Annotated in this window: 52 protein-coding genes (2 of these 52 running past the window's edge); 24 read left to right on the top strand and 28 right to left on the bottom strand. The window is 74.0% G+C overall.

Annotated elements, in window-relative coordinates; genetic code table 11:
• Positions 1–29 carry the 5' end (the start) of an SHOCT domain-containing protein gene (locus tag AB0L45_RS29010; protein WP_365845145.1) on the bottom strand. 277 nt of this gene lie to the left of the window's left edge, so only the first 29 of its 306 coding nucleotides appear in the window; it begins with the start codon at positions 27–29; the stop codon falls past the left edge of the window.
• A 342-nt stretch (positions 30–371) separates the two neighbouring features.
• Here AB0L45_RS29010 and AB0L45_RS29015 point away from each other — a divergent pair, with 342 nt between their 5' ends.
• From AB0L45_RS29015 to AB0L45_RS29035, 5 genes are all read left to right on the top strand, one after another.
• Positions 372–953 (top strand): TetR/AcrR family transcriptional regulator, encoded by a 582-nt coding sequence (locus tag AB0L45_RS29015; protein ID WP_365845024.1) that lies wholly within the window; start codon positions 372–374, stop codon positions 951–953.
• Positions 954–991: 38 nt separating this feature from the next.
• Positions 992–1,387, top strand: coding sequence for a cupin domain-containing protein (locus AB0L45_RS29020; protein WP_365845026.1), 396 nt, complete (start codon positions 992–994; stop codon positions 1,385–1,387).
• A 33-nt stretch (positions 1,388–1,420) separates the two neighbouring features.
• Positions 1,421–2,005, top strand: coding sequence for a DUF4865 family protein (locus AB0L45_RS29025; protein WP_365845028.1), 585 nt, complete (start codon positions 1,421–1,423; stop codon positions 2,003–2,005).
• On the top strand, positions 1,999–3,072 hold the full coding sequence (locus tag AB0L45_RS29030) for a phosphotriesterase (protein WP_365845030.1): 1,074 nt from the start codon (positions 1,999–2,001) through the stop codon (positions 3,070–3,072). The genes AB0L45_RS29025 and AB0L45_RS29030 overlap by 7 nt, the downstream gene beginning before the upstream one ends.
• A gap of 84 nt (positions 3,073–3,156) precedes the next feature.
• Positions 3,157–3,885 (top strand): amino acid racemase, encoded by a 729-nt coding sequence (locus AB0L45_RS29035; protein WP_365845032.1) that lies wholly within the window; start codon positions 3,157–3,159, stop codon positions 3,883–3,885.
• Positions 3,886–3,938: 53 nt separating this feature from the next.
• Here AB0L45_RS29035 and AB0L45_RS29040 read toward each other — a convergent pair whose 3' ends face one another.
• Positions 3,939–5,165 (bottom strand): ROK family protein, encoded by a 1,227-nt coding sequence (locus AB0L45_RS29040; RefSeq protein ID WP_365845034.1) that lies wholly within the window; start codon positions 5,163–5,165, stop codon positions 3,939–3,941.
• 356 nt (positions 5,166–5,521) lie between these two features.
• Here AB0L45_RS29040 and AB0L45_RS29045 point away from each other — a divergent pair, with 356 nt between their 5' ends.
• The 3 genes from AB0L45_RS29045 to AB0L45_RS29055 all read left to right on the top strand — a co-directional run bounded on the left by AB0L45_RS29045 (position 5,522) and on the right by AB0L45_RS29055 (position 7,150).
• Positions 5,522–5,905, top strand: a complete 384-nt coding sequence (locus AB0L45_RS29045) for a hypothetical protein (protein WP_365845036.1) — start codon at positions 5,522–5,524, stop codon at positions 5,903–5,905.
• The gene (locus AB0L45_RS29050) at positions 5,892–6,674 is read left to right on the top strand and encodes a maleylpyruvate isomerase family mycothiol-dependent enzyme (RefSeq protein ID WP_365845038.1); all 783 of its coding nucleotides are present in this window, start codon (positions 5,892–5,894) and stop codon (positions 6,672–6,674) included. The genes AB0L45_RS29045 and AB0L45_RS29050 overlap by 14 nt, the downstream gene beginning before the upstream one ends.
• 110 nt (positions 6,675–6,784) lie before the next feature.
• Positions 6,785–7,150 (top strand): DUF6332 family protein, encoded by a 366-nt coding sequence (locus AB0L45_RS29055; protein ID WP_365845040.1) that lies wholly within the window; start codon positions 6,785–6,787, stop codon positions 7,148–7,150.
• Here the strand turns inward: AB0L45_RS29055 and AB0L45_RS29060 are convergent.
• From AB0L45_RS29060 to AB0L45_RS29070, 3 genes are all read right to left on the bottom strand, one after another.
• Positions 7,068–7,733: a response regulator transcription factor gene (locus tag AB0L45_RS29060; RefSeq protein ID WP_365845042.1), complete on the bottom strand. Its 666-nt coding sequence runs from the start codon at positions 7,731–7,733 to the stop codon at positions 7,068–7,070. The genes AB0L45_RS29055 and AB0L45_RS29060 overlap by 83 nt on opposite strands.
• Positions 7,730–9,160 carry a sensor histidine kinase gene (locus AB0L45_RS29065; RefSeq protein WP_365845044.1) on the bottom strand — a complete coding sequence of 477 codons (1,431 nt, stop codon included), beginning with the start codon at positions 9,158–9,160 and terminating at the stop codon, positions 7,730–7,732. Before AB0L45_RS29065 ends, AB0L45_RS29060 begins: the two co-directional genes overlap by 4 nt.
• 125 nt (positions 9,161–9,285) lie before the next feature.
• Positions 9,286–10,491 carry a geranylgeranyl reductase family protein gene (locus tag AB0L45_RS29070; RefSeq protein ID WP_365845046.1) on the bottom strand — a complete coding sequence of 402 codons (1,206 nt, stop codon included), beginning with the start codon at positions 10,489–10,491 and terminating at the stop codon, positions 9,286–9,288.
• Between the two features lie 187 nt (positions 10,492–10,678).
• Here AB0L45_RS29070 and AB0L45_RS29075 point away from each other — a divergent pair, with 187 nt between their 5' ends.
• The gene (locus AB0L45_RS29075) at positions 10,679–12,052 is read left to right on the top strand and encodes a dipeptidase (RefSeq protein WP_365845048.1); all 1,374 of its coding nucleotides are present in this window, start codon (positions 10,679–10,681) and stop codon (positions 12,050–12,052) included.
• 100 nt (positions 12,053–12,152) lie between these two features.
• Here AB0L45_RS29075 and AB0L45_RS29080 read toward each other — a convergent pair whose 3' ends face one another.
• The 5 genes from AB0L45_RS29080 to AB0L45_RS29100 all read right to left on the bottom strand — a co-directional run bounded on the left by AB0L45_RS29080 (position 12,153) and on the right by AB0L45_RS29100 (position 16,837).
• Positions 12,153–13,184, bottom strand: coding sequence for an NUDIX domain-containing protein (locus tag AB0L45_RS29080; protein WP_365845050.1), 1,032 nt, complete (start codon positions 13,182–13,184; stop codon positions 12,153–12,155).
• A 73-nt stretch (positions 13,185–13,257) separates the two neighbouring features.
• Positions 13,258–13,551: a hypothetical protein gene (locus AB0L45_RS29085; RefSeq protein WP_365845052.1), complete on the bottom strand. Its 294-nt coding sequence runs from the start codon at positions 13,549–13,551 to the stop codon at positions 13,258–13,260.
• A 151-nt stretch (positions 13,552–13,702) separates the two neighbouring features.
• Positions 13,703–14,620, bottom strand: a complete 918-nt coding sequence (locus AB0L45_RS29090) for a carbohydrate ABC transporter permease (protein WP_365845054.1) — start codon at positions 14,618–14,620, stop codon at positions 13,703–13,705.
• Entirely contained in the window at positions 14,617–15,531 is a 915-nt protein-coding gene (locus AB0L45_RS29095; protein WP_365845147.1) for a sugar ABC transporter permease, read from the bottom strand. The genes AB0L45_RS29090 and AB0L45_RS29095 overlap by 4 nt, the downstream gene beginning before the upstream one ends.
• 46 nt (positions 15,532–15,577) lie before the next feature.
• Positions 15,578–16,837 (bottom strand): ABC transporter substrate-binding protein, encoded by a 1,260-nt coding sequence (locus tag AB0L45_RS29100; RefSeq protein ID WP_365845149.1) that lies wholly within the window; start codon positions 16,835–16,837, stop codon positions 15,578–15,580.
• Positions 16,838–17,108: 271 nt separating this feature from the next.
• Between AB0L45_RS29100 and AB0L45_RS29105 the strand changes: the two genes are divergently transcribed.
• Positions 17,109–19,187, top strand: a complete 2,079-nt coding sequence (locus AB0L45_RS29105; protein ID WP_365845056.1) for an NPCBM/NEW2 domain-containing protein — start codon at positions 17,109–17,111, stop codon at positions 19,185–19,187.
• Between the two features lie 61 nt (positions 19,188–19,248).
• Here AB0L45_RS29105 and AB0L45_RS29110 read toward each other — a convergent pair whose 3' ends face one another.
• On the bottom strand, positions 19,249–21,216 hold the full coding sequence (locus AB0L45_RS29110; RefSeq protein WP_365845151.1) for a protein kinase: 1,968 nt from the start codon (positions 21,214–21,216) through the stop codon (positions 19,249–19,251).
• A gap of 167 nt (positions 21,217–21,383) precedes the next feature.
• Complete coding sequence (locus tag AB0L45_RS29115; RefSeq protein ID WP_365845058.1) at positions 21,384–22,340, bottom strand: ROK family protein; 957 nt, start codon at positions 22,338–22,340, stop codon at positions 21,384–21,386.
• Between the two features lie 349 nt (positions 22,341–22,689).
• Between AB0L45_RS29115 and AB0L45_RS29120 the strand changes: the two genes are divergently transcribed.
• Positions 22,690–23,733, top strand: a complete 1,044-nt coding sequence (locus AB0L45_RS29120) for a LacI family DNA-binding transcriptional regulator (RefSeq protein WP_365845060.1) — start codon at positions 22,690–22,692, stop codon at positions 23,731–23,733.
• A gap of 14 nt (positions 23,734–23,747) precedes the next feature.
• Here AB0L45_RS29120 and AB0L45_RS29125 read toward each other — a convergent pair whose 3' ends face one another.
• Positions 23,748–24,947, bottom strand: a complete 1,200-nt coding sequence (locus tag AB0L45_RS29125) for a hypothetical protein (RefSeq protein ID WP_365845062.1) — start codon at positions 24,945–24,947, stop codon at positions 23,748–23,750.
• Positions 24,948–25,143: 196 nt separating this feature from the next.
• Between AB0L45_RS29125 and AB0L45_RS29130 the strand changes: the two genes are divergently transcribed.
• The 3 genes from AB0L45_RS29130 (at position 25,144) to AB0L45_RS29140 (ending at position 28,482) form a co-directional block, all read left to right on the top strand.
• Complete coding sequence (locus AB0L45_RS29130) at positions 25,144–26,334, top strand: histidine kinase (RefSeq protein WP_365845064.1); 1,191 nt, start codon at positions 25,144–25,146, stop codon at positions 26,332–26,334.
• Positions 26,335–26,350: 16 nt separating this feature from the next.
• On the top strand, positions 26,351–26,992 hold the full coding sequence (locus AB0L45_RS29135) for a response regulator transcription factor (protein WP_365845153.1): 642 nt from the start codon (positions 26,351–26,353) through the stop codon (positions 26,990–26,992).
• Positions 26,993–27,210: 218 nt separating this feature from the next.
• Positions 27,211–28,482, top strand: a complete 1,272-nt coding sequence (locus AB0L45_RS29140) for a serine hydrolase domain-containing protein (protein ID WP_365845066.1) — start codon at positions 27,211–27,213, stop codon at positions 28,480–28,482.
• Here AB0L45_RS29140 and helR read toward each other — a convergent pair.
• Together helR and AB0L45_RS29150 are read right to left on the bottom strand one after the other, a co-directional pair.
• Positions 28,479–30,650, bottom strand: a complete 2,172-nt coding sequence (helR, locus tag AB0L45_RS29145) for an RNA polymerase recycling motor ATPase HelR (protein ID WP_365845068.1) — start codon at positions 30,648–30,650, stop codon at positions 28,479–28,481. The genes AB0L45_RS29140 and helR overlap by 4 nt on opposite strands.
• A 275-nt stretch (positions 30,651–30,925) precedes the next feature.
• Positions 30,926–32,209 carry an aldolase gene (locus tag AB0L45_RS29150; protein ID WP_365845070.1) on the bottom strand — a complete coding sequence of 428 codons (1,284 nt, stop codon included), beginning with the start codon at positions 32,207–32,209 and terminating at the stop codon, positions 30,926–30,928.
• A 252-nt stretch (positions 32,210–32,461) separates the two neighbouring features.
• On the opposite strand from AB0L45_RS29150, the gene AB0L45_RS29155 reads away from it, so the two are divergent.
• Positions 32,462–36,367: a helix-turn-helix domain-containing protein gene (locus tag AB0L45_RS29155; protein ID WP_365845072.1), complete on the top strand. Its 3,906-nt coding sequence runs from the start codon at positions 32,462–32,464 to the stop codon at positions 36,365–36,367.
• A gap of 74 nt (positions 36,368–36,441) precedes the next feature.
• Positions 36,442–36,960 (top strand): DinB family protein, encoded by a 519-nt coding sequence (locus tag AB0L45_RS29160; protein ID WP_365845073.1) that lies wholly within the window; start codon positions 36,442–36,444, stop codon positions 36,958–36,960.
• Positions 36,961–37,013: 53 nt separating this feature from the next.
• Here the strand turns inward: AB0L45_RS29160 and AB0L45_RS29165 are convergent, their stop codons facing one another.
• Together AB0L45_RS29165 and AB0L45_RS29170 are read right to left on the bottom strand one after the other, a co-directional pair.
• Complete coding sequence (locus tag AB0L45_RS29165; RefSeq protein ID WP_365845075.1) at positions 37,014–37,934, bottom strand: PP2C family protein-serine/threonine phosphatase; 921 nt, start codon at positions 37,932–37,934, stop codon at positions 37,014–37,016.
• A complete protein-coding gene (locus AB0L45_RS29170; RefSeq protein ID WP_365845077.1) occupies positions 37,906–39,192 on the bottom strand; it encodes an aromatic acid exporter family protein in 1,287 nt (428 codons plus the stop codon). The genes AB0L45_RS29165 and AB0L45_RS29170 overlap by 29 nt, the downstream gene beginning before the upstream one ends.
• Before the next feature lie 304 nt (positions 39,193–39,496).
• Between AB0L45_RS29170 and AB0L45_RS29175 the strand changes: the two genes are divergently transcribed.
• Positions 39,497–39,718 carry a DUF5133 domain-containing protein gene (locus tag AB0L45_RS29175; RefSeq protein WP_365845079.1) on the top strand — a complete coding sequence of 74 codons (222 nt, stop codon included), beginning with the start codon at positions 39,497–39,499 and terminating at the stop codon, positions 39,716–39,718.
• A 78-nt stretch (positions 39,719–39,796) separates the two neighbouring features.
• Here the strand turns inward: AB0L45_RS29175 and AB0L45_RS29180 are convergent, their stop codons facing one another.
• The 5 genes from AB0L45_RS29180 to AB0L45_RS29200 all read right to left on the bottom strand — a co-directional run bounded on the left by AB0L45_RS29180 (position 39,797) and on the right by AB0L45_RS29200 (position 44,165).
• Positions 39,797–40,705, bottom strand: coding sequence for a SigB/SigF/SigG family RNA polymerase sigma factor (locus tag AB0L45_RS29180; RefSeq protein ID WP_365845081.1), 909 nt, complete (start codon positions 40,703–40,705; stop codon positions 39,797–39,799).
• 287 nt (positions 40,706–40,992) lie between these two features.
• Positions 40,993–41,955: an electron transfer flavoprotein subunit alpha/FixB family protein gene (locus AB0L45_RS29185; protein ID WP_365845083.1), complete on the bottom strand. Its 963-nt coding sequence runs from the start codon at positions 41,953–41,955 to the stop codon at positions 40,993–40,995.
• 54 nt (positions 41,956–42,009) lie between these two features.
• On the bottom strand, positions 42,010–42,807 hold the full coding sequence (locus tag AB0L45_RS29190; RefSeq protein WP_365845085.1) for an electron transfer flavoprotein subunit beta/FixA family protein: 798 nt from the start codon (positions 42,805–42,807) through the stop codon (positions 42,010–42,012).
• Between the two features lie 290 nt (positions 42,808–43,097).
• The gene (locus tag AB0L45_RS29195) at positions 43,098–43,622 is read right to left on the bottom strand and encodes a flavin reductase family protein (RefSeq protein WP_365845155.1); all 525 of its coding nucleotides are present in this window, start codon (positions 43,620–43,622) and stop codon (positions 43,098–43,100) included.
• A gap of 210 nt (positions 43,623–43,832) precedes the next feature.
• Entirely contained in the window at positions 43,833–44,165 is a 333-nt protein-coding gene (locus AB0L45_RS29200; RefSeq protein WP_365845087.1) for a thioredoxin family protein, read from the bottom strand.
• A 331-nt stretch (positions 44,166–44,496) separates the two neighbouring features.
• Here AB0L45_RS29200 and AB0L45_RS29205 point away from each other — a divergent pair, with 331 nt between their 5' ends.
• Complete coding sequence (locus tag AB0L45_RS29205) at positions 44,497–45,210, top strand: lysophospholipid acyltransferase family protein (protein WP_365845089.1); 714 nt, start codon at positions 44,497–44,499, stop codon at positions 45,208–45,210.
• Between the two features lie 10 nt (positions 45,211–45,220).
• Here the strand turns inward: AB0L45_RS29205 and AB0L45_RS29210 are convergent, their stop codons facing one another.
• From AB0L45_RS29210 to AB0L45_RS29225, 4 genes are all read right to left on the bottom strand, one after another.
• Positions 45,221–45,820, bottom strand: coding sequence for a transglutaminase domain-containing protein (locus AB0L45_RS29210; RefSeq protein WP_365845091.1), 600 nt, complete (start codon positions 45,818–45,820; stop codon positions 45,221–45,223).
• Between the two features lie 88 nt (positions 45,821–45,908).
• Positions 45,909–46,979 (bottom strand): low specificity L-threonine aldolase, encoded by a 1,071-nt coding sequence (locus tag AB0L45_RS29215; RefSeq protein ID WP_365845093.1) that lies wholly within the window; start codon positions 46,977–46,979, stop codon positions 45,909–45,911.
• Positions 46,976–47,737 (bottom strand): SDR family NAD(P)-dependent oxidoreductase, encoded by a 762-nt coding sequence (locus tag AB0L45_RS29220; protein ID WP_365845095.1) that lies wholly within the window; start codon positions 47,735–47,737, stop codon positions 46,976–46,978. The genes AB0L45_RS29215 and AB0L45_RS29220 overlap by 4 nt, the downstream gene beginning before the upstream one ends.
• A gap of 47 nt (positions 47,738–47,784) precedes the next feature.
• Positions 47,785–49,182: a DUF6421 family protein gene (locus AB0L45_RS29225; RefSeq protein WP_365845097.1), complete on the bottom strand. Its 1,398-nt coding sequence runs from the start codon at positions 49,180–49,182 to the stop codon at positions 47,785–47,787.
• A gap of 845 nt (positions 49,183–50,027) precedes the next feature.
• Here AB0L45_RS29225 and AB0L45_RS29230 point away from each other — a divergent pair.
• Positions 50,028–50,711, top strand: coding sequence for a glycerophosphodiester phosphodiesterase family protein (locus AB0L45_RS29230; protein ID WP_365845099.1), 684 nt, complete (start codon positions 50,028–50,030; stop codon positions 50,709–50,711).
• A gap of 94 nt (positions 50,712–50,805) precedes the next feature.
• Here the strand turns inward: AB0L45_RS29230 and AB0L45_RS29235 are convergent, their stop codons facing one another.
• Complete coding sequence (locus tag AB0L45_RS29235; protein WP_365845101.1) at positions 50,806–51,339, bottom strand: GNAT family N-acetyltransferase; 534 nt, start codon at positions 51,337–51,339, stop codon at positions 50,806–50,808.
• A 126-nt stretch (positions 51,340–51,465) separates the two neighbouring features.
• Here AB0L45_RS29235 and AB0L45_RS29240 point away from each other — a divergent pair, with 126 nt between their 5' ends.
• The 5 genes from AB0L45_RS29240 (at position 51,466) to AB0L45_RS29260 (ending at position 55,274) form a co-directional block, all read left to right on the top strand.
• A complete protein-coding gene (locus AB0L45_RS29240) occupies positions 51,466–51,858 on the top strand; it encodes a VOC family protein (protein WP_365845103.1) in 393 nt (130 codons plus the stop codon).
• A 213-nt stretch (positions 51,859–52,071) separates the two neighbouring features.
• Complete coding sequence (locus AB0L45_RS29245; protein ID WP_365845105.1) at positions 52,072–52,653, top strand: DUF5134 domain-containing protein; 582 nt, start codon at positions 52,072–52,074, stop codon at positions 52,651–52,653.
• Positions 52,654–52,746: 93 nt separating this feature from the next.
• Positions 52,747–53,685: a M56 family metallopeptidase gene (locus AB0L45_RS29250; protein WP_365845107.1), complete on the top strand. Its 939-nt coding sequence runs from the start codon at positions 52,747–52,749 to the stop codon at positions 53,683–53,685.
• A 183-nt stretch (positions 53,686–53,868) separates the two neighbouring features.
• The gene (locus AB0L45_RS29255; protein WP_365845109.1) at positions 53,869–54,546 is read left to right on the top strand and encodes a phosphatase PAP2 family protein; all 678 of its coding nucleotides are present in this window, start codon (positions 53,869–53,871) and stop codon (positions 54,544–54,546) included.
• Between the two features lie 32 nt (positions 54,547–54,578).
• Positions 54,579–55,274 carry an HAD-IA family hydrolase gene (locus AB0L45_RS29260; RefSeq protein ID WP_365845111.1) on the top strand — a complete coding sequence of 232 codons (696 nt, stop codon included), beginning with the start codon at positions 54,579–54,581 and terminating at the stop codon, positions 55,272–55,274.
• 61 nt (positions 55,275–55,335) lie between these two features.
• Here AB0L45_RS29260 and AB0L45_RS29265 read toward each other — a convergent pair whose 3' ends face one another.
• A protein-coding gene (locus AB0L45_RS29265) for a peptidase C39 family protein (RefSeq protein ID WP_365845113.1) crosses the window boundary here: on the bottom strand, positions 55,336–56,177 show its 3' portion. 517 nt of this gene lie beyond the right edge of the window; the window shows 842 of its 1,359 coding nt (coding positions 518–1,359); its start codon lies off the right edge, out of view — the gene reads right to left on this strand; the stop codon is at positions 55,336–55,338.

Here is a 56,177-nt window from a genome sequence, read left to right on the forward strand (position 1 = left end):
CCGGTCCACGGGTGCGCGAGCGCGTGCACGGCGGGTTCGTAAGCGGAAGGCTCGTACGCGGACGACGCGGACGACGCGGACGACACGGACGTGGCAGGTGCGTACATGACGGATCAGCTCCTTGTCGGCGGCGCCGCGCGAGCCCGGTGAGGAGCACCGGCCCGGCGCGGCTGCGGGAGTTCGTTCTTCCGAGCCTGGCCCACCGGGGGCCGCCGGTCGTCGTACGGCCGAGGGCAACGCGGGTACCGCCGAGGGAGTAGACGGTCCCCGGTGCGGCGGATCGCCGTCGCCTGCCGAGCGCCCGGCCGCCTCGGCGCCTGCCCGCCGACCCGATGTTGATCTCTGTAACTACCAGTATGTACAGTCTCCTCATGACCACTTCCGAACGGCTCATCGAGAGCACCCGGGAACTCCTCTGGGAGCGCGGGTTCACCGGCACCAGCCCGAAGGCGATCCTGCAGCGCGCCGGTGTCGGACAGGGCAGCATGTACCACCACTTCACCGGCAAGTCCGACCTCGCGCTCGCCGCCATCCGCCGTACCGCCGAGGCCATGCGGGCCACCGCGGACACCGCCCTCTCCGGGGACGGCAGCGCGTACGACCGGGTGCGGGCCTACCTCCTGCGCGAGCGTGACGTGCTGCGCGGCTGCCCGGTGGGCCGGCTGACCATGGATCCGGACGTCATCGCCGACCCGGCGCTGCGGCAGCCGGTCTTCGAGACGCTCGACTGGCTGCGCGGGCGGATCGCCGCGATCCTCCGCGAGGGGCGTGAGCGCGGCGAGTTCGACGCGCGGCTGGACCCGGAAGGGACCGCGGCCGCCGTCGTCGCCACCGTGCAGGGCGGTTACGTACTGGCCCGCGCCGCCGAGTCGCCCGCCCCCTTCGACACCGCCGTACACGGCGTGCTGTCCCTGCTCGCGGCCCGCGCCACCGGCCCGGTCACCGCCGGCTGACCGGCCCTCGGCCCCCGCACCGGAAAGGCGTCACCACCATGGAGATCACCCGTAACCGTCCCGGCACCCAGGCCGGCCCCGCCGAGCACTTCACCGGCACCGTATGGCTCGACGAGCTCGCGGCGCCGCCCGCGCCGTCCCGCCTGCGCCTGTTCAGCGTCCACTTCGCGCCCGGCGCCCGTACCGCCTGGCACCGCCACCCGCACGGCCAGGTCCTGCTCGTCACCGAGGGCGTCGGCCTGGTGCAGCGCGACGGCGGTCCGGTCGAGGAGATCAGGGCCGGGGACACGGTGTGGACCGGCCCGGGCGAGTGGCACTGGCACGGCGCCGCGCCCGGCACGTTCATGACCCACCTCGCCCTGGTCGAGGCGGCGGACGACGGCACGACCACCCACTGGGGCCACCTGGTCGACGAGACCCTCCGGCCCGCCTGAAACGCCCCGCCCACTCCCCCACTTGGAGCATCTGTGCACGCCCTGCAGTACGCGGTCACCCTGCCCGCCGATTACGACATGGAGATCATCCGCGACCGGGTACGGACCCGGGGCCACCTCCTGGATGCCTACGAAGGGCTCGGCTTGAAGGCCTACGGCATACGGGAACGCGGGGTCGACGGTTCGCCCGTCAATCAATACGCGCCGTTCTACCTCTGGGCCGACGCCCCGGCGATGCACCGATTCCTGCTCGGAGACGGCTTCCGCGGCGTGATCCGCGACTTCGGCCGCCCGGTGGTGCGGCACTGGATGGGCGTCCACCACGAGCGCGGACCGTCCGCCCGAGCGGTGCCCGGCTCCTTCGTCCGCCGCGTCCAGGCACTCGACGAGGGGACGGATCCGGCCACCGCGGTCGAAGAGGCGATGGCCGGCCAGCGGCGGCTGGCCCGTACGGACGGAGTCCACACCACCGCGCTCGCGCTCGACCCCCGGCACTGGGAACTGGTGCACTTCACCCTCTGGGAGGGCACCGCGCCCGAGTCCGACGGGGAGCGCTTCCAGGTGCTGCACCTGTCCGCGCCGGGCGCCGCAACGCTGCCGACCGGAGCGTCGTGGTGAACGAGGGCGCGCGACCGGCCGTCCCTACGGTCTCTGCCGTCCCCACGGTCTCTGCCGTCCGTACGGTCCCGGCCGTCCGTACGGTCTCGGGGGACGTCTCCCCCGCCACGCTGGGCCGCTGCGACGCCCACGACCACCTGTTCCTGCGCAGCCCGCAACTGCCCGGCCAGGAACTCGCCGACGCCGGCGCGGCGGCGGCCGAACTGCGGGCCTTCCGGGAGGCGGGCGGCGGCACGGTGGTCCAGTGGACGCCGTACGGGATGGGGCGGCGCGCCGGGGAACTGCCCCGGCTCGCCGAGGAGTCGGGAGTACGCATCGTCGCGGCGACGGGTCTGCACCAGGCGGTTCATTACGCGCCCGAGGTGCTGGAGCGGGTGCGGGGGAAGAGGGGTGCCGCGGGCCGGGACGGTCTGGCGGGGCTGTTCGTGGCGGAGTTGACGACGGGGATCGGGAGCTGGGCGGGAGACCGGGGTGCCGACGGTACGGGTGCGGCCGACGGTACGGACGCGTCCGACGGCGGTGCCGCGCGTCCCCGTGCCGGGATGATCAAAGTGGCCGGCGGCTTCCACGGACTGGACGCGCACGCCCGGTACACCATGGCCGCCGCGGCCGAGGCGCACCACGCCACGGGCGCTCCCATCGGCGTCCACCTGGAGCTGGGCACCGGGGCGCCGGACGTACTCGACCTGCTGTGCGGGACGTTGGAGGTGCCGCCGGGGCGCGTCCTCCTGGGGCACCTCAACCGCTTCCCCGACCTGGCCGTCCACCGGTCGGCCGCCGCTGCCGGAGCCTGGCTGGTCTTCGACGGCCCGTCACGTGCCCACCACGCCACGGACTGGCGGCTGCCGGACGCGCTGGCCGCGCTCGCCGACGCCGGGTACGGGGACCGGCTGCTGCTCGGCGGGGACACGACGACCGCGGCGGCCCGGTCGGTCGACGGCGGGCCCGGCATGCCCTATCTGCTGCGCACCCTGGGCCCGCGGCTCGAAGCCACCCTGGGCGCGGGGCTGGTGCGGGACATCTTCACGGTGAACCCGGCCCGCGCGTTCGCGGTCGCGTGGGCGTAGGAGGCGTGGAGGCGGAGCGGGCGGGCGTTGTCAGTGGTCCGGGTGACAATGGCGGCAGTGTGTCCGTCAGCCGCTGGAGGCACCGTGGAACACCTGGGCATCCTCGCGCACAGCGCCGAAGGGGCGGCGCTGTGCTTCCGTACCTTCTGCCAGGAGGCGTCCGCCGAACTGGGGGCGTACGACCACCCGGACGTGACGCTCGACTGCATCAGCATGGCGCGGAGCATGCCCGCCTGGGACGCCGGTGACCACCTCGCGATACGGGCGACGCTCGCGCGGAGCGTGGCCCGGCTCGCCCGCGCCGGGGCGGACTTCTTCGTCTGTCCGGACAACACCGCCCACCTGGCGCTCGGGCTGCCCGGCGCGGAGCTGCCGCTGCCCGGCCTGCACATCGCCGAGACGGTCGCCGAACGCGCCGCCCGCGACGGGTACCGCCGCGTCGGCGTCCTGGGGACGGCGTACACGATGGACGGCCCGCTCTACAGGACCGCGCTGGGCTCCCGGGGCATCGCGTGCGACGTGCCGGACGCGGACGACCGCCGTACCGTCCACCGGATCATCTTCGACGAGCTGGTGAACGATGTCCTCACCGAGCCCTCGCGCCGGGAGTACGTCCGCGTCATCGAGCGGCTGGCGGCCCGCGGCTGCGACGCGGTCGCCCTCGTGTGCACGGAGATACCGCTCCTGGTGTCACCGGAGGTCTCGCCGCTGCCGACGCTGGACTCGACGCGGCTGCTGGCCCGCGCGGCGTTCGAGACCGCCGTCGGCCGTCGGGCCGCGCCGCGGTGGCGCGGGGGCCCGGCCGGGGGCTGAGGTGCCGCGGCGGCCGTCCGACCGTCCGGCCCCTGCCCCGCCCGGCTCCCCCCCTACCCCTCCGCCTCCAGGACCACCAGCGGGTCGTCCAGCACCGGCTGCCATGCCAGTTCGGCCGCGCCGACCAGGCTGTTGTGGTCGAGCGTGCAGGGCAGGATCGGTACGCCGCCGCTGCGTCCCCACAGGCTGCGCTCGGCGACCACGGCCCGCAGCCGTTCCGGGTCGGCGCCCAGGAGTTCGCGGTGCAGACCGCCGAGGATGATGCGGTCGGGGTTGAGGATGTTGACGAGTCCGGCGATCCCGAGGCCGAGGCGGTCGATCAGCAGGTCCGCGGCGGCCCGTACGGCCGGGTCCTGGTACTCCTCGCGCAGCAGGTCGGTGGCCTGCCGGAGCAGCGAGCCCTCGGGGCCCGGTGCGCGGCCCGCGGCGCCGAGGAAGGCGAGCGGGTCCGCCTCGACGTCCAGGCAGCCGCGGCTGCCGCAGTGGCAGGGCGCGCCCTCCGGGTTGACGGTGAGGTGACCGACCTCCAGGGCCAGGCCCGAACTGCCGCTGTGCAGCCGCCCGTCCAGGACCAGCGCGCCGCCGACACCCCGGTGCCCGGAGGCGACGCACAGCAGGTCGCGGGCGCCGCGGCCGGCGCCGTGCCGGTGTTCGGCCAGGGCGACGAGGTTGACGTCGTTGCCCGTGAAGCCGACCGCCGGGGTGACCCCGGGGATGCCGGCCTCGGCGAGGGCGCGCCGGAAGAGACGGCGTACGGGGGCGCCCGTGGGCCAGGCCAGGTGCAGCGGGTTGAGCGCTTCGCCGTCGGGTTCGGCGACGGCGGACGGGATGGCGAGCGCCGCGCCGAGGCAGCGCCGGCCGGTCCGTTCGAGCATCCCGGCGCCGGACGCCACGACTTCGGCAAGTACGTGGGCCGGGTCGGCGGGGATGGTGTCGCAGCCGCTCTCGGTGGCCACGATCCGCCCGCCGAGGCCGACCAGCGCGGTGCGGAAGCCGTCGGCGTGGATCTGCGCGGCGAGGACGACCGGGCCGTTCTCGTCGAGGAACAGCCGGTGGGACGGGCGGCCTTGGGAGCCCGCCGAGGAGGTCGGGCGGGAGTCGACGGTGATCAGCCCGAGCGCTTCCAGCTCCGCCGCCACCGCGCCCGCGGTCGCCCGGGTCACGCCGAGTTCCGAGGTCAGGACGGCACGGGTGGGCGCGCGCCCGGTGTGTACGAGCTCCAGTGCGGGTCCGAGAGCGCTGCGGCCCCGCTCCAGCCTGGTTGTCCGAGTGTGGGTCACGGGCCCATTCTTGCTTTGTACCCACGGTAAACAAAATACGGGCCACCCTTCCGGAGGACGGGGGACGTGGCGCCGGGCAGCACGCGCTCGCGGCGGACGCGGTGCGCATCCCGTACGCCCGTGAGCGGGGCGGGGCGTCCCGGACGCGTCCCGGTGCGGCTACCGCACGGTGCGTACCGGCGTGTACGCGGGAGTCGATACGCGGCCGCCGGGTACCCGACCTGTCGGAAGGGACCGTATGCGGACCATAATTGGCTACTTGGTCACGGATTCGGCCAGGGCATCCGGCCGGAGAGCGCCGACGCGCGGGACGCGCACGCCGGCACCGTCCGGCCACCCCGACACCTGGGGGCTGCATGAGCATCACACCTCGGCTGCGTGGACCCGCGCGGCTGATGTTCGGCAATCCGGTCTCGCTGGTCTACCTGGCGCTGGTGGTCGCGGCGGTGCTCTTCGCCGTGGTGGACCTGGCTTTCGTGCAGCACGAGGACGCCTCGTTCGCCGGCATCTGGGCAGCGCTGCTCACCGCCCCCACGGTCTTCCCGCTGTGGCTCGCCGGTGACGCGCTGTGGGGCGGGAGCGGGTCGCCGCAGTGGTACCTGGTCCTGACACTGGCCGTCGCCGCGCTGGTCAACGCGCTGCTGCTCGGGCTGGTGCACCGCGCACTGCGCGGCCGGCCGGGCACGGGCCGGGCCGTTGTCAGTGGTGGCTGGCACACTCAGCGGCATGGAGATCACTGACTTCACCGCGTCCTTGGAACGGGACGGGCACCTCCTCGCGGACGCCGCCGAGCGGGCCGGAGCCGACGCCCCGGTCCCCACCTGCCCGGAGTGGCGGGTGCGGGACCTGCTCTCGCACACCGGCCTGGTGCACCGCTGGGCGACGGACTTCGTGGCCCGGGGACTTCAGCAGCCGTCCCGGCCGCCGGAGGCCCCGGACCTGCCCGACGAGCAGCTCGCCGACTGGCTGCGCGACGGCTGCCGGACGCTGGTGCGGGCGCTGCGCTCGGCCCCGGCGGACCTGTCGTGCTGGACCTTCCTGCCCGCACCGTCCCCGCTGGCCTTCTGGGCGCGCCGCCAGGCCCACGAGACGGCGGTGCACCGCGCCGACGCCGAGGCGGCGCTCGGCGTCGGCATCACGGCCGCCGCGCCCGCCTTCGCCGTCGACGGCATCGACGAGCTGCTGGTCGGCATGCAGGCGCGCGAGCGCAGCACGATGCGTACGGAGTCGCCCAAGACGCTTCTGATACGGGCCACCGGGGCGCCCGGGGTGCCCGACGCGGCCTGGTCGGTCCGGTTGTCGGACGCGCCGCCGCGCGCCGAGCGCATACCGAGCGCGCCGGCGCCGGACGACACAGCCGCCTCCGGGGCCGCCGCGGCGGACTGTGTGATCGAGGGCCCGGCGCCCGACCTGTACCTCGCCCTGTGGAACCGGCGATCGCTGGACGGCATCACCCTCACGGGCGACACCGGGCTGGCCCGGCTGTGGCAGGAGCGCTCGGGCATCTGACGCACGCGGTGCGGCGGGGCGGACACGGGGTCCGGGAGTCAACGGCGAGGGCGCCGCATGACAGGGCGTCACCATGCCCACCGACCCGCTCCCAGGCCGATCGCGACGCGATGACCGTCGAGATCGGGTCCGCCCTGCTGACCGGCGCGTTCGTGGCCGCCCTCGTCTTCGGCGCGGTCGTGAGCCCCTTGCTCTTCACGCATCCGGACCGGACGGGGACGGGCGGGATCCTGGCGGCGGCCGGGAGCGCGGCGGGGACCGCGTTCGTGTGGCGGGTGGTGCGGGTCCTGCGCCGCTTCGCCGGCCGACGCTCCGGGTGGCGTCCCGGCCCTCGGACTCCGGCCCCGGGTCTCAGGTCAGGTCAGGTCTCTGCCCGCAACCCGCGGTGGGCGGTCACCCGAGCCACCCGGGACGCACGAGCCCCGACTCGTACGCCAGGACCACCAGTTGGGCCCGGTCGCGGGCGCCCAGTTTGACCATCGTACGGCTGACGTGGGTCTTGGCGGTCAACGGGCTGACGACCAGGCGGCGGGCGATCTCCTCGTTCGACAGCCCGATGCCGACGAGCGCCATCACCTCCCGCTCGCGCTCGGTGAGGGCGGCCAGGGTGCCGTCCGCGGCCGGTTCCTTGGAGCGGGCGGCGAACTCGGCGATCAGCCGGCGGGTGACCCCCGGCGAGAGCAGCGCGTCGCCCTCGACCACGGCGCGTACGGCGCGCACCAGTTCCTCCGGTTCGGTGTCCTTGACCAGGAAGCCGGACGCGCCGCAGCGGATCGCCTCGAAGACGTACTCGTCCAGCTCGAAGGTGGTGAGCATGACGACCTTCACGGCGGACAGGCGGGGGTCCTCGGAGATCTGGCGGGTGGCGGCGAGCCCGTCCAGCACCGGCATCCGGATGTCCATCAGGACGACGTCGGGACGCAGGTCGCGGAGGGCGAGCAGCGCTTCCTCGCCGTCCGCCGCCTCCCCGACGACCTCGATGCCGGGCTGGGCGTCCAGCAGGGCCCGGAAGCCGGCGCGGACCAGCAGCTGGTCGTCGGCGAGCAGTACCCGGATCACGACTCCTCCTCGGTGGCCTGGGGCCTCACCGTATCCGGAGCGTGCCCGGGGCCGGGCCGCCGCGGCTCCGGCGGTTCGGCGGGTGTCGCGGCGCGCAGCGGGATGCGGGCGTGCACCCGGAAGCCACCGTCCGGGCGTGGCCCCGCCTCGACGGTGCCGCCGAGCGCGGCAGCGCGTTCCCGCATACCGAGCAGGCCGTTGCCGCCACCGGTGCGGCCGCCGCCGGTGTCACCGCCCCCGGTGATGTCCGCGGCGCGCCCGGCGGCGGTGGCCGGGCCGTCGTCGTCCACGGTGATCTCCAGCGCGTCGGGGAGGTGGGCGAGCCGGACCCGCGCGGTACGGGAACCGGAGTGCCGTACGACATTGGTCAGCGCCTCCTGGACGATCCGGAAGGCGGCCAGACCGGTCCCCGGGGCGAGGCCGGTGCGCGTGCCGCTCACGGAGACCTCGACCGTCAGGCCGGCGGCTTCGGCCTGCTCGCACAGTTCGGGCAGCCGGTCCAGGCCGGGTGCCGGGGCGCGCGGCGCGTCGCCCGGCGTCCGCAGCGTGTCCAGGACCTGCCGGACCTCGCCCAGCGCCTCCTTGCTGGCGGCCTTGATGGTGGTCAGGGCGGTGCGGGCCTGCTCGGGGTCGTCGTCCAGGAGGGCCAGGCCGACGCCTGCCTGGACGTTGATCACGGAGATGCTGTGCGCCAGCACGTCGTGCAGTTCCCGGGCGATCCGCAGCCGTTCCTCGGCGGCCCGCCGCCGCTCGGCGGCCAGCCGCTCGGCGCGGGCCCGGGCGAACTGCTCCCGGCGTACGCGCGCCAGCTCGGAGAGCGCCACGACCGCCACCACGAGGACCGTGACGAACAGCTGCTCGCCCCAGGGCGCGGGGCCGTCGCCGGGCGGCGGCAGCCACCGGTAGAGCCAGTGGCCGGTCAGGAGGTGGCTCGCCCAGATCAGGCCGACGCCGGTCCAGGCGGTCGCGCGGTGCCCGGCGGCGACGGCCGCGAAGCAGCCGAAGGCGCTGACGAGCAGGACCGGGCCGTACGGGTAACCGGCGGCGAGGTAACCGGCGGACAGCAGCGCGGTGCCGAGGGCCACGGTGCGCGGGTGACGGTGGCGCAGGAGCAGCAGGGCGGCGCCCGCGATCACCAGCGCGTACGCGAGCGGGTCGAGGTCGGCGCGGTCGGACTGCCCTTTCGCCGCGAAGCGGGTGCCGACGAGCACGAACAGGGTCAATCCGACCGTCGAGCCCCAGGGCAGCCGCCCGCCGGCCCGCTCGGCGAAGCCCCCGTCGCCCGCCGCCCGCCACCCTTCCAGGCGCGGTCCGTCCGGACGCGGGCCGCCCTCGCGCAGCTCACCCGGGCGCGAGCCGCTCCCCCGCGGACCACCCGGACGCAGACCGTGGCAGCGCCGCGCCCACCGCGGCCGTCCGTTGTCCATGCCGCCACGCTAGACCGGCGCGCCGTACGGGGCGTCAGCCCGGCGTGGTGATCCGACGTACTCCCCCGGGAGTAGCCGCCGGACGCGCCCCGCCGCACTCCCCCGCTCCGGGCCTCGCCCGGCCCCTACTCCCGGTCCAACGCCCCCATGGCCCGCCGCGCCACCGGATGCGTACGGACGATCTCGGCCAGTGTGGTCGTGCCGCGGACGATCTTCGCGAAGGCGTGCCAGGCAGGGCGGAAGCCGGTCAGGGCGGCGTGGATCAGGCCGGGGCGGCGGGAGAAGAGGGTGAGCATACGGCGGCCGACGCCCATCTCGACGCCCAGCCCGGCCTTGATCGCGAAGGCGTAGTTCAGGGCCTGGCGGCGGGCGTCCACCGCGTCGTGCGCCTCCGAGACGCGGGCCGCCCACTCCCCCGCGAGCCGCCCCGAGCGCAGCGCGAAGGAGATGCCCTCGCGGGTCCACGGCTCCAGCAGTCCGGCGGCGTCGCCGCACACCAGGACCCGGCCGCGGGAGAGCGGCGAGTCGTCGGCGCGGCAGCGGGTCAGGTGGCCGGAGGAGATGCTCGGCTCGAAGCCCGCGAGGCCGAGGCGGCCGATGAAGTCGTCCAGGTAGCGCTTGGTCGCGGCGCCCTCGCCGCGGGCCGAGATCACGCCGACGGTGAGGGTGTCGCCCTTGGGGAAGACCCAGCCGTAGCTGCCCGGGATGGGGCCCCAGTCCACCAGCACCCGGCCGGCCCAGTCCTCGGCGACCGTCGGCGGCACCGGGATCTCGGCCTCCAGGCCCAGGTCGACCTGGTCCATCTTCACGCCGACGTGGGCGCCTATCCGGCTGGCGCTGCCGTCCGCACCGACCACCGCGCGGGCCAGCACCACCTCGCCGTCGGCCAGCACCACGGCGACGGTCCGCCGGTCCGGCACCGCGGAGCCGTGCTGTTCGACCCGGGAGACCGTGACGCCCGTACGCAGCTCGGCGCCGGCGTCCTGGGCCGTCTTGACCAGCTGGGCGTCGAACTCGGGGCGGTTGATGAGCCCGAACAGCATGTTCTTGGAGCGGCGGGTGCGGGTGAGCTTCCCGTTGAGCGTGAAGGTCACCGCGTGGACGCGGTCGCGCAGCGGCAGGTCGAAGCCGGGCGGCAGCGCGTCGCGGGACGGTCCGATGATGCCGCCGCCGCAGGTCTTGTAGCGGGGCAGTTCGGCTTTCTCCAGGAGCAGCACCCGGCGTCCCGTACACGCCGCGGCGTAGGCGGCCGAGGCTCCGGCGGGCCCCGCGCCCACCACCACGACGTCCCACACCTGCTGGTTCTCCTCGGCTGCGCTGTCGCTGCTCACCTGTGCTTCTGCTCCCGTTCGATGCCTTGCCGCGTACCGCCCGCATCCTACGGGCCGCCCTTCGGCGAGCGTCCTGTGGGAAGATCGGCCCCACAATCGCCCGTACGTACGGTTGGTCCGGTGCGGCGCGCCGGACGGACCCGCACGTGACCCACGTGTACAACGCCGCGCCCACAAGGAGCGTTCCATGCCTGACAGCCCGCTCGCGCACACCGTCGCCTCGCTGCAGCCCCGGGCCAGGACCGAACTGGCCGAGCTGGTGGCCTTCAAGTCGGTCGCCGACCCGGCGCAGTTCCCCCGCAGTGAGTGCGAGGCCGCCGCCGAGTGGGTGGCGGGCGCGCTGCGGTCCGAGGGCTTCACGGACGTGGCGCTGCTGGACACCCCGGACGGCACCCAGTCCGTCTACGGCTTCCTGCCGGGGCCGGCCGGCGCGCCGACCGTGCTGCTGTACGCGCACTACGACGTGCAGCCGCCGCTGGACGAGGCCGCCTGGATATCGCCGCCGTTCGAGCTGACCGAGCGGGACGGCCGCTGGTACGGGCGCGGTGCCGCCGACTGCAAGGGCGGTCTGATCATGCACCTGACGGCGCTGCGGGCGCTGAAGGAGCACGGCGGCGTCCCGGTCAGCGTCAAGGTGATCGCGGAGGGCTCCGAGGAGCAGGGCACCGGCGGTCTGGAGCAGTACGCCGAGGCCCACCCCGAGCTGCTGGCGGCCGACGCCATCGTCATCGGTGACACCGGCAACTTCCGCGTCGGCCTGCCGACGGTGACGGCGACGCTGCGTGGTATGACGCTGGTGCGCGTCCAGGTGGACACCCTGGAGGGCAATCTGCACTCCGGCCAGTTCGGCGGGGCGGCGCCGGACGCGCTGGCGGCGCTGATCCGCATCCTGGACTCGCTGCGCGCGGAGGACGGCTCGACGGTCATCGACGGCCTGGAGGCGGACGCGCGCTGGGACGGTCTGCAGTACCCGGAGGAGGAGTTCCGCAAGGACGCCAAGGTGCTGGACGGCGTCGGGCTGACCGGCGGCGGCACGGTCGCCGACCGGATCTGGGCCCGCCCGGCCGTCACCGTCCTCGGCATCGACTGCCCGCCGGTGGTCGGCGCCACGCCGTCCGTGCAGGCGGGCGCGCGGGCGCTGGTGAGTCTGCGGGTGCCGCCGGGCACGGACGCCGCCAAGGCGTCGGAGCTGCTCACCGCGCATCTGGAGAAGGCCGCGCCGTGGGGCGCGCGGGTCACCGTCGAGCAGGTCGGGCAGGGCCAGCCGTTCCGCGCGGACACCGGCAGCCCGGCGTACGCGTCGATGGCGGAGGCGATGCGCGAGGCGTACGACGGTACCGAGATGCAGACGTCCGGCATGGGCGGATCGATCCCGCTGTGCAACACCCTGGCCGCGCTCTACCCGCAGGCCGAGATCCTGCTCATCGGCCTCAGCGAGCCCGAGGCGCAGATCCACGCGGTCAACGAGAGCGTCTCGCCGGAGGAGCTGGAGCGCCTGTCGCTGGCCGAGGCGCTGTTCCTCCAGCGGTACGCGCAGCAGTCCGCGGCTGCCGGCGCCTGAGCCGCCCGTACGGTGTCCGCTGACGGCCGGCCCGGGGCTCTCCCGCCGCCCCGGACCGGCTGTCACCGGACCGCCGCCCCGGACCGCCGGCACCGCCCGCTCATCCCACAGGGACGCCCGCCTCAAGATTGAGCGGGCGTCCCTGTTCGCGTGCGCGCAAGGCCCAGCGCAGCCGGTTCCAGCGCACCGGGGGCAGCATGTCCGCCGCCTCCTCCTCGGTGGCGAACCGCCAGTCCCGCAGTTCGGGCCCGGGCAGCAGCAGGTCGCGGATCTGCTCGCCCGCCAGCCGTCCGCCGTCGAAGAGCATCCGCAGCCCGCCGAAGCCGGGCGGCTTCGGCGGTTCCCAGTCCAGCACCAGCAGGCGCGGGGCGCTGTGCAGCCGGATGCCCAGTTCCTCGGTGACCTCGCGCAGCCCCGCGCGGGCCGGCGGCTCGCCCGGCTCCACGACACCGCCCGGGAACTCCCAGCCCGGCTTGTACGTCGGGTCCACCAGGAGCACCCGGTCGGCGTCGTCGAAGAGCAGCACCCCGGCCGCCAGGGTCTCCGCCGTGGGCTCCGGTGTCTGCACGATGTCGCAGGCCCCGGCGCCGGTGCGGACCGCTTCGGCGACCCGCTCGGCGGTCTCCCGGGGCGTCAGCCGTGCCGTGTCGATGACGTGCGCGTCCTGCTTGAGCCAGCCGAGCGCGTCCTCGTACGACTCCAGGTGGGCCCGGCCCCACTGCTGTGCGGCCGCGTCACCGGCCGGGTTCCCGGTCCGGTCCGTGAGGCCCGCGCGCTCGCGGAGGATCGTTTCCTCCGCGTGCAGCAGGACATGCCGTACGGACACCCGGCGCGAGGCGAGGCCGCCGAATATCTCGTCGCGGTACTCCTGGCGCAGCAGCGGCATGGGGGTGATGAGCGGCCCCGGCACCTCGTTGAGCAGCGCGGCGGCGGTGTCCACGACGAGCCGGCGCCAGGACGGCAGGCCCTGGTAGCCGCCGGCCTGCTCCAGCCGCGCGGCGGGCAGCATCTGCCGCAGCTCGCTGCCGACCAGTCCGGGGTCGTAGAGCGTGCTTCCGGGAAGCAGATCCAGCAGGTGCCGGGCCGCGGTGGACTTTCCCGCACCGGACGCGCCGTTCAGCCAGACGATCACATTGCCCCCTTGTCCCTAGACCCCTGTGAGTTGCCCGTAACACCCTGCCACGGAAACTTTTGCGGGGCCGGGGCTATCCGCGTGCTGCCACGGACGTGGCCTTTTCCACCTTCGGCGCGATACCGGAAGGTTTGAAGACCCCCTTGTACGCGCTGATCGCGGCCACCGCGGCGACGAGGATGCTGGTCACCACGTCCTTTCCGGCGAAGTCCCCGGCGAAGAGCGCGCTCCCCAGTCCCACCAGCACCGATACCACCACCTGCACCAGGGTCCTCGTGGCGTGCGACCATTGCGGCTGATTGACGACGGAGATGAACACCGGTGACGCGAAACCGATGATCAGCGCCCACATCTGGGCATTCGTCATGGCGCTTCCCCTTTCCCGCTCAGGATGCGGAGCACGCCGTCCGGCTGATCCGAAAGGCGTGCCTCAGCCGGAGCGTCGCCGCCTCCGCCGCACCCGGCAAGGGGCCGCGCACCGGATTTCCCGCGCCCGGGCGTACGAGGCGCGCGGCCCGTCATCCCTTGTTCGCGCCCAGGGTCAGACCCGCGATGAAGTGCCGTTGCAGGAGCAGGAAGACGACGATCGTGGGCAGGGCGACGACGACCGAACCCGCGGCGAGCAGGTTGTAGTCCGTGAAGAACTGACCCCGCAGATTGTTCAGGGCCGAGGTGACCGGGAGTTTGTCGCCGTCGGAGAGGAAGACCAGGCCCCACAGGAAGTCGTTGTACATCCAGGTGAATTGCAGGGTGCCGAGCGCGGCGAGCGCGGGCCGGCACAGCGGCAGGGTCACCTGGCGGTAGCGCGTCCACACCCCGGCGCCGTCCACGACCGCGGCCTCCAGGATTTCCCGTGGCAGGGTCCGCATGAAATTCGCCAGGACGAAGACGCAGAAGCCGAGCTGGAAGGCGACCTGTACGGCGAGCACGGCCCACAGCGAGTCGTAGAGCGTCAGCGAGTCGGACAGCCAGTACGGTAGCGGCACCTTGGTGAAGAGCACGTACAGCGGTGTGACGATGACCTGTTGCGGCAGCAGATTGCCGGCCGTGAAGAACATCAGCAGGAGCAGCGAACCGCGCAGCCGCAGCCGGGCCACGGCGAAGGCGGTGAAGGACGCGAGGAAAAGGGTGATCAGGACACCCGGCACCGCGATCAGCAGCGTGTTCAGGAAATACCGGCCCATGCCGGAATCGGTGAACGCCTGCCGGTAATAGTCGAAGGAGAGCCGGCTCGGCAGGGAGAAGTACCCGTCCCGGGCGGTCTCCTCGTACGGGCGCAGCGACGCGTAGACGGCCAGCAGCAGCGGCGCGAGGAAGGCGAGCGAGACGGCGAGCAGGAAGAGGTGCACGCCCCAGCGGCCACGGCGGCGGGGCACGCCGCCCGCCGGCCCGGCAGGGCGCGCCGGGCGCGCGGTCCGTACGGCGGGCAGGGTCATCGGCGCTGTTCCCCTCTCAGCTCCTGGACGAGATAGGTGATGATGAACCCGAGGGAGACCAGCAGCAGCACGACGGCGATGGCCGAGCCGAAGCCGATCCGGCTCGCCTCGCCGACGATGTTGTCGGTCACCAGGACGGACAGCAGTTCGAGCCCGTTGCGGCCCTTGTTGACGGCGTAGACGATGTCGAAGGCGCGCAGGGCCTCGATGACGGTGATGACGCCGACGATGACGTTCACCGGGCGCAGGGCAGGCAGCACGACGCGGAAGAACGCCTGCCGCTCGGTGGCCCCGTCGATGGCCGCGGCCTCCTTCAGTTCCGGGTCCACGGACTTCAGCCCGGCGAGGTAGAGGATCATCACGTAGCCGGTGTGCCGCCAGCAGGCGGCCAGCAGGATCATCCAGATGTTGAGGTCCGGGTCGCCGAGCCAGTCGACCGGGTTCTCCTCGGCGCCCAGCAGGGCGTTCAGCGCGCCCTGGTCGCGGGAGAGGATCAGCTGGGCGATGAAGCCGACGACGGCGAGCGAGAGCACCACCGGCATGTACAGCGTGGACTGGTAGAAGCGGCTGAAGCGCACGCCGCGGTCGATGAGCGCGGCGAGCAGCAGGCCGAACGGGGTGGCGAGCAGGCCGAGCGCGGCCAGCCACAGCAGATTGTTGCGGACCGCCGGCCAGAATTGCGGATAATCGGCGAAGAGGTGCTCGTAATTGCCGAGGCCGGCCCATTCGACGGCGCCGACGCCGTCCCAGTCGGTGAAGGACAGGCCGACGGAGGCCAGTGCCGGCCCCCACACCAGGACGAGGTCGAGCAGGACCGGCAGGCCCAGCAGGACGCACAGGACGGCGAGGTCGCGGCGGGTGTGGCGCCGCGGGCCCCGGCGCCCGGGGCGGCGCGCGGAGGGCTTCGGCACGGTTCCCGGCGCCCGGCCGGTCGTACGGTCGACGGTGGTCATGGCGTCAGTCCGCGGCGAACATCTGCTTCTTCTGCCGTTCGATGCTGTTCACCAGGCCGTCGATGTCGTCGGGGTCGCCGATGAACTGCTGGATCGCCTGGATCAGTACCGTCGAGGCGAAATCGGGGCGGGTGTCGCGGTCCATGAACTGTGATAGCTGCCGGGCGCCGGCCACCAGCCGGACGGCTTTCTTCTGGAGGGCGTCGTACGTCCCGGTGCCGGCCCTGCTGTTGACCGCGACATTGTTCGGATCCCGTTTCAGATAGCTCAGCTCGGCCTCCGGTGTGGCGAGGAAGGTGAGCAGATCGCGAGCGGCTTCGCGGTGCCGGGCCTTCTTCGCCATCAGGAACCCGTCGACCGGCGCCTCGACCGCTTGCCTGCCGTAGGCCGGATCGATCTCGGGGAACGGGAAGAAGTCCAGGTCCGCGCGGTTCTGGGCGGTGAACTGCTGGCCGGGGTGCGGCAGTCCGAGCACCGTCATACCGGTCTCCTTGCGCTGGAGGGACTGCGCCGCCTCCTGCCACGTCCGGCCGTTCGCGCCTTTCTGGTGGTACGGCAGCAGGCTCCGCCACAGGTCGAAGACCTGCCGCACCTGAGGGCTGGTCCAGGATTTCTCGCCGCGCATCAGGGCGATGTGGAAGTCGTAACCGTTGGCCCGCATGTCGAGGTAGTCGAAGGTGCCCATGGCGGGCCAGCCCTCCTTGTCGCCGAAGGCGAATGGGGTGAGGCCGTCCTTCTGCATCTGCCGGGCCAGCGCGCGGTATTGGTCGAAGGTCTCGGGGATCTCGTAACCCCGCGTCCGGAAAACGCTCTTCCGGTGGAAGACCGCCCACGGGTAGTAGTAGTACGGCACGAAGTACTGCTTGCCGTCCTCACCCGTGGACTGTTTCTTCACCGCGTCGGAGAACCCGTCGAACTTCCTCCAGAGATCACTGATGTCGGCGAGCAGCCCCTTGCGCGCGAAGTACTGCATCCGGTATCCGGCGAACCACGTGAAGACGTCGTCGGGCGTGCCCTGGAGGTAACGGTTGATGTTCTCCTGGAAGTTCTCGTGATTGACGGTGTTGACCTTCACCGTCTTCTTCGACTTCTTCTCGTACGCGGCGAAGGCGTCGGCGTACGCGCGCTTCGGCACCGCGTCCGAGGCATTGGACCCCAGGGTGACGCCGTCACCGGGACCGCCACCGCAGGCGGTGAGCAGCGACGGCAGGGCGACCGCCCCCGCACCGGCCGCCAGGCCGCGCACCACGGACCGCCGGGACATCCCGCGTACCGCCCGGCGCGTACGCCCGTCCGGACCGTCCTCCCACATCTGGACCATGTCTTTTCCCCCTCCTCGGCGATGGAACCGAACAGAACCGAACGCGAGTGCTGGGATCTCACTCCCGACAAGGGCCGCAGTCAAGGCTTCCGGCGGGCCGTTCCGGAGTATTCGCCCTTTGCCTTCCAACACAGTCCAACAAGCCTTACCGTAAACACCCGCAATTGACTGGTACATGACTCACTGCACTCTCCGAGAACGGAGGACGCGATTCATGCGCCCGCACACCTCCCGCACCACCCGGCGTGCCCGGCGAAGAGTCGTCGCGGCCCTGTCCGCGGCGCTGCTGTGCTCGGCGGGGGTCACCGCCCTGCCCGCCGCGGCCCGTACGGCCGGCACGCCACCCGGCACCCCGACGACCACGGCCGGCTCCGCCGGAACAGCCGCGTCCGCCGCCCCGCGGCTGCCCGACGGCCTGGCCAAGACGCCCCCCATGGGCTTCAACAACTGGAACTCCACCCACTGCGGAGCCGACTTCAACGAGGCGATGATCAAGGGAATCGCCGACCTCTTCGTCGAGAAGGGCCTCAAGGCCGCCGGCTACGAGTACGTCAACCTCGACGACTGCTGGGCCCAGAAGGAGCGCGACGCCAACGGCAAACTGGTCCCGGACACCACCCGCTTCCCCAACGGCATCAAGGCCCTGGCGGACTACGTGCACGCCAAGGGGCTGAAGTTCGGCATCTACACCAGCGCCGGGACCAGGACGTGCGCCCAGGCGATGCCCGGCGCGCTGGGCCATGAGTACTCCGACGCCCAGCAGTTCGCCGACTGGGGAGTGGACTACCTGAAATACGACAACTGCAACAACCAGGGGGTGGACGCCAAGAAGCGCTACCTCACCATGCGCGACGCCCTGAAGGCGACGGGCCGCCCCATCGTCTACAGCATTTGTGAGTGGGGCGAGAACAAGCCGTGGGAGTGGGCGGCGGACGTCGGGCACCTGTGGCGCACCACCGGTGACATCAGTGACGCGTGGGACAGCATGGTCTCGATCTTCAAGTTCAACGCGCCGCTCGCGCCGTACGCCGGCCCCGGCCACTGGAACGACCCGGACATGCTGGAGGTCGGCAACGGCGGCATGACGGACACCGAGTACCGCAGCCACTTCTCGCTGTGGTCGATGATGGCCGCGCCGCTGCTGATCGGCACCGACCTGCGCAAGGCCACGCAGTCGACGTTCGACATCCTCGACAACAAGGAGGTCGTCGCGCTCGACCAGGACCCGCTGGGCAAGCAGGCCGAGGTGCTGAAGTCCGAGGGCGGCCGCTGGGTACTGAGCAAGCCGCTGGCCAACGGCGACCGGGCCGTGGCCCTGTTCAACGAGACCGGCGATCCGCAGCGCATCAGCACGACGGCCAAGGAGCTCGGCCTGCCGCAGGCGGGCGGCTACCGGCTGCGCGACCTGTGGAAGCATGAGAACACCCACACCGCGGGCGAGATCGCCGGGACCGTACCGGCCCACGGCACGCTGGTGTACCGCGTCTCCGCCGACCGCCAGTGGCCGCAGGACCCGCCGGCCCTCGACAGCGGCGCGGACCGGGTCGCGCCGATCGAGGTCGGCAAGGAGGCCCGGGTCGCCACCCTGACCCGCAACCTCGGCCGGACGCCCGCGCTGGACGTCGCGGTCGGCCTCAAGGCCCCGCAGGGCTGGCGCGTCGAGCCGGTGACGTCCACCGGCACCCACGTCCTGCCCCCGGGCGAGGAACTGGCCACCGCCTGGCGGATCGCGCCCCTCGCGGGCACCAAGCCGGGTACGTACGAGCTGACGCTGACCACCGCTTACCGTTCACCACGCGGGCAGCGGGTCACCCAGACGCTGCCGGTCCCGGTCGCCGCCGTCCAGGCACCGCCCGCCGGCACCTCGTACGCCAGCGACCTGCCCTGGATCTCCGCCACCAACGGGTACGGGCCGGTGGAGAAGGACATGAGTGTGGGCGGGCCCCAGGCCGGTGACGGGACGCCGCTGCGCATCGGCGGGGTGCCGTACGCCAAGGGGCTGGGTGCCCACGCGCCCAGCGAGATCACGTACTACACGGGCGGGAAGTGCTCGGCGTTCAGCGCGCAGGTGGGCGTGGACGACGAGACCGCCGACCAGGGGTCGGTCACCTTCGAGGTGTGGGCCGACGGGCGGAAGGCCGCCGAGAGCGGCAAGCTGACCGGCACGGACCCGGCGAAGGCGGTCAGCGCCGCCGTCTCCGGTGCGAACACCGTACGGCTCGTCGTGCAGGACGTCGGTGACGGCCTGTACTACGACCACGCCGACTGGGCCGACGCCAAGTTCACCTGCTGACGCGGCCCACGTCCTGGCCGGGCGGGCCGTACGGCCCGCCCGGTCTCCCCTGCCGGCCGGCTCAGCAGGCCGGCAGGCCGGGGACGGGCGCGTCGTTCCGGCCGCCCTTGAGGTAGACGGCGCTGACGTACACGCCGCTGTTGCCACTGTCGTCGTCCGTCTTCGCCCACCAGGTGTTGGTCCACCGGCCGTACGTCTCGCGGCGCCCCAGATTCGCCTGGCAGTAGAAGTAGTTGGTGCCCGCGTTCAACGTGCCGACGTGCTGGAAGGACCCGGTGTACGAGGCGGCGGAGCGCCACACCTGGCAGTTGACCTTGCCGCCGCCGATCGGCGCGCACGAGCTCGGCTCCGGGGCGCCACCGGTGGCACTGCCGCCACCCGAGGCGGCGGACCCGCCGCCAGCCGCGGCACCCCCGGTGCCGCCCTGCCCGCCGTCGCCCCCACCGCCCGTACCGCCGGCCGCCGCGCCGCCGTCACCGGCCTTGCCGGGATCGCCGCCGGCACCGGGCTTCGGCTTCCCGGAAGCGGCATCCTTCGACGGCCCGCCCGGAGTGACGGGCGCCGCGCTCCGCTCCCCCTCGTCCTTTCCGCTCGCCGCGCCGCCCGGCTTCGCGTCCCCGGTCTCCCGCGGCGTGCCCGACGCGCCCGCCCGCGCGGCCTGCTCCTCCGGAGGCGCGGCGGGCCGCCGCTCCGCGACCGTACCGCCGGAGTCCCTGGCCATGAGCCCGTACGTCACTCCGCCACCCGCCACCAGGACGGCGGCCACCGCGGCTGCGGCGAACACGGCGGTACGCCGCTCGCGCCGCGCCGGAGGCGGGGTGGCACCGGTGGTCGCGACGGTGCTGGTGTCCTGGGCGCCGGGGTGGTTGGGAGCTGGATGGTTGGGGGCTGGGTGGCTCGGGGCTGGATGTCCGGCGCCCGGGGCCTCTGCGGCGACAGGACCGGTGGGGGCATGACCACTGACCGGCCCGGTCGGCGCCTGCCCTCCGGCCGGCCCGGCTCCCGTGGGCACGGGCGGCGCCGGTGGCCCCGGCACCAGGACGTCCGGCGCGGTCGGCGTCCGCGGCGCCTGCGCGCTCTGCCCCGTACCCGCACCCGTATCCGACCCCGATCCCGAACCGGCCCCCGCTGCCGGCCCCGTCCCCCTCCCCAGCCGCACCGTCTCGCGCCCGTCGGCCACCGCCGTCAGCAGCGCCCGTGCCTCGGCCGCGCTCGGCCGGGCGGCCGGGTCCTTGGCCATCAGGGCGTGCAGTACGGGCGTCAGCGGTCCGGCCCGGCGCGGTGCGGGCAGCGGTTCGGAGACGATCGCCGTCAGGGTCGACCAGACCGAGGTACGGCGGAACGGCGCGCCGCTGCCCTCCACGGCCGCGTACAGCGTCATGCCCAGCGACCAGATGTCCGAGGCGGGCGACGGCGGCTGTCCCTGGGCGCGCTCGGGCGGCAGGTAGTCGAGCGAGCCGACGAGTTCGCCGCTGCGGGTGAGGTGGGTGGTCGCGCCGTCGTCGGGCGCCTCGATGCTGGCGATGCCGAAGTCGGTGAGCACCACGCGGCCGACCCCGGCGTCCGGGCGGCCCGTACGCTGCGCCCAGCGCTCCAGCAGGACGTTGCCGGGCTTGACGTCCCGGTGCAGCACGCCCACCTGGTGGGCGGCGTCCAGCGCGTCCATCACCTTGGCGCCGATGGCGGCGATCTCGCGCGGGTCCATGGGCCCGCCCTGGTCGAGCGCGTCGTCCAGCGACGGGCCGTCGACCAGTTCCATGACGATGACCGGGCGTCCGGCCTCGTCGATCACGTCGTGCACGGTGACCACGCCGGAGTGCCGGATGCGGGCCGCGGCCCGTGCCTCGCGCTGCATCCGGGTCCGCAGGTCGGCCAGTTCCGGCGCGGACGCGTCGGTGTAGGCGCGCAGCACCTTCACGGCGACTTCCCGGCCCAGCACCTCGTCCACCGCCCGGCAGACGACGCCCATACCGCCGCGCCCGATCTGTCCGGTGACCCGGTACCGCCCGCCGAGCAGCCGCCCGGTCAGCTCCCCGGCGCCGCCGCCCCCGTCACGCGCACCGCCGCCGCCCTCGCCGCCGCGCTCCTCGTCCCCCGGCCCGTTCACACCATTCACGCTGCTCGCCCCGTTCGCCCCACTCGTCCCCTGCCATGGTCGGCACCAGCCTAGAGGGACGTGGGGCTGCACAACCCCCGTCAGGCAGTTGGGGCGAAGGCATCGAGACGGGACTGTTGCGCGGCGGCGGCCGCAGCGCCCACCACACCGGCATCCGTGCCCGTCTGAGCCGGTACGACCGTGATGTCACGGACGAAGGAGAGCGTGGCGTAGTCACGCAGGGCACGGCGCAGGGGGTCGAAGAGGAGGCCGCCGGCGCCCGCCACGCCGCCGCCGATGACCACGATCTCGATCTCGACCAGCGCCGCGGTGGCCGCGATACCGGCGGCCAGGGCCTGGGCGGCCCGCTCGAACGAGTGACGGGCCACCGGGTCACCCGCGCGTGCCGCGGCGGCCACGGCGGCGGCGCTGGTGTCGCCGTCGGGGCCCGGCCGCCAGCCGTTCTCCAGGGCGCGGCGGGCGATGTTCGGGCCGCTGGCGAGGCGCTCGACGCAGCCGCGGGCGCCGCACGGGCACGGGTCGCCGTCGAGGTCCACGCTGATGTGGCCGATGTGACCGGCGTTCCCGGTGGGGCCGGAGTGCAGCTGGCCGCCCAGGACCAGGCCGCCGCCGACACCGGTGGAGACCACCATGCACAGGGCGTTCGCGTAGCCGCGGGCGGCGCCCTGCCAGTGCTCGGCGGCGGTCATGGCCACCCCGTCGCCCACCAGGACGACGGGCAGCGCGCCGACCAGGTCCCGCACCTCGGCGACGACCGGGAAGTCCCGCCAGCCGGGGATGTTGACCGGGCTGACCGTGCCGCGCCGGGCGTCCACCGGGCCCGCGCTGCCGATGCCGACGGCGGCCACCCTGGCCCACTCGGGGCGTGCGGTCAGCTCACCCACCACCTCGGCCAGCGCGCGCAGCACGGTGGCGCCGTCCCGGTCGGCGGGCGTGGGCCGGGTGGTGCGGACGAGCAGCTTGCCGTGCTCGTCCACCAGCGCGCCGGCGATCTTGGTGCCGCCGATGTCCAGCGCTGCGCTCAGGTCCGTCTGCATCGGTGTCGAATCTCCTGGTGGGCGCCTGGGCCGGGGTGCGTGGGCCCGGCACGGGAACGCCAGTCTCGTGCTAATTGACAACGTTGTCCAGAGGTTATGCTCGACGCCGTACCGCGCTGCACCGCGCGGTACCGCTGGGCGGTGCGGCGCGGCCGGCCCCACGCACCGGCCCCCGGACACCGCCACAGCCATCATCGGCGTACCGGAGGGGGAACCGCCACACCCGTCCCGCCCGTCTCACCACCAACAGCCGGAACGCACAGCGGAGTCACGGCCCCACCCGGGCCGCCCGGCCACCGCGTACGCCTCCGGCACCCCACCACCGCCGACAGAATCAGGACCGCGCACCGTGACCGACACCGCCCGGGGCACCTCCCGCCGCTACGGCAGCCGGCCCACGATGAAGGACGTCGCGGCCCGGGCGGGCGTCGGCCTGAAGACGGTCTCCCGGGTGGTCAACGGCGAACCCGGCGTCACACCCGAGACCGAACGCCGCGTCCAGGACGCCATCACCGCCCTCGGCTTCCGCCGCAACGACTCCGCCCGCATCCTGCGCAAGGGCCGCACCGCCAGCATCGGCCTGGTCCTGGAGGACCTCGCCGACCCCTTCTACGGGCCGCTCAGCCGCGCCGTCGAGGAGGTCGCCCGGGACCACGGCGCGCTGCTGATCAACGGGTCCAGCGCCGAGGACCCGGCGCGTGAGCAGGAGCTGGTGCTCGCGCTGTGCGCACGCCGGGTGGACGGCCTGGTGATCATTCCGGCCGCCGAGGACCACCGCTACCTGGAGCCGGAGATCGCGGCGGGCGTGGCCACCGTCTTCGTGGACCGCCCGGCGGGCCGCATCGAGGCGGACACCGTGCTGTCCGACAGCTTCGGCGGCGCCCGCGACGCGGTGGCGCACCTGATCGCGCACGGCCACCGCCGGATCGGCTTCATCGGCGACCAGCCGCGCATCCACACCGCCGGGGAGCGGCTGCGCGGCTACCGCGCGGCGATGGCGCAGGCCGGGCTGGACGTCGACGAGGCGTGGGTGTCGCTGGGGTCGACCGCGCCCGACCGGGTACGGTTCGCGGCCACCGGCATGCTGGACGGGCCGCGCCCGGTCACCGCGCTGTTCGCGGGCAACAACCGGGTCACGGTCACGGCGGTACGGGTGCTCGCCGAACGCCCGCGCCCGGTCGCCCTGGTGGGCTTCGACGACTTCGAGCTGGCCGACCTGGTCTCCCCCGCGATCACGGTCGTGGCGCAGGACGCCGCGCGCCTCGGCCGGACCGCCGCCACGATGCTCTTCCGCCGCCTGGACGGTGACGGGATCCCCCCGCAGCGCCAGGAGATCCCCACCCGCCTCATCCCCCGCGGCTCCGGCGAACTCCCGCCACCGGCGGGTGCCTGAGGCCCGCCGCGCCGCTACGGCGCGTCGCCCCCGAAGCGGCGCACGAACACGTCGTACACCCCGTTGGTGTCCCCCGGCACCAGGTCCGCCGCGTTCGACCCGAAGACCACGCTGCGGCCGTCCCGGCTCAGGGCGTGCTGCGCGGCGTGGTTCAGGTAGCCGGCCGCGACCAGGTGCTGCTCGCCGGTGCACAGGTCGTGCAGGGTGAGCTTGCCGTCGTAGTTCTCCAGCACGCGCCGCCCGTCGCCGCTGACCGCCGTGGGAAAGCCGCGTTCCCTGCCCACCTGCCGGGTCCGCCCGTCCCGCAGGTCCCGTACATAGCCGTACGAGCCGGGCGGCCCCGACCGGAGCGACGCCCGGCGGACGCGGGCGCTGAACGTCACGGCACGCCCGTCGTCGCTCAACTCCCCCAGCCGCAGGGTGCGGTCGGCCATGGGTGTGCCGTCGGGATCCACGTCCGCCCGGCGTACGGCGCCGGTCCACCGGTCCCGGACGAAGAGGTCCTGCCCGGTGCCCTCCGCCTCGTCGACCACATGGGCCACCCACCGCCCCGTACCGCTCAACGACACACCACGGACGATGCCGTACTTCGCGCTCCCTCCCGGGGCTCGCGGGGTGATCAGCTCCGTCCGGCCGGTGACCGTGTCGCGCACGTAGTCGAGCGTCGGCCCGCCCGGAGCGGGCCCGGTGGCCCGGAAGGCGACCGCACGGCCGTCCGCGCTCAGCGAGGTGACCTCACCGCTCCCGCCACCGGCCGGGGAGCCGGGCGGCGGGGTCAGGTGCCGGGTCCGGCCGGTCCGGCGGTCGTGCAGGTACGCGGACCGGTTCCCGGCGAATCCGTCGGAGTACGCGACGAAGCGGCCGTCGGCGCTCACCCGCGGCACGTTGTCGATGCCCGCGCCGTCCACCCGCCGGGCGCCCGGTATCCGCTCGACCCGCCCGGTCCGCAGATCCTTCACGGCCAGCGCGTGGACGCTGTCTCCCTCGCCGCCCAGCTCCGGCGCGCCCGTCCAGAAGGCGACGTACCGTCCACCGGCGCTGATCGAGGCGATGTGCGAGGGTCCGCCCAGCTCGCCGCCGTCCGCCGCCGTACTCACCCGGACGACCGTGGACACGTCACCGTCGTCCGCCCGGGCCGCCTCCCCCGGCAGCAACAGCCCCGCCGCACACGCCGCCACCACGGCCGCCCTCAGTCCCGTACGCGTCCGCCGCATCCTCTTCCCCCCTGACCACCGCCGCCCCGCCCACGCGGGATGACGCGCATCCAAACGCGCCGTGCGGGGCGGGGGCAATCAGCTGTTGTGCGTACAACCTTCGGCAGGCGTGCGGCGTCCGCGCCCGGGCCGGCGACGGCATGAGTCGTTCCAAGGAGTGACGAAGATCGGCTCGCGAACTCCTAGGGTCGGGCGCATGAGAGCAAGGAACGGCGGGTGGCCCCGGTGGGGCGCCGATGCCGGGCTGGTCGCGCTGACCCTGGTGCCGCCGCTGCTGTCGCAGCCGTACGTGGACACGTCGGGGGCGGCGTGGTCGTCGCTCGCCGGTCACGAGGCGGTGGCCGTGGTGGTTCTGGTGCTGCGGCGGCGGATTCCGGCCACGGCCTTCGTGGTGGGCCTGGGCGCGCTCGTGGCGGCGCTGGCGGGGAGTGCGGGGCAGGACGCCAAGCTGTCCCCGCTGGTGTTCCTGCCGCTGGCCGTACTGCTGTACAGCCTGGGCAGTTACTGCACGAGCTGGGTACGGACCGGGCTCGCGCTGCTCGGTGCCGGTGCGGTGATCGTGACCGGGCTGTGGCTGAACCGGATGACCGCAGGCGCCGGGGAGTTCCGGGGCGGCCTGGACATCCTCGCCGCTCTGGCCCCCATGCCGCTGGCGTGGGCGATGGGGTTCGCCGCGCGTACCCGGCGTGCGCTGCTCGCCGCGGCCGAGCAGCGGGTGGCCGACGCGGACCGCGCGCAGCGTCTGCGGGCGGCGCAGGCCGCGCAGCGGGAACGGGCGCGGATCGCCCGCGAGATGCACGACGTGGTCGCCCACTCGCTGACGCTGCTCGTCGTGCACGCGGAGACCCTGCGCGCCCGGGGCGACGAGCTGCCCGGCTGGGCCCGTACCCAGGTCGACGGGCTGGCGGCGGCGGGCCGGCAGACCGGTGGTGAGCTGCGCGACCTGCTGCGGATGCTGCGCGATCCCGCGGACGCGGTCCCGCTCCAGCCGGTGCCCGGGCTCGGGGAGCTGGAGGTGTTGCTGGAGAGCCACCGTGCCGCGGGCGGATCGGTGGAGGTGTGTGTGGGGACGGAGTTGACGTCGTTGCCGAGTCCGGTGCAGTTGGCGGGGTACCGCATCGTGCAGGAGTCCCTGGCCAACGCCCGCCGCCACGCGCCCGGGGCGCCGGTCCGGCTCACCGTCGACGGCGCCGCAGGGCACCTGCGCTTCGAGGTGGTCAACGGCCGCGGGGCGCGGCGCGGAACCGCGGGTGCGGGCGTCGGGCTCGGCCTGGTCAGCATGCGGGAGCGGGTGGACGCGCTGGGCGGCGAACTGACCGCGGGGCCGACCGGCGACGGCGGGTTCCGCGTCGTGGCCACGATGCCGCTGGAGACCGCCGGTGTCTGAGCTGATCAGCGTCCTCATGGTGGACGACGAGCCGGTCATCCGCGCCGGCCTGAGCGCGATCCTGGACAGTCAGGCCGGTCTGACCGTGGCCGGCACCGCGGGCGACGGGGAGGAGGCCGTCGAGGCGTGTGCGCGGCTGCGGCCGCACGTACTGCTGCTGGATGTCCGTATGCCGCGGCGGGACGGGCTGTGGGCGCTGGCCGAGCTGGGCCGCCGGCAGCTGCTCGGGCCGGGGCGGAGTCAGGTGCTCATGCTGACGACGTTCGATCTGGACGAGTACGTCGACGAGGCGCTGGCCGCCGGCGCGGCCGGGTTCCTGCTGAAGAACAGCTCGTACGAGGAGCTGACCGGTGCGGTACGGGCGGCCGCGGCCGGGCACAGCGCGCTGAGCCCGGCGGTGACCCGGCGGATCATCGAGGGGCACCTGAGCACCCGGCGGCGGCCGGACGGCCAGGAGCTGGCCCGGCTGCGGGATCTCACCGAACGGGAACACGACGTGCTGCGGCTGGTCGGTGACGGGCTGAGCAACGCCGAGATAGCGGACCGGCTCGTGGTGAGCCTGCACACGGTCAAGACGCACGTCAGCCGCATGCTGGCCAAGACCGGCTGCCAGAGCCGGGCGCAGGCCGCGGTGCTGGCCAGGAACACGCTGGCCTGACCGCCCGCGGCGGGCGCCGGGCTGCCGTGCGTCCGTCCGTATCACTCCTCCGAGTGACACGGTGCCTGCGGGAAGCCCGCCGACGAGCGATGTGGCGGGGGACCGTCCCTGGCTGAATGGCTGCTGTGCGGCGGGCCCGCCGTGACGCCCCGCAGCAGCGGGCGCCTCCTGGGCCGTCGACGCACGAAGCCAGCTGTCCTGCGCCGAAGGGAACTGCCATGTCCGCACGCACATCATCTCGCCGCCGGCTCCTGCGCGGGGCGCTGGTGGTGGCTCTGGTGACCGGCCTGGGCGGAGCGCTCCCGGCCTGCTCGGAAACGGACCCGGACCCGGGGGCGGTGCGGGCGTCGGCCGGCCGGAAGGCCGCGGACGCGCCGGCCGGCGAGCGGCTGGCCGGTCTCGCGCAGCAGGCGGCGGACGAGGGGTCGGCGGGAGTGATCGTCCGGATCGTGCGCGGCAGCGGTGCGCCCCTGGAGATCGCTCGGCAGGCCGCCTGGACGGAGGCCGACCACCGGCTCGCCCCCGGCGACCAGTTCCGGGTCGGGTCCAACACCAAGACGGTCACCGCCACCCTCGTCCTGCAACTGGTCGCCGCCGGCAAGGTCGGTCTGGCCGACCCGGTGGAGAAGTGGCTGCCCGGGGTCGTGCGGGGCGGTCGGGACATCACCGTACGGATGCTGCTCAACCACACCAGCGGGCTGGGCGACTTCCTGCTGACGCCGGCGTTCCTGCCTTCCCTGACCGGGCAGGAGCACCGCACCTGGGGAGCGAAGGAACTCCTGGCCATCACGCCCCGGCAGGACCCGCCGAGCGCCCCCGGCGCGAAGTACTCCTACAGCAACGCCAATTACGCCGCCCTCGGACTGATCCTGGAGAAGGCCACCGGGGAGAGCCTCGCCGAGCTGATCGAGCGGAAGATCACCGAGCCCCTGGGCATGCGGGACTCCTTCCTCGCGACGGACGCGGCCTGGAGCGCCGGCAAGCAGCACGCGACCGGTTACGAACCGGACGCCGGACGCCTCAAGAGCATCCTCGCCCCGGCCGTGCCCCTGCCCGAAGGCGTCGGCTTCACCGGCCCCGCCCGCCCCGGGAACAACGTCGACACCACCGGCATCGACCCGAGCTGGTCCGGCGCCGCAGGCGGCATGGTCTCCACCGCCCGGGACTGGCAGCGCTTCCTGACCGCGCTCGTCTCCGGCAAGCTGCTGCCCGAGGCCCAGATGGAGCAGCTGCGCACCACCGTCCCCGCCCCCGAGGAGGGCGGCGGTTACGGACTCGGTCTGATGAAGGTCGACACCCCCTGCGGCACCGTCTGGGGCCACACCGGCGGCCTGCCCGGCTACTCCAGCGAGATCTACACCGACCCGGACGGCCACCGCAGCGTCGCGGTCCTGACGAGCACCACCTTCGGCATCAAGGAGAAGGCCGCCGCCACCGCGAACAAGAAGCTCGTCGACGAGGCGGCCTGCACCATGCTGGCTCGGTCCTAGCTCCGCACCACGACCAGCTGCTGCGTCGCCCGGGACATCGCCACGTAGCGGTCCACCGCTCCTTCGATTCCCTCGCCGAAGTGCTCCGGGTCGACGAGGACGACCAGGTCGAACTCCAGGCCCTTGGACAGTTCCGGGGTCAGCGAGCGGACGCGGGGCCCGGCCGTGAAGGCGGGGTCGCCGATGACGCAGGCGACTCCGTCGTCGTGTGTGGCGAGCCAGGTGTCGAGGATGGCGTCCCGGTCCGTGGCGGGCACGTAGGTGACGGGGAGGCCGCTGCTGCGGATGGAGGTGGGGACGTTGGCGTCGGGGAGGGCGGCCCGGATGACCGGCTCGGCCGCCGCCATGACCTCTTCCGGGGTGCGGTAGTTGATGCTGAGGGAGGCGACGTCGATGCGGTCCAGTCCGATCCGTTCGAGGCGTTCCCGCCACGACTCGGTGAAGCCGTGCCGGGCCTGGGCGCGGTCGCCGACGATGGTGAAGCTCCGGGACGGGCAGCGCAGCAGCAGCATCTGCCACTCGGCGTCGGTCAGCTCCTGCGCCTCGTCCACGACGATGTGCGCGAACGGGCCGGCCAGCCGGTCCGGTTCGGCGATGCTCAGTTCGGCCTCGTCGACCAGGCTGACCTGGGCGTCCTGGCCGCGCAACATCGTGACCAGGCCCTCGCCCTCGTCGAGGTCGGCGCCGGAGGCGGCCGCGGCGTCGATCAGGTTGTCGACGACCTGGGTCATGCGCTCGCGCTGGGCGGCGAGTACGGCCGCGTGCCGGCGCCTGGTCCGGGCCGCCTCCGGGTCGCCGAGGCGCTGCCGTGCCGCGTCCAGCAGCGGCAGGTCGGACACCGTCCAGGCCTGGGGCGCTTCCTTGCGCTGCAACGTGCGCACCTCGTCGGTGCTGAGCCAGGGGGCGCACAGCCGCAGGTAGGCGGGGACCGTCCACAGGTCCGAGACCAGGTCGGCGGCTTCGAGCAGCGGCCAGGCGCGGTGCAGGGTGGTGACGAGTTCCTCGTCGTGGCGCAGTGCCCGTTCGAAGTCGTGGGCCGGGACGTCGCCGTCGAGCTTGTCCAGCAGGATCGCGACGATCTCTTCCCAGATCTGCTCGCGCGCCTCGTTGTGCGGCGTGCCGGGGTCCGGCGCGTCGAACGCCTCGGCCCAGTCGTCGGCGCTCAGCCGCACGTCGCCCCAGTCGGTCGAGACCGTCATCCCCCGGGCGGGCGGCTCCTCGTAGATGCCGACGGCCTTCTCGACGGCCTGCACCATGCGGGCGGACGACTTCAGACGGGCCACCTCCGCGTCGCTCTCGTGCGCCGCCGTGGCTCCTTCGGCGACGAGGTCCCGCAGGGTGCATATCTGTACGCCCTCCTCGCCGAGGCTGGGGAGGACGTCGGCGACGTAGGCCAGGTAGGGCTGGTGCGGGCCGACGAAGAGTACGCCGCCGCGGCGGTGCCCGAGGCGCGGGTCGGAGTACAGGAGGTAGGCGGAGCGGTGCAGGGCGACGACGGTCTTGCCGGTGCCCGGGCCGCCGTCGACGACGAGGGCGCCGCGGGAGCCCGCCCGGATGATGGCGTCCTGGTCGGCCTGGATGGTGCCGAGCACGTCGCGCATCCGGGCCGAGCGGTTGCTGCCCAGGCTGGCGATGAAGGCGGAGTGGTCGTCGAGCGCGGCGTGTCCTTCGAGTCCTTCGGGGGTGAAGACCTCGTCCCAGTAGTCGCTGATGCGGCCGCGGGTCCAGCGGTACCGGCGGCGGCTCGTCAGGCCCATCGGGTCGGCGTGGGTGGCGCCGAAGAACGGTTCGGCCGCGGGGGACCGCCAGTCGACCAGCAGCCGGCGGCCCGCGCTGTCGGTGAGGCCGAGCCGTCCGACGTACACCGGCTCGCTGCCGTCGGCGGCGACCATCCGGCCCAGGCACAGGTCCAGACCGAAGCGGCGCAGGGCGCGCAGGCGCCCGGTCAGCCGGCGGACCTCCACGTCGCGCTCCATGGCCTGGCGGCCGGTGCCGCCGGGCGCCTTGAGTTCGGCGTCGAGGCGGCCGGACAGTTCGGTGATCGTCTGTTCCAGGCTCTCCGCGATGGCCGCGAAGTGCCGCTCGTCGGCCGCCGTCAGCTCCGGGGCGGCCTTGGCGGCCAGACGGTCGGGAAGGTCGAACACGCTGGTGGTGCTCAGGGGGTTCATGGCGTCAGCTCCGTTCTCGGGCCGGGCCTGCCGAGCTGCGCGGTACGTCCGTCCGCGCTGCGGCGCGGGTGACGCCGCCGACAACTCCGCACGTACTTCGCAGATCTCTTGTTTCCGCAGGTTCCGGCCTCGGCGAGCGATTGTGCGGTACGACCGGGGCCTTGCCGCAAGCCCCCCTGTGCGCTATAAGTTGAGAGTGGCAAGGAGTGGGTGACTCCTTGCCTTTGTTTTTTGCCCGCGCGGCCCGTACCGTCCGCGCCGCCCGCGCCGCGCCGTCAGGCGTGCCGGACCGGGCGGCCCGCCAGGCCGTCGAGGTCGGCTCGGGTGAGGCCGGTCAGGCGGGCGACCTCGGCGATGTCGACGGCTCCGCAGTCCAGGCCGCGCAGCAGGTAGCCGCTGAGCGCCTTGGCGGTCGCGGGCTCGTCCAGCACGTCGCCGCCCGCCTTGGCGACGTACGCGGCCAGCCGGGCCGCGGCCTGTTCCAGTCCCTCGCGGTAGAAGGTGTACACGGCGGCGTAGCGGGTGGGCAGGTGAGCGGGGTGCATGTCCCAGCCCTGGTAGTACGCGCGGGCCAGCGAGCGGCGGACGAGGCCGTGGTGCAGCCGCCAGGCGTCGTGCACCTGCGTGGTCGCGCCGACCGGGAGGACGTTGGTGGAACCGTCGGAGAGGCGGACGCCGGTGCCCGCGGCGGCGACCTGCATCACGGCCTTGGCGTGGTCGGCCGCCGGGTGGTCGGGCGCCTGGTGGGCGGCGCTGACGCCGCAGGAGGCGCTGTAGTCGAAGGTGCCGTAGTGCAGGGAGGTGGCGCGGCCCTCGGCGGCCTCGATCAGGCGGGCGACGGTGGCGCGGCCGTCGGCCCCCAGGATGGACTGGGTGGTCTCGATCTGGATCTCGAACCCGATCCGCCCGGCGGGCAGGCCGTGGGTCTTCTCGAACGCCGCCAGCAGCCGGACCATCGCGGTGACCTGTTCCGGGTAGCTGACCTTGGGCAGGGTCAGCACCAGGCCGTCCGGCAGGCCGCCGGCCGCCATCAGGCCGGTCAGGAAGATGTCGAGGGTGCGGATGCCGCGGTCGCGGACGGCGGCCTCCATGCACTTCATGCGGATGCCCATGCAGGGCGCGGCGGTGCCGTCCCGGTAGGCGGCCGCGACGAGGGCGGCGGCGCGGGCGGCGGCCGCGTCCTCCTCGGCGTCCGGGCGGAGTCCGTAACCGTCCTCGAAGTCGATGCGCAGGTCCTCGACGGGCTCGCGCTCCAGCTTGGCCCGTACCCGGTCGTACACCGGCTCGGCGAGGCCGGCGGGGATGCCCAGGACGCCGGCGAACGCCTCGGCGTCGGGGGCGTGCTCGTCGAGGGCGGCGAGGGCGGCGTCGCCCCATGCGCGCAGGGTGCCGGCGGTGAGGACGTCGCCGGGGACGTAGACCGTGTGGACCGGCTGGCGGGTGCCGGGGTCGCCCGGGTAGCGCCGCGCGAGGTCCGCGTCGACCGCCGCGAGGGCGGCTCCGATCTCCTCGCGTACGGTGTCCGCGAGACTCGTCGCCACCGTCTCGTGCTGCCCCATCCGGCACCCTCCCAGTGTTCGCGCCCGTCGTACGGGCGCTGCCGCTGCACTTTTCCGCTGTGCGGAATCAACAATCCGTAGAGCGAAGTTATCCGGGCCGAGTTCGCAGGTCAACACCCTCGGGGAACGGGACCGGCGGGGCGCCCTCTGGGGAGCGTTCCCCACGGCGCGCGCCGGGCGCCCGCGCGGGGCGTACCCCGTTTCATCCCTTTCGGTGCTTCTTCCTCCTTGACCGGCCGGACCGGAACGCCCGTGCGTAGCATCACCGGCGCGGTGCGGGCGGCCCGAGCGGCCCGGCCGCCCGCACGAGGCGTGAGGGACGGTATGCAGGAGGAGTTCGGGGACGCGCTGCGGCGGCTGCGCCGGGACAGGGAGGTCTCCCTCCGGACCCTGGCGCAACTGGTGCACTACAGCAAGGGCTATCTCAGCAAGATCGAGAACGGTGAGAAACCGCCGACCGGGGACGTCGCCCGCCGCTGCGACGCCGCGCTGGCCGGGGGCGGCGCGCTCACCCGGCTGCTGTCCGCCCGCACCCCCGGCGACCGCTGCCCCTACCCCGGACTGGCCGCGTACACCGCCGACGACGCCCCCTGGTTCTTCGGCCGCGAACGCGCCACCGCCGCGCTCGTCGGCCGCCTCGCCGAACGCCTGGCCGCCGCGGGCCCGCTGGTCGTGGCGGCCCCGTCCGGCGCCGGCAAGTCCTCGCTGCTCCGGGCCGGCCTGCTGCCCGCCCTGCGCGCCGGGGCCCTGCCCGGCTCCCGGCACTGGGCGGTACGCGTCCTGACGCCCGGCGCGCACCCGCTCACCGAACTGGCCACGGCGCTGACCGGCCCCGCGGCCGCGCCCTCCCCGGCCGAGGCGCTTTCCGGGCCGCACTCCCCCGCCACGCCAGCCGCCGTCGCTGCCGCCGCCGAGGACCTGGCCGACGCGCCCGAACGGTGCCCCGCCGCCGTCCGCGCCGCCCTCGGGCCCTGCCCGCGCCTGATCCTCGTCGTCGACCAGTTCGAGGAGATCTTCACCGCCTGCGAGGACCCCCGGGAGCGGCGGGCGTTCGTCGCGGCGCTCTGCGCGGCCGCCCGGGACGCCCCGTGCGCCGTGATCCTGTGCGTACGCGCCGACTTCTACGGCCAGTGCCTGGACCACCCCGCGCTCGCCCCCGCCCTGTCCGCCGGGATCTTCGCGCTGCGGCCCATGTCCGTACCGGAGGTACGGGCGGCGATCACCCGGCCCGCGCGGGAGGCCGCGCTGGAGCTGGAACCGGGCCTCGAAGAGCTGCTCCTGTCCGACCTGGGCATCCACGAGGACGACGGCCCGGTGGCCGGCGGCACGCTGCCCCTGCTGGCGCACGCCCTGCTCGCCACCTGGCAGCAGCGCAGCGGCCGCACCCTCACCGTCGCCGGATACCGTCTGACCGGCGGCCTGCACGGCGCCGTCGCCACCACCGCCGAGCGGGTGCACGCCGCGCTGGACCCGGCGGAGCGGCGGGCGGCGCGGCAGGTGCTGCTGCGGCTGGTGCAGGTCGGCGAGATCGCGGGCGAGACGCGCCGCCGCGTCCCGCACGAGCGCCTGCTGGAGCACCTGCCGGACCCGGAGAAGACCGCCGCCGTGATCGACGTCTTCGTCCGGGCCCGCCTGCTGACCCTGGACGCGGACACCGTGGAGATCACCCACGAGGCGCTGCTGCGGGCCTGGCCGCGGCTGCGCGGCTGGATCCGGGCCGACCGGGCCGGGCTCCTCGTCCACCAGCGGCTCTCGGAGGCGGCCGGGGCGTGGAAGCGGGAGGGCCGGGAGGCGGCGGGGCTGTACCGCGGCACGCGGCTGGCGGTGGCCCGCGAGTGGGCCGGGCAGCAGGGGGAGCACGCCGGACTCAGTCCCCTGGAGGAGGAGTTCCTGCACGCGTCCCAGACGCGCGAGGCGGCCGCGGCGCGGGCCGAGCGCCGCCGGGTGCGCCGCCGCCGCAGGCTCGCGGGCTCCTTGGCCGTGCTGCTCGTGCTCGCCGTGTGCGCGGGGGTGCTGGCGGTCCAGCAGTGGCGTACGGCGGAGTCCGGCCGCCTCGACGCGTACGCCGGTGAACTGGCCGCCCGCTCGGGCCAGGTGGCGGCCGGACAGCCCGAAGCGGCCATACTGCTCGCCGCCGAGGCGTACCGGCTGCGCCCCTCCCCCGCCTCCCGCAGCGCGCTGCTCAGCAGCCAGGCGCGGCCGTTCGCGGGCCGTCTGACGGGGCACCAGGGGCCGGTCAACGCCGCCGCGTTCAGCCCCGGCGGGCAGCTGCTGGCGGGCGGTTCCTCGGACGGCACGGTCCGGCTCTGGGATCCGCGCACCCGCCGCCCGGCGGGCACCGCGATCCGGGCGCGCGGGACGCGGATCCGCGGTGTGGCGTTCAGCCCGGACGGCCGGCTGCTCGCGGCGGGCGCCTCGGACGGCTCGGTACGGGTACGGGACACCGGCCGCGGGGCCCCGGTCACCACCGTGCCCGGCGCGGGTCCGGGCGGCGAGGTGGCTTTCGCGCCGGCCGGTGCGGGCGCAGCGCGGCCGGGCCCGGCCGGTGCGGCCCGTGAGCAGCTTCTCGCCGCCACCGGCCCCGGCGGCAGCGTCGCCTTGTGGGAGGCGCCCCGCATGCGGCTCGCGGCCCGGCTGCCCGGCCGGGGAGGCGGGGCGAGCGGCAAGGTGGCGTTCAGCCCGGACGGGCGGCTGCTGGCCCGCGGTGACGGCGAGGGCCGGGTCCGGGTGTGGCGGCTGCCGTCCGCGCTGGCCGCGTCCGCGTCCGGCAGCGCCCTGCCGGACGCCGGCCGCCCCGCCTCCCCCACCGTCCTGGCCGACCGCTCCGGGCACGGCAGCGGAGTCGTGGCCGTGGCCTTCAGCCCGGACAGCGCGACGCTGGCGGTCGGCGGCACGGACCGCACGGTGACGCTGTACGACACCCGGGACATGACCGTCACGGGGCGGCTCACCGGCCACAACGACGACATCAACGCGCTGGCGTTCTGCCCGGACGGCGACACCCTCGCGTCCGCCTCCGGCGACGGCTCCGCGCGCCTGTGGGAGGTCGCCACCCGCCGTCCCGTCGCCGCCTTCGCCGGGCACAGCGACTACGTGCTCACCGTCGCCTTCTCGCCGGACGGCCGCACGCTCGCCACCGGCAGCTTCGACCGGACCCTCACCCTGTGGCACCCGTCCGGCACGGCGCTGACCGCCCGGCCGGTGTCCGGCCGGTCCGCCGTCGCCTTCGCGCCCGGCGGGCGGCAGCTGGCCGCCGCGGGCACCGACGGCTCGGTCCAGCGGTGGGACGTGCGCTCCCGTACGCAGCTGGGACCGCCGCTGCGCGGCCACCGCGGCGCGGTGCGGGGGCTGGCCTACAGCCGGGACGGCCGCACGTTCGCGACCGCGGGTGCCGACGGGACCGTACGGCTGTGGAACGCGGCGAGCGGGGCCCGCGAGGCGGTGCTGACCGGGGCGCGGGGAGCGGTGTTCGCGGTCGCGTTCGCCCCCGGTGGGCGGTGGCTGGCGGGGGCCAGCGAGGACGGCACGGTCCGGCTGTGGGACCGGGCGCGGGGCGGCTCGGCCGTGCTGACCGAGCACGACGACTTCGTGAACGGCGTGGCGTTCAGCCCGGACGGGCGGCTGCTGGCCAGCGCGAGCGACGACCGTACGGTACGGCTGTGGGACGCCGCCACGCGCCGCCCGGTGGCCGTCCTGCGCGGGCACACGGGCGCGGTGTGGGCGGTGGCCTTCAGCGCGGACGGCCGTGTGCTGGCGTCGGCGGGCAACGACCGCACGGTGCGCCTGTGGGACGTACGGCGGCACCGGGTGGTGGGTGTGCTGCGCGGTCACACGGGTTCGGTGCGCGACATCGCCTTCGCGCCGCGCGGACGGCAGCTGGCCACGGCCGGCTTCGACGGCACCGTGCGCGTCTGGGACACGGCCGCCCGTACGCAGGCCGCCACGCTGACCGGGCACACCGACGTGGTGTGGTCGGTGGCGTACGCGCCGGACGGCAGGACGCTGGCGAGCACCGGCGCGGACGGTTCCGTACGCCTGTGGGACCTGGACGCGCGGCGGGTGGCCGGGCGCGTCTGCCCGCTGGCCGGCAGGACCGGGCCCGCGCGCTGGCGGGAGTTGCTGCCCGATGTCCCGTACGCCCCCATCTGCGACCACTGACGCCTCAGCAGCCCCTCCCGGCCCCGGAAAATATCGCGTGGCGTTCTCGTCCGAGCCGGGTGACACTCTCCGGCATGACATGGACCGCACCACAAGTCGACCGCCGTACCGCTCCCTACGTGGCGGACGAACGCACCCTTCTCCAGGGCATGCTGGACCAGCACCGCGACCTCCTGCTGGCCAAGTGCGCCGGCCTGACCGCCGAACAGCTCACCCGGGCGGCCGTCGAACCCTCGAACCTCACCCTGCTCGGACTCGTCCGGCACATGACCGACGTGGAACGCTCCTGGTTCCGGCAGCGGGCCGCGGGGCAGAAGATCGGTTCCCTGTACTACACCGAGGAGCAGCCGGACACGGACTTCGAAGACCTCGACACCGCCGGGGCCGAAGCCGCGTTCGCCGCGCTGCGCGCCGAGTGCGACGCCGCTGACCGGGCCGTGGCCCACCGCGGCCTGGACGACACCTTCGAGACGACGGACGGCCGGGTCATCAGCCTGCGGTGGATGTACGTCCACATGATCGAGGAGTACGCGCGGCACAACGGGCACGCGGACCTGCTGCGCGAGCGGATCGACGGCGCGACGGGCGAGTAGGCGGACGGGCCGGGGCCGGGCCCGCGTCAGGGCCTGTGTCATGCCCCCGGCTCTCACCCCGCGGCGCGGTCGACGACGAGCAGTGCGGCGTCGTCCCGCAGCACACCGCCCGTGTGCCGGACCAGGTCCGCGCGGAGCCCGTCCACCAGGCCGTCCAGCGGCGCGGCCGCCCGTTCGCCGACCCGCTCGGCGAACGGGCGCCCCGCCGCGTCCCGCGCCTCGGTGAACCCGTCGGTGAGCAGCACCAGCCGCTCCCCCGCCCGGAACGGCAGCGTCTGGGCCTCGTGCCCGGCCCCCACCAGATCGGCCATGCCGATGGGCGCGCCGGGCCGCTCCGGGGGGCAGGCGCGTACCTGTCCGCCGGAGACCAGCAGCGGCTCGGGGTGCCCGCAGTGCACCACCCGGGCCACCGGCCCGGCGGGGATCTCCACCAGCAGGGCGGTGGCGAACCGTTCGGGCGTCTCGGCGCCCGGCAGCCGCGCGATGTGCCCGCGCGCGTCGCCCTCCAGCCGCCGGGCCACCGCCGTCAACTCCTCCTCTTCGCACGCCGCTTCGCGGAAGGAGCGCAGCAGCAGCGCCGACGCCTCCACGGCGAGCATGCCCTTGGCCCGCACGTCGCCGATGAGCAGGCGGGTGCCGTACGGGGTGCGTACCGCGTCGTAGAGGTCGCCGCCACTGCGGGCCGAGGTCCGGGCCGGCAGGTAGGTACCGCGCAGGCGCAGGTCGCCGATCCGTCCGGGGAGCGGCCGCAGCAGGATCCGCTGCGCGGTCGCGACCGATGTGCCGGTCCGGCCACGGGCCCGCCGGCGCCGCCGTGCCGCGCGGTCGAGCAGGGCGGCCGGGGACACGGCCACCAGGGCCAGGACGAACAGGGCGAGGGCCACGGCGAACTGCGCACGCTGCGCCGGGGCCGCGGACCGGCGCGGCGCGGTCCCGGCGGGGCGCTCAGCGGGGCGGGGTGGCGGCTTGCGCATGGGCGGCTTCCCTGGCGGTGGGGGATTCGGTACGGAGGGATTCGGCGCCGGTGAGTCCGGTGCCGGCGAGGCCGTGGCCCGTGACGGCTCCCGGCACGACGGCGCCGCGCGCGGCCCGGGCCGTACGGCCGGGTCCGCCGGCCACGTGCCGGAGCGCCCGGTCGAGGAGCATCAGGAGACGGGACTCGGCCAGTCGCGCGTCCAGGCTGTCGTGCCGGTCGCCGCAGCGCCCGGCCAGCTCCCGCCACACCCGGCGGGTCGCGGGCAGGACGGGGTGCGGGCTGCCGCCCCGGCAGCCGCGGACGCACAGTGCCAGGCAGGTCAGCAACCGGGCGCAGCCGGCGCGGAACTCCTGGTCCCACGCGTCCGCCTCCGCCGCTCCGTCCGGGCCGCGCGCCGCCGTGGCCCGGCGCTGCGCCGTGAGGTCGCCGAGCCCGTCGACGAAGCCTTCGGCGTCCTGCGCGACACGCTCCAGGTTCTCCAGCACCTGCTGGTCGAGGTGCCAGACGGCCTGCCGGTCCGGCGCGCGCACGTTCCAGCGCAGGCTCTCGTGCGCCTGGCCCAGGGCACTGCGCGCCTGGGCGGTGAGGTCCGCCAGACGGGTGCGCCACCGGGGGTCGAGGACGTCGTCCGGATGCCGGCCCTCGCGTACCGCGGCCGCCATGCCGTCCAGCACGCCGGACAGTTCGGTCCGCAGCCGGTCGAGGGCGCTCTCCGCGGCGCGCAGCCACGCCGGCGGGGGCAGCAGGGCGTTGAAGAGGACCGCGACGCAGATGCCCACCCCGATCTGCAGCAGGTGCGGCCCGATCTCCCGCGCGTGGCTCGGCCCGAGCAGGAGGACGAAGACCGCGGTGATCGGTACGTGGAGTCCGTGCACACCGAGCCGTGGATGCCCGGCGGCGAGCAGGGACAGCAGCAGTACGGCGCTCATGCTCAGCCAGGTCGGTCCGACGAGGACCGCGGCGGGCAGGGCGATCAGCGCGCCGAGCGTGCACCCGGCCGCGTACTGGAGGCCCGCCGTGCACGACCGGAACACCGTCGGGTGGACGACGAGCAGCGCGGCCACGACCGCCGGGCCGGGCCGCGGCGTGCCCCACACGCTGGAGCACAGCTGCCAGGCCAGGGCCGCCGCGACGCTCGCCCGGACGGCGACCACCCAGCGGGCGGCCCAGGGGCCGTCCCGCAGGCGCGCCGGCCGTACGGCCGCGAGCGCGGTTCCTGTCCGGCGCCCGTGCGGCGCCGTGTTATCCTCCCGCACCGGCTCCCCTTTCCGTCCGCCGTTCGGCATCGATTTCGGTATCGGCACATTCCGGCCCGCTGTGACGGCCGCCACCTTGTTTTGTCCGCCGGAAGTACGGGTCATGCGAGCCGCGACGGCGAAATGCGTATGCGGGACAAAAAGGGGCCGTCCGGCCGTGCCGGAGAGGAGAAAGTCCCGTACCTCAGGGGACGGAAGTCCCGCCGCTCACCCCGGCCCCGGGGCACCGGGAAGGCAGCAGGCCGATGGAGCAGCATTCCACGGCGGCGGTCACCGCACTTCTTCTCCCCGGAAAGGGCGCACCATGCGACTGATCAATTACGACGCGCTCCGCGACCTCGTCCACGAGCACCATCGCCTGACCCGGGACGGCTCCGTCCGGGGCGGCGGCCCGGATTCCGTACGCGTCGACGACGTGTCCTACACCCTCGGCGTCTACACCGGCCACCGGGATCCGGCCGCGGCCCTGCGGGAGGCCCGCCGCCTGCTGCGCGCGCACGACGCCGGGTACCGGCGAGCGGCCTGACCGCGTCCTCGCGCGATGCGGCCCGCCGCCTGCTCCGGGCAGGAGGCGGGCCGCATCACGTCGCCGGCAGCAGGATCCTCAGGGTGTCTCCAGCATGTTCTCGCGCAGGTCCGCGAGAATGCGGGTGAGCAGCCGGGACACCTGCATCTGGGAAATCCCGAGGGCTTTCCCGATGTCCGTCTGGGACAGCTCGGCGCCGAACCGCAGCTCCAGGATCTTCCGTTCCCGCTCCTCGAGGTTTTCCAGCAGCGGTTTGAGTGCCTGCACGTTCTCCGTCTTTTCCAGGCCGGGGTCCTCGCTCCCCAGGTATGCGGCGAGCGTGCTGCCCGTGGAATGCGTGGCACCGTCGTCCGGCGGGGCGTCGAGGGAATCCGCGGAGTACCCGTTCCCGGCGTACAGCCCCTCGATGACGTCCTCCTGGTCCATGTCCAGGTGCTGGGCCAGCTCGGCGGTGGTGGGCGCGCGGTTCAGGTCGTGCCCGAGCTTCTCGCGCGCCCTGGCCAGGTCGATACGGAGTTCCTGGAGCCGGCGCGGCACGTGGACCGCCCAGCTGGTGTCGCGGAAATAGCGCTTGATCTCCCCGACGATGTACGGGACGGCGAAGGCGCTGAACGGTGTCCCGCGCGCGAGGTCGAACCGGTCGATCGCCTTGATCAGCCCGATGGTCCCCACCTGGACCATGTCCTCGGTCTCCTCGGCGCGGCTGCGGAACCTGCGGACCGCGTAGTGCACCAGGGACAGGTTCATCTCGACCAGGCAGTCGCGCGCGTACCGGCGGTCGGGGCCGCTCTCCGGGAGCGCGGCCAGCCGTTCGAAGAAGAGCCGGGACAGCTCGCGGGCGTCCTCCGGGGTGACCGCCCCGGCGTCCTCCAGCAGGGGCAGTCCGGCCGGTCCCGCCGCGGGTCTCTCCCGTACGGACGCGACTCCGGCGTCCACGGGACCGGCGAGGGCTTCGGCGGGAGTGTCGGCGGGGACTGCGGCCGGCATACCGGCCGAGACTTCGGCAGCTGGGGTGGCGGCAGAGGCTTGGAGCAGGGTCATCGTACGGGGCTTCCCTTCGGTCCGCGGTCGGGATGCGGCACCCCCGTTGTGCCCGCCCGGCGGCCCGGAACCCGGGGCTTACGTCCCCGCCTGCGGGACGTAGGCCCCGGCGCCCGCGGGCCGGACCGGAGCCCGGATGCGGGACGTACGGACAGGCCCAGGGCCCGTACGCGGGTGCGTACGGGCCCTGGGCTCGTCACTGGCGCGGCACGGTCCCGCCGTGCCCGGCGGGGTCAGCCCTTGCGGGCCTTGACCTCGTCGGTGAGGGCCGGGACGACCTCGAACAGGTCGCCGACCACGCCGTAGTCCACCAGGTCGAAGATCGGCGCCTCGGCGTCCTTGTTGATGGCGACGATGGTCTTCGAGGTCTGCATACCGGCGCGGTGCTGGATCGCGCCGGAGATGCCGGCCGCGATGTACAGCTGCGGCGAGACGGACTTGCCGGTCTGGCCGACCTGGTTGGTGTGCGGGTACCAGCCCGCGTCCACCGCGGCGCGCGAGGCGCCGACGGCCGCGCCGAGCGAGTCGGCGAGCGCCTCGATGACCGGGAAGTTCTCGGCGCCGTTGACGCCGCGGCCACCGGAGACCACGATCGCGGCCTCGGTCAGGTCCGGGCGGCCGGTGGACTCGCGCGGGGTGCGCGAGACGACCTTGGTGCCCTTGGACGCGTCGGCGACGGTCACCGACAGCTGCTCGACCGTACCGGCGGCCGGGGCGGCCTCCGGGGCGGCGGAGTTGGGCTTGACGGTGATGACCGGGGTGCCCTTGGTGATGCGGGACTTGGTGGTGTACGAGGCCGCGAAGACGGACTGGGTGGCCACCGGGCCCTCGTCGCCGGCCTCCAGGTCGACGGCGTCGGTGATGATGCCGGAGCCGATGCGCAGCGCGAGGCGGGCGCCGATCTCCTTGCCCTCGGTGGAGGACGGCAGCAGCACGGCGGCCGGGGAGACGGCCTCGTACGCGGCCTGGAGGGCGTCGACCTTCGGCGCGACCAGGTACTCGGCGAACTCCGGCGCGTCGGCGGTCAGGACCTTGACCGCGCCGTGCTCGGCGAGCGTCGCGGCGGCGGTGTCGGCGCCGGGGCCCAGGTGCACGGCGACCGGCTCGCCGATGCGGCGGGCGAGGGTGAGCAGTTCGAGGGTGGGCTTGCGGACGGCGCCGTCCACGTGGTCGACGTAGACAAGGACTTCAGCCATGGGATTGCTCTCCTGCGGGAAAAGTGAGGCGGGGACGAGAACGGGTGCCGGGGCTCAGATGAACTTCTGGCCCGCGAGGAACTCGGCGAGCTGCTTGCCGCCCTCGCCCTCGTCCTTGACGATCGTGCCCGCGGTACGGGCGGGACGCTCGGCCGCTTCCTCGACCTTGGTCCAGGCGCCCTCCAGGCCGACCTCGTCCGCCTCGATGTCCAGGTCGTCCAGGTCCAGGGACTCCACCGGCTTCTTCTTGGCGGCCATGATGCCCTTGAAGGAGGGGTAACGGGCCTCGCCGGACTGGTCGGTGACCGACACGACGGCCGGCAGCGACGCCTCCAGCTGCTCGGTGGCGGTGTCGCCGTCGCGGCGGCCCTTGACCGTTCCGCCGGGGCCTCCCTCGACGGAGACCTCGGACAGCTGGGTCACCTGCGGCACGCCCAGGCGCTCGGCGAGCAGCGCGGGCAGCACGCCCATGGTGCCGTCGGTGGAGGCCATGCCGCAGACGACCAGGTCGTAACCGGTCTTCTCGATGGCCTTGGCGAGTACCAGCGAGGTGCCGAGCGCGTCGGTACCGTGCAGGTCGTCGTCCTCGACGTGCACGCCCTTGTCGGCGCCCATCGACAGAGCCTTGCGCAGCGCGTCGCCGGCGTCCTCGGGACCGACGGTCAGGACCGTGATCTCCACGTCGTCGTCGGCGGCTTCCTTGATCTGCAGGGCCTGCTCGACCGCGTACTCGTCGAGCTCCGAGAGCAGGCCGTCCACGTCGTCGCGGTCGACGGTCAGGTCCTCGGCGAAGTGCCGGTCGCCGGTGGCGTCGGGCACGTACTTCACACAGACAACGATCCTCAGGCTCACGCCGGCTCTCCTACCTGCTTCGACTCTTCCGAACTGCCTTGTGCTGGCAGCATAGGCGCCTGTTGGGGCGGCATCCGGTCGGACGGGTTCCCCGCGCCCACCGAAATATTACTCGCCAGTACATCCACCCCTTTCCCCGGAAGCAAGGCCGTTGAACTGTGACGTTGCCAACGGAGCCGGAAGGGGTGGAAGAGGCGCGCACACGGAACCCGCGGGGCGCGTGAAGCGTTGGGACGACGGCGCGGCGCATGCCCGCGCGCCAGGCCGCGCGGGGCCGAGGCACATGGCTCTCAGTCGCGCAGCGCGTTGAAACGGCCCTCGTGGTAGAGCAGCGGGCGGCTGCGGCCGGCCGTGCCGGCGTAGCCCTCCGGGTCGCCCTCGACGACCTGGCCGAGCACGATCCGGTGGTCACCGGCGGGCACCCGCGCCACCACCTCGCAGACCAGCCAGGCCAGCACCCCGTCCAGCAGCGGCACGCCGTACGGGCCCCGGCGCCACGAGGTGGGCGCGGCGAACCGGTCGGCGCCGCTCCGCGCGAAGGTGGCGGCCAGCTCCTGCTGGTGCTCGCCCAGTATGTGGACGCCGATGTGCCCGGCCTCGGAGACCACCGGCCAGCTGGAGGAGCCGGTGCTGATGCCGAAGGAGACCAGCGGCGGGTCGGCGGCCACCGAGGTCACGGAGGTGGCGGTGAAGCCGACCGGGCGGGCGCCCGCCGCGGTGATCACGGCGACGCCGGCGGCGTGCTGCCGGAAGACGGAGCGCAGCAGGTCGGGAGTGGCGGAACGGGGCGTACCGAGGTCGGCCGGTGCCGTCATGGAGATGTCCTTCTGCCGTGGTGTGCGGGCCGGAGCCGCGCCGTCACCGGCGCGGCCGAAGTCGTCGCTGCTCACGCGCCGGGACAGCGCACGCCGTCGGTGCGCGGGAGGTCCGCGTACGCGCGTCCGGGAAGGAGGGGGCCTGGCCGCATGACGTCACCCTGACGATGCGTGTGCCGGGCAGTCAAGTGCCGCCGGACCGGTGGGAGATCAATCACGGACGGCGTCCCCCAGGGCCGCGATGACATCGGCCTTGCGCGGCTGCCCGGCGGCCCGGCGCACCACCGCGCCGTCCCGGTCGAGCACCAGCACGGTGGGCGTGCGCTCGATCCGCAGCGCCCGCACCAGGTCCAGGTGCTCCTCCGCGTCGATCTCGACGTGTGCCACCCCGTCGACCATGCCCGCCACCTCGGCGAGCGTGCGCCGGGTGGCCCGGCAGGGCTGGCAGAAGGCGCTGGAGAACTGGACGAGGGTGGCCCGCTCCCCCAGCCCCGCGCCCACCTCGGCGGCGCCCAGCCGCGTCCCCACGTCCTGCCCTGGCACCCGTACCCCTCCCTCGCGGCGGTGCGCGGCGCGCGCCGGGGAAGCCCGCCGTCACGGGCGCGGCGCCGCGCACCATCGGTCCTGTCGTCGACCGGTGCAGCGTCCGCGGGACCGCATTCATTCCCGTGCGGCGGAGCCAGGTGTACCTTCTGCCGCGGGGGGCAGCTGGACGGTGTGACCGACACGTGACGAGAATCTCCCGGCGGCGGCGTCCCGTACGGTGGCCCCTGGGCCGCCGATCGGGCACGATCTCCCGAAAGCCGCACACTTACGGCTGCGTAACTTCTTCGCCGGGAGAACCCTCCCCAGGCACAGAAAAGGGGTCTCCGACATGGCAGAGCTCGTCTACCCGCCCGTCATCGGCGCCGCCCGTGCGGCGTTCAAGGCGCTCGACCTGAAGTTCGACATCGCCGGGGCCGACCACATCCCCCGGCGCGGCGGCGCGGTACTGGTGAGCAACCACATCGGATATCTGGACTTCATCTTCTGCGGGCTGGCCGCCCGGCCCGCCAAGCGCCTGGTGCGCTTCATGGCCAAGGAGTCGGTCTTCAAGCACAAGGTGTCCGGGCCGCTGATGCGTGCGATGAAGCACATCCCGGTGGACCGCACGCAGGGCGTGCACGCCTACAAGCACGCACTGAGCGCGCTGCGCGGCGGCGAGATCATCGGGGTCTTCCCGGAGGCGACGATCTCGGAGTCCTTCACGCTGAAGACCTTCAAGTCGGGCGCGGCCCGGCTGGCACAGGAGGCGGGGGTGCCGCTGCTGCCGATGGCGCTGTGGGGCACCCAGCGGCTGTGGACCAAGGGACACAAGCGGGACCTGGGCCGCAACCACTTCCCCATCACCATCCGGGTCGGCGAGCCGGTCGAAGCGTCGCCGGACGAGCACACCGAGAAGATCACCGACCGGCTGCGCTCCCGCGTCCAGGACCTGCTGGAGGCCGCGCAGCGCGCGTACCCGGTCCGCCCCAAGGGCCCGGAGGACACCTGGTGGGTGCCCGCGCACCTCGGCGGCACGGCACCGGCCCCCAGGGCGACGGCCTGAGAGGCGAGGATCACGACCGGCGCGCTTCGGGCATCTCCAGGGCGGTGGGCAGCAGCTGCCACAGGCGAGGCCGGTCGGCGACCTCCTGGAGGCAGCGGAGCACGGCCGGATGCGGTGCGGCGAACAGCAGCGGGTAGTCCGCCTCGTCGAGTTCCGGGCGGACGGGCCAGGCCAGCTGCTCCCGGTCGAGGCGGAACTGCGCGTCGACGCCGGGCTTGTTGCCGCGCGGGTCCTGCCGCGCCCAGCGCTCCCCCGGCAGCTTGAGCGCGATCAGGCCGTGCACGGTGTCCAGCTTCTGGTAGCAGAGCGCGGCCGGGATGCCCTCGGCGCGCAGCAGGGCGGCCAGGGCGTGCGCTTTGGCGAAGCAGATGCCGGTGCGCTGCTCCAGGACGTCGGAAGCGCGCCAGGTGACCCGTGGATCCCCGGCGTCCGCGCTGTGCGGGACCGTGTCGCGGACGTGTTCGAACGCCGCCTTGGCGTATGCGTATGCGTCCGGCGCGGCGGCCCGCAGGCGCCGCGCGGTGTCGCGTACGACGGCGTGCTCGTGGTCGATCACCGCGTCGGCGGCCAGATAGGCGGAGATCTCGGGCTCGTACGGGATCAGCTCCATGGCGCATGAACATAACCGAGCGCCCGACCGGAAGCCAATGCATTTCCGGTCGGGCGCATAGGTATTCAGTACGGGGTGGTGCCCCGGGTCAGCGGCCCATCTCCTCACGCAGAGCGGCCACCAGGCCGTCCACGTCCTCCTCCGTCGTGTCGAAGGAGCACATCCAGCGCACGTCGCCCGCCGCCTCGTCCCAGAAGTAGAAGCGGTAGCGCTTCTGCAGCCGCTCGGTGACGTCGTTCGGCAGCCGCGCGAAGACGGCGTTGGCCTGGACGGGGTAGAGGATCTCCACGCCGTCGACCGCGCGGACGCCGGCGGCGAGCCGCTGGGCCATGCCGTTGGCGTGCCGGGCGTTGCGCAGCCACAGGTCGCGGGCGAGCAGCGCCTCCAACTGCACGGATATGAAGCGCATCTTGGAGGCGAGCTGCATGGACATCTTGCGGAGGTGCTTCATCGCCCGCACCGCGTCCGGGTTGATCACCACCACGGCCTCGCCGAACAGCGCCCCGTTCTTCGTGCCGCCCAGGGACAGCACGTCCACCCCGACCGCGTTGGTGAACGTCCGCATCGGGACGTCCAGCGACGCCGCGGCGTTGGCGATCCGCGAGCCGTCCAGGTGCACCAGCATGTTGCGCTCGTGCGCGTGCTCGCAGATGGCCCGCACCTCGTCGGGGGTGTAGACCGTGCCCAGCTCGGTGTTCTGGGTGATCGAGACGACCTGCGGCATGGCGCGGTGCTCGTCGTCCCAGCCGTACGCCTGGCGGTCGATCAGCTCCGGGGTGAGCTTGCCGTCCTCGGTCGGTACGGTCAGCAGCTTCAGCCCGCCGACGCGCTCGGGGGCGCCGCACTCGTCGACGTGGATGTGCGCGCTCTCGGCGCAGATCACCGCGCCCCAGCGGTCGGTGATCGCCTGGAGGGCGACGACGTTGGCGCCGGTGCCGTTGAAGACCGGGAACGCCTCGGCGGTCTGCCCGAAGTGGCTGCGGATGGTCCGCTGGAGGTGCTCGGTGTACTCGTCCTCGCCGTAGGCGACCTGGTGGCCGCCGTTGGCGAGGGCGAGGGCCGCCAGCACCTCCGGATGGGCACCCGCGTAATTGTCACTGGCGAAGCCGCGCACCGCCGGGTCGTGGCGCCGCTTGGCGTCGGTCTGCCGTTCGGTCACGCTTCGGGGGTCAGCCACAGACGCTGTCCATTCACTTCCTGGGCGGGCCGCTCCCAGACGCCGCTGACGGCCTGGGCCAGGTCCTTGACGTCCGTGAAGCCCGCGAACTTGGCATGCGGGCGCTCGGCGCGCATCTGATCGTTGACGAGCGCCTTGACCACCAGGATCGCAGCCGCCGCCTTCGGTCCGTCCTCGCCCCCGGCCTTGCGGAAGGCGTCGCCGAGGGCGAGCGTCCACGCCTCGGCGGCCGCCTTGGACGCGGCGTACGCGGCGTTCCCGGCCGTCGGCTTGCTCGCGCCCGCCGCGCTGACCAGCAGGAACCGGCCCTTGCCGGACCGCTCCAGCGGGCCCTGGAAGGCGAGCGAGGTGTGCTGGACCGTACGGATGAGCAGCTTCTCCAGGAGGTCCCAGTCGGCGAGGTCGGTCTCCGCGAAGGAGGCGGAGCCGCGCCAGCCGCCGACCAGGTGCACCAGGCCGTCGATCCGGCCGAACTCCTTCTCCGTACGGTCCGCCCAGGCGCGGGTCGCGTCCAGGTCCAGCAGGTCCACGGTGTCGCCGGTGACGGTGGCGCCGCCGTGCGCGTACCGCGCGGCGTCCACGGCCTCCGCCAGCCGCGCGGCGTCCGCGTCGGCACCGACCACGGTGGCGCCCGCCTCGGCGAGCCGCAGCAGCGTGGCCCGTCCGGCGGGGCCGGCCGCCCCGGCGACCGCGATGACCGCGCCTTCCAGTGGTCCCTGGCCGTTCGTCGCAGTACTCATGTTCCTCGTCTCCTCGTGCTCCGGCCTGTCCGGTGCGCCGCCGGCGCTCACACCGCCGCCAGGACGTCGCTGCCGGCCGTGATGCCCTTGGTGGAGGCAATCACGCCGCGCAGTTTCTTGGCGAGGGCCTCGTAGAACATGCTGAGCGGAAACTCGTCCGGCAGGACGTCGTCGACCAGCTTGCGCGGCGGCTTGTCGAGATCGAGGGCGTCGGGGCCCTTGGCCCAGACGGAGCCGGGGTGCGGGGCGAGGTAGGTCGAGACGAGGTCGTACGCGGCGAACCAGTGGACCAGCTTGGGGCGGTCGATGCCGTCCCGGTAGAGCTTCTCGATCTCACCGCACAGCTGGTTGGTGACCTGCGGGGCGCGCTCCCAGTCGATGTGGAGGGTGTTGTCCGTCCAGCGTACGACGTCGTGCTTGTGCAGGTATGCGAAGAGCAGCTGGCCGCCGAGGCCGTCGTAGTTGCGCACCCGGTCACCGGTGACCGGGAAGCGGAACATCCGGTCGAAGATCACCGCGTACTGCACGTCGCGGGCCTGCCGGTAACCCTCCTTCTCCAGCTCGACGGCCTCCTTGAAAGCGGTCAGGTCGCAGCGCAGCTCCTCCAGGCCGTACATCCAGAACGGCTGCCGCTGCTTGATCATGAAGGGGTCGAACGGCAGGTCGCCGTGGCTGTGGGTGCGGTCGTGGACCATGTCCCAGAGCACGAACGCCTCTTGGCAGCGGTCCTGGTCGGCGAGCATGTCGCGGATGTCGTCGGGCAGCCGGACGCCCAGCGTCTCGACGGCGGCCTCGCTGACCCGGCGGAAGCGGGCGGCCTCCCGGTCGCAGAAGATGCCGCCCCAGGTGAAGCGCTCGGGCGCCTCGCGCACGGCGATGGTCTCCGGGAACAGGACGGCCGAGTTGGTGTCGTACCCGGCGGTGAAGTCCTCGAAGGTGATACCGCAGAACAGCGGGTTGTCGTAGCGGGTGCGCTCCAGCTCCGCCAGCCACTCGGGCCAGACCATGCGCAGCACGACCGCCTCGAAGTTGCGGTCCGGGTTGCCGTTCTGTGTGTACATGGGGAAGACGACCAGGTGCTGGAGGCCGTCGAGGCGCTGCCGCGCGGGCTGGAAGGCCAGCAGCGAGTCGAGGAAGTCGGGTACGGCGAAGCCGCCGTCGGCCCAGCGGCGCAGGTCGGCGACGAGCGCCCGGTGGTAGGCGGCGTCGTGCGGGAGCAGCGGCGCCAGCTCCTCGATGGCCGATATGGCGCGCTCGACCTCGCGCCGGACGGTGCCGGCGGCGGGCGCGCCCTCGGCGCCGAGGTCGATCGAGCCGTCCTTGGACTGCCACGGGCGGATGGTCTCGATGGCGTCCTTGAGCACCGGCCAGGCCGGGTGCGCGACCACACGCTCTGCTGTCCCGATGCCCCCGGGGGCACCCACAGGCGAAAGAATTTCCGTCATGACTACCCTCCGGCAGGAGATCCTGTTGTGCGGACACGGTATCCAGGGGACCTTCGCCACCTCAAGAGCCGCAAGCAAAATTCTTCCGCCGAACCCCCATGGTCACCAACTTTTTTCCTGTCAACCGAACAGGAGGCGGAAGTTTCTGCCCGGCAGGGGTGCGCCTGCCGCGCATCCTCCAGTACGTACCCCGGAATGGTCGCCTCATACGGCGCACGGCGGCCGACGGACGCCCGGTAGCGGCAGACAGCCGCCCGCGGGCGGGTGGTTCCGGCCGATTCCCGTCCGCCCGCCGCGCCGCTCCCGTACGCCGCCGCCCCGTACGGCCCGCTGCGCGCACCCGGCAGCAGGGCCCGCCAACTGGGCCTCGTGACCACTCGCCCCCCGCGCGGCGCCACCATCACGCCCCGGCGCCCGCACGCCACCCTTGACCGGTTCCTGCCACCAGAGCCCGCCGCCGCGGCCGCCGCGCAGCGGCCCGCCGGCCCGCCACGTCAGCGTTCGAAGGACTCGCCCACGCACGGGTGAGCCGCATTCCGGGCCGGAGCCGCGGACGGAGGGGGCGCAGCACCCCGGCGCACGCCCGGCACCGGCGAGCCGGGCGCCCCGAGCCCCGGTGGCGCCCCGGAATCACCGGCCCCGGCGGGGCGGCCGCGGACCTGACAACCCCCCGTTCCGGCCACGTCGGGGCGCTGTCCGACATCGGTTCCGCCGCTCCGGGCGCCCGTTAGGCTGTGCGCCGTTTCGAGAGAGCAGCCGGTGGGCCCGCGCTCGGCACAGGTCCGGCAGCCGGGGCCCACGGCCGGTACCGGTCTGCCGGCACCCCCGACAGAAACGAGGCAGCCTTGTCCTTTCTCACCATCGGACACCGCGGGATGATGGGCGTCGAGCCGGAGAACACCCTGCGCTCGTTCGTCCGCGCCGAACGCGAAGGTCTCGACGTCATCGAGCTGGACCTGCACCTGAGCAAGGACGGCGCGCTCGTGGTCATGCACGACGCGGACGTGGACCGCACGACCGACGGGACGGGGCCGATCACCGACCGCACCCTCGCCGAGCTGCGCGAACTGGACGCCGGCGACGGCGAACGGGTGCCGGTGTTCGAGGAGGTCGTGGACGCGGTGCGGACGCCCCTCCAGGCCGAGATCAAGGACGCGGCCGCCGCCCGGGCGCTCGCCGAGGTGCTGCGTGCCCGGGACCTGACCGCCCGGGTCGAGGTGATCTCCTTCCACGACGAGGCGCTGGCGACGGTCTCCCGGCTGCTGCCCGGCGTACGGACCGCGCTGGTCGCCGAGGAGTACGGCGTCGAGGTGGTGGACCGCGCACGGGCCGTGGGTGCCACGGCGCTCTCCCTGGACATCCGCCGGCTCACCCTGGAACTGGTCGAACGGGCGCACAGCGCGGGGCTGCGGGTGCTCGGCTGGACCGTCAACACCCACGACCAGCTCCGGCTCAGCCGCGGGCTGGGGCTGGACGGCGTGGTGACCGACTTCCCCGAGATCCGGCGGGCGGTGCGGTTCACGGCCTGAGCGGGTTGAGCGGGCCAGGCGGCCTGAGGCCGCTCGGCGCGGAGCAGGGTGGGGTTGCCACGGGTGGGGTGCCGAGGGCGGGCCGCCCGGCGCCCTACCCGAGCGCCTTGACCAGCAGTTCGAACTCCAGGTCGGCGCGCTGCGGAATGCCGAACCGCTCGTCGCCGTACGGGAACGGGAACATCTTCCCGGTGCGCCGGTAGCCGCGCCGCTCGTACCAGGCGATCAGGTCGTCCCGCTGCCGGATGACCGTCATCCGCATCTCGTCCGCGTCCCACTCGGCGCGGGCGGTGCGCTCCGCCTCGGCCATGACGACCTTGCCGAAGCCGCCGCCCTGGAGGGCCGGCCGGACCGCGAACATCCCGAAGTACACGTGGTCGCCGCGGTGTTCGAGCTGGCAGCAGGCGACGACCTCGCCCGCGCTCTCGGCGAGCAGCAGCCGGCTGTCCGCGTCCCGTACGACGGCCGCGACGCCCTCCGGGTCGGTGCGCTGCCCCTCCAGCAGGTCCGCCTCGGTCGTCCAGCCGGCCCGGCTCGCGTCGCCCCGGTAGGCGGACTCGATCAGCTCGACGACCGCCGGGATGTCGGCCTCGGTGGCGGTCCTGTAGGTCAGCTCGGCGGTCGTCATGGGCGGGAGTCCTCTCGGTGGCATGCGGCGCGCGGCGTACGGGCGCGGGCGCCGGGGCGCCGCGCGGTACGGCCGTACCGGAGGCTAACAAGAGCGCCCGGACGGTGGAGGCGTAAGGTCCGCAGCATGGTGCATGTACTGAGCAGCAGGGTGCTGGTGCGGCCGTCCGACCCCGAGCGGTCGCGGGAGTTCTACGGCAGCGCGCTGGGCCTGGAGGTCTACCGCGAATTCGGTACGGGCCCGGAGCGCGGGACGGTCTACTTCCTCGGCGGCGGCTTCCTGGAGGTCTCCGGCCGCTCCCCCGAGCCCCCTACGGCCACGCTCCAGCTGTGGCTCCAGGTGGCCGACGCGGCCGCCGCCCACGAGGAACTGGCGGCCCGCGGGGTGGAGATCCTGCGGCCGCCGGTGAAGGAGCCGTGGGGCCTGATCGAGATGTGGATCGCGGACCCGGACGGCCACCGCATCGTGCTGACCGAGGTCCCGGCGGACCACCCGCTGCGGTACCGCCCCGGCATCTGACCGCCCTCCCGGTGCCCCGCACCCGGACCGCCCCGTGCGGCCGGGCGCGGCGCACATGCTCCCCGTTTGCGCCCGTGCGCTCCCGGTGCCGGGTTTCCGTGGGGCGTCCGCGGCCCCCCGGCGGGGCACGATGCCGCTGTACCGGGCCGCACGGCGCCGCGCCGCGCGCATCGCCCGCGTGCGACCGCCGTACGGGCTCTCGGGGAGGACGCCGTGCACGGACCGCCATGGGTCGGCTGGCTGCTGGTACTGCTGTGTGCCGGGGCGGGCGCGTACTGTCTGTCCAGCGTGCGGCGCGGTACGGCCGCGCAGCGGCACGAAGCGCGCGGTGAGGCGCTGATGGGGCTGGGCATGGCGGCGATGGCGGTGCCCGCCCCGGCCGTGGCGCAGCCGTCCTGGACGCCCTGGGTGTTCGCGGCCGTCTTCGGCGCCGCGGGCCTGTGGGCGCTGCTGCGGCGGCACCCGCACCACGCGGTGGGCGCGGCGGCGATGGTCTACATGTCCCTCGCGATGGTGCCCCGCCCCGGCGGCGGGCCGGGCGGCGGCACGCACGCGGCGCACGCGGTGTCCATGGCGCAGCTGGGGACGGCGGACCCGGGCGGCCTGCCGGTCTTCACGGCGCTGCTGCTGGCGTACTACGCCGTGTACGTCGTCGCCGCCGGTGTGCGGCTGGCGGCCGTTCCCGGCGCGGACGGCGGGGCGCCGGTCCCGGTACGGGCCGCCTGGCCGGAGGTGGTGGGAGCGTGCCGGGTGGCGATGGGCATCGGCATGTTCGCGATGCTGCTGACCCTGTGACCCGCGGTACGGCTGCTTTTGATGTCCGTGGTATACGTCACTTCCGCCGCGGTTCGTACCCCGTGGTAGCCGCGCGCTCATAGGCTGACGTCCATGATGGTCCCTCTCGCGCTGATGGTGCTCGGCGCGCTGGCTGCGGCGACGGCGCCGCGCCTGATGGCCCGCGCCGAATGGCCCGACCGCGAACCGGTGCTCGCCCTGTGGGTGTGGCAGTGCGTGGTCGCCGCCGTCCTGCTGTGCTGCGTCCTGGCGATGTCGCTCTTCGGTGCCGCCGCGTGGGAAGCCGTGCGCAGCCACCTCTTCGGCCATGCGCCGCGCGTCGTCGTCGAGGCGTACGCGCTCAAGGAGTACGGCCCCTGGTCCGGCGTGCTGGCCGCGGTGCTGGCGTGCGGGGGCGCGTGGACGGCTGTCATGCTCACCCGTGAGGTGCGCGGCGCCCGCGCCCGGCGGCGGCAGCGGCGTACGGATCTGCTGCGCCGCTCCCCGCTGCTGCCCGGCGAGGAGCCGTCCGGTGACCGGCTCGTGGTGCTCGAAGGCGACCGCCCCGAGGCCTGGTGGCTGCACGGGGCCACGCCTCAACTCGTCGTGACCACCGCGGCGTTGCGCCGCCTGAAGGGCCGTCAGCTCGACGCGCTGATCGCCCATGAGCAGGGGCACGCGCGGGCCCGCCACGACGTGCTGCTGTACTGCGCCTCGGCGCTCGCGGCCGGCTTCCCGCAGGTCCCGGTCTTCGCCGCGTTCCGCGACCAGGTGCACCGGCTGGTCGAACTGGCCGCCGACGACGTGGCCTCGCGCCGCTTCGGCCGGCTGACGATCGCCCTGGCCCTGGTCGAACTCAACGAGGACCGCGGGGTGTTCGGCCCGTGCCCCGACCAGGGCGCGCAGGTTCCGCACCGGGTGCACCGGCTGCTGGCCCCGGCGCCGCGCTTCACGCCCGGCCGCCGGCTGCGGATGACGGCGGTCGCGGCGCTCGTCCCGGCGGTCCCGCTGCTGGTGACGTTCGTGCCGGGGCTGAGCGCGCTGACGTACTGAGGGGCGGTGCGCCGGCAGGCGGCGTACCGAGGACGTACGGGCGCGTGGAGCCGTGCGCGCGGGCGTGCGGAGGACGGGCGTACACGGCCGAACACGCGCTGACGTGCGAACGCACCCCCGTACGCCCCTCCCCGTACGAGGGCTCCCTGGCCCCGCCCCGCACACCTCCGCGAAGATGCCCCCATGCTCCCCGCACCCACCGCTCCCCTTGCACCGCCCTCTTCGCCGCGCCGCCCCCTCCGCCTCGCTCTCCTCCTGTTCCTCCCCTTCCTCGTCCTTCTCGCTCTGGTGGCCGCCCACTGGGCCCCGGTCCTCGCCTTCGACCGGACCATCGCCACGTCCCTGCACCGCACGGCCGTCACCGCTCCCGGGCTGACCTCGGTCAACAAGGTCTTCTCCGACTGGGTGTGGGATCCGTGGACCCTGCGTGCCCTGCTGGCCGTGACGGTCGTCCTGCTCGTGCGCCGCGGGCAGTGGGTGGTCGGCTGCTGGGTGGCGGTCACGGCGGCAGCGGGAACGGCGTTGCAGCAGGTGCTGAAGGTGCTCGTGGGCCGCCCGCGCCCGGAGTGGCCGGACCCCGTCGACTCCGCGCACTACGCCGCCTTCCCCTCCGGGCATGCGATGACGGCGGCGGTGGCGGGCGGACTGGCGCTGTGGCTGCTGCGGCTGTACGGGGCGCACCGGCGGTGGCGGTGGGCCGCCGCCGCGCTGGTCACCGTGTCCGTGGCGGGCGTCGGCCTCACCCGCGTCTACCTGGGGGTCCACTGGGCCACGGACGTGGCCGGGGGGTGGCTGCTGGGCGCGGCCCTGGTGGCGGCCGCGGCGGCCGGGTACGCCCGCCGGTACGGGACGCGGCGATGACGGCGGGCCACCGGACACGCCAGGATGGCCTCATGACGATCAAGGGTGTGCTCTTCGACTTCTCCGGGACGCTGCTGCGCATCGAATCGCCGGAGAGCTGGCTGCGGGCGGCGCTGGCCGAGACGGGGACGGACCTCGCGGCGGCGGAGGCCGGCCGTCTCGCGGCGGAGCTGAGCCGCGCCGGGGCGCTGCCCGGCGGTTCCTCGCCGGAGAGCCTGCCTCCGGAGCTGGCCGCGCTCTGGGAGGCCCGGGACCGCAGCGCCGGCCGGCACCGCGAGCTGTACACCGGGCTGGCCCGGCAGGTGCCGCTGCCCGACGAGGCGCTGTACGACGCGCTGTACGACCGGCACATGACGCCTGCCGCGTGGACGCCGTACCCGGACGCCGCCGAGGTCCTGGGCGAACTGCGGCGGCGCGGCATCCGCACCGGCGTGGTCAGCAACATCGGCTGGGACCTGCGTCCGGTGCTCCGCGCACACGGTCTCGACGCCTTCGTGGAGAGCTGCGTCCTGTCGTACGAGCACGGTATGCAGAAGCCGGACCCGAGGCTGTTCGAGATCGCGTGCGCGGAGCTGGGACTGGCCCCCGAGGACGTCCTGATGGTGGGCGACGACCGGACGGCCGACGGCGGCGCGACGGCACTGGGCTGCGGCTACCTGCCCGTGGACCACCTGCCGGTCACCGAACGCCCCGACGGCCTGCGCCCCGCCCTGGACCTGGCCGGCTGACCCGCCGCCCGCCCGCGGGCACCGCACCTCCGGGAGCCGGGCGGGAGGCGGAGCAACGGGTTCAGCAGATGCCGACCGTGGCCAGGGCGTGGCGCTGGGCCGGGGTGACCTCGGTGGGGAAGTACACGTAGCAGATGCCGCCGGTGCCGCTGACGACCTTGCCTTCGGCGTTCTTGCGCTTGGTCCGAAGCCAAATGTTCTCGAACTGGCGGCGCTTGTAGACGCGGCGGACCGCGGCGTTCGACGGCGAGTTGGGGTCGTTGGCGACGACGTCGCCGGCCTTGGTGAAGCCGATGACGGTCATCAGGTGGCCGGCCGTGCCGTAGCCCGCGCCGGTCAGCTCGGAGGCCAGGAAGGACTGCGAGGTGATCACCGGGATGCCCGCCCGGACGAGGGTCTCGGCGTCGGAGAGGGTGCGCAGCCGGGTGACGGCGGCCTCCATGTCCCGGTAGGTGGCCGCGTAGGCGGTGTTGAACGGCCAGTTGCCGCAGCCCTCGTACTGGTAGTCGTAGGTGTGGCGGGCGGCGTGGCAGACCTGGGGGTCGGCGTAGGCGGGGTTCACCCAGGCCAGGTCGGCGGCGGTGGGTCTGCGGCCCCAGTACTCGATGATCATCTGGGAGGAGGTGGGGCTGCACCACGCCTCGCCCCCGTTGTCGTACTCCGGGTACTGCCCCTTGTGGATCTCCTGGGAGTACCGCGGCACGACCAGCTCCCGGCCGGTCGCGACGCCCGGCGCGGAGGCCGGCACGTCGAAGCGGTCCGGGATGTCGGAGCCCATCAGGCCCAGGCGCCACACCGTGGGGCTCAGGGTGGTGCCGGGCTTGCGGTGCAGCGTGACGCGCAGCTCGTACGAGACCAGCCGCAGGCCGCTCGCCGGGGCGTCGATCGCGAAGGTGTCGGTGG

The organism is Streptomyces sp. NPDC052496 (assembly GCF_040679095.1).
Taxonomy (GTDB): Bacteria; Actinomycetota; Actinomycetes; order Streptomycetales; family Streptomycetaceae; genus Streptomyces.

Bases quoted from the DNA above. Each gene is read 5' to 3' on its own strand.
- AB0L45_RS29015 (WP_365845024.1), top strand. From the start codon at position 372: ATGACCACTTCCGAACGGCTCATCGAGAGCACCCGGGAACTCCTCTGG.
- AB0L45_RS29020 (WP_365845026.1), top strand. From the start codon at position 992: ATGGAGATCACCCGTAACCGTCCCGGCACCCAGGCCGGCCCCGCCGAG.
- AB0L45_RS29045 (WP_365845036.1), top strand. From the start codon at position 5,522: ATGAGCATCACACCTCGGCTGCGTGGACCCGCGCGGCTGATGTTCGGC.
- AB0L45_RS29050 (WP_365845038.1), top strand. From the start codon at position 5,892: ATGGAGATCACTGACTTCACCGCGTCCTTGGAACGGGACGGGCACCTC.
- AB0L45_RS29055 (WP_365845040.1), top strand. From the start codon at position 6,785: ATGACCGTCGAGATCGGGTCCGCCCTGCTGACCGGCGCGTTCGTGGCC.
- AB0L45_RS29065 (WP_365845044.1), bottom strand. From the start codon at position 9,160: ATGGACAACGGACGGCCGCGGTGGGCGCGGCGCTGCCACGGTCTGCGT.
- AB0L45_RS29075 (WP_365845048.1), top strand. From the start codon at position 10,679: ATGCCTGACAGCCCGCTCGCGCACACCGTCGCCTCGCTGCAGCCCCGG.
- AB0L45_RS29085 (WP_365845052.1), bottom strand. From the start codon at position 13,551: ATGACGAATGCCCAGATGTGGGCGCTGATCATCGGTTTCGCGTCACCG.
- AB0L45_RS29090 (WP_365845054.1), bottom strand. From the start codon at position 14,620: ATGACCCTGCCCGCCGTACGGACCGCGCGCCCGGCGCGCCCTGCCGGG.
- AB0L45_RS29100 (WP_365845149.1), bottom strand. From the start codon at position 16,837: ATGTCCCGGCGGTCCGTGGTGCGCGGCCTGGCGGCCGGTGCGGGGGCG.
- AB0L45_RS29105 (WP_365845056.1), top strand. From the start codon at position 17,109: ATGCGCCCGCACACCTCCCGCACCACCCGGCGTGCCCGGCGAAGAGTC.
- AB0L45_RS29115 (WP_365845058.1), bottom strand. From the start codon at position 22,340: ATGCAGACGGACCTGAGCGCAGCGCTGGACATCGGCGGCACCAAGATC.
- AB0L45_RS29125 (WP_365845062.1), bottom strand. From the start codon at position 24,947: ATGCGGCGGACGCGTACGGGACTGAGGGCGGCCGTGGTGGCGGCGTGT.
- AB0L45_RS29130 (WP_365845064.1), top strand. From the start codon at position 25,144: ATGAGAGCAAGGAACGGCGGGTGGCCCCGGTGGGGCGCCGATGCCGGG.
- AB0L45_RS29135 (WP_365845153.1), top strand. From the start codon at position 26,351: ATGGTGGACGACGAGCCGGTCATCCGCGCCGGCCTGAGCGCGATCCTG.
- AB0L45_RS29140 (WP_365845066.1), top strand. From the start codon at position 27,211: ATGTCCGCACGCACATCATCTCGCCGCCGGCTCCTGCGCGGGGCGCTG.
- helR (WP_365845068.1), bottom strand. From the start codon at position 30,650: ATGAACCCCCTGAGCACCACCAGCGTGTTCGACCTTCCCGACCGTCTG.
- AB0L45_RS29150 (WP_365845070.1), bottom strand. From the start codon at position 32,209: ATGGGGCAGCACGAGACGGTGGCGACGAGTCTCGCGGACACCGTACGC.
- AB0L45_RS29160 (WP_365845073.1), top strand. From the start codon at position 36,442: ATGACATGGACCGCACCACAAGTCGACCGCCGTACCGCTCCCTACGTG.
- AB0L45_RS29165 (WP_365845075.1), bottom strand. From the start codon at position 37,934: ATGCGCAAGCCGCCACCCCGCCCCGCTGAGCGCCCCGCCGGGACCGCG.
- AB0L45_RS29175 (WP_365845079.1), top strand. From the start codon at position 39,497: ATGCGACTGATCAATTACGACGCGCTCCGCGACCTCGTCCACGAGCAC.
- AB0L45_RS29180 (WP_365845081.1), bottom strand. From the start codon at position 40,705: ATGCCGGCCGCAGTCCCCGCCGACACTCCCGCCGAAGCCCTCGCCGGT.
- AB0L45_RS29185 (WP_365845083.1), bottom strand. From the start codon at position 41,955: ATGGCTGAAGTCCTTGTCTACGTCGACCACGTGGACGGCGCCGTCCGC.
- AB0L45_RS29195 (WP_365845155.1), bottom strand. From the start codon at position 43,622: ATGACGGCACCGGCCGACCTCGGTACGCCCCGTTCCGCCACTCCCGAC.
- AB0L45_RS29205 (WP_365845089.1), top strand. From the start codon at position 44,497: ATGGCAGAGCTCGTCTACCCGCCCGTCATCGGCGCCGCCCGTGCGGCG.
- AB0L45_RS29210 (WP_365845091.1), bottom strand. From the start codon at position 45,820: ATGGAGCTGATCCCGTACGAGCCCGAGATCTCCGCCTATCTGGCCGCC.
- AB0L45_RS29220 (WP_365845095.1), bottom strand. From the start codon at position 47,737: ATGAGTACTGCGACGAACGGCCAGGGACCACTGGAAGGCGCGGTCATC.
- AB0L45_RS29225 (WP_365845097.1), bottom strand. From the start codon at position 49,182: ATGACGGAAATTCTTTCGCCTGTGGGTGCCCCCGGGGGCATCGGGACA.
- AB0L45_RS29235 (WP_365845101.1), bottom strand. From the start codon at position 51,339: ATGACGACCGCCGAGCTGACCTACAGGACCGCCACCGAGGCCGACATC.
- AB0L45_RS29240 (WP_365845103.1), top strand. From the start codon at position 51,466: ATGGTGCATGTACTGAGCAGCAGGGTGCTGGTGCGGCCGTCCGACCCC.
- AB0L45_RS29250 (WP_365845107.1), top strand. From the start codon at position 52,747: ATGATGGTCCCTCTCGCGCTGATGGTGCTCGGCGCGCTGGCTGCGGCG.
- AB0L45_RS29255 (WP_365845109.1), top strand. From the start codon at position 53,869: ATGCTCCCCGCACCCACCGCTCCCCTTGCACCGCCCTCTTCGCCGCGC.
- AB0L45_RS29260 (WP_365845111.1), top strand. From the start codon at position 54,579: ATGACGATCAAGGGTGTGCTCTTCGACTTCTCCGGGACGCTGCTGCGC.